Consider the following 57,671-nt stretch of genomic DNA (forward strand, 5'->3'; position numbering starts at 1 on the left):
GTGTCAGGCAACATCAATGTTGACTGTGCCGCCGTCTTCGCGAGCAAGTCGAATCGTCGCACCGCCGCTCCCACATGGATTGCGCTTAACTGACTGGCATTGGCCCCTTTGGGTCTTTGTTTCTTTCGACTTAAGTTGCTCACTATGCTCAAACGCCTTGCCTGGCTGGCGCTCTGTGTCTGCGCCCCGCTGTCCGCCGCGCCACCTATCGACAATCAACGTTTGCAGCAACTGGCCAACGACCCCTTCTGGATTTCCCTGGGGCATTACGAAACCGCCAAGCTCGGTAGCTGGCGCAGCTATGTCAGCGACAAGAAATTCTTTCTCGCCCCCGATGGCAACGAACACCCCGACCGTGAACTGGCGGCGACCGTGCAGGCACTGTATGCCCCAGCCAGTGCCGGCGAGCAGCATGCCCAATGCGTCTATCCGGCCCGCACCCGCTGGCTCAAGGCACAGCTTGAGCTGAGCGATCTGCCGACACCGGACTGCGCCGAGTTCAAGCAATGGTTCAAGGATGTTGCGCCCCACAGCGCGGTGATGATTTTCCCGGCGGCCTACCTGAACAGTCCATCGTCGATGTTTGGTCACACCTTGCTGCGCATCGATCAGGCCAATGTGCAGAGTGACAAGACATCGCTACTCAGTTACGCGATCAACTTCGGCGCCTACATCGAAGGTTCGGACAACAGCATTCTGTATGCCTGGAAAGGTCTGATGGGTGGCTATCCCGGGCTGTTCGCGTTGGTGCCGTATCAGGAAAAGCTCTCGGAATACCGTAGCCTCGAGAACCGCGATCTGTGGGAGTACCGCCTGAACCTGACGCAGCAGGAAACCGAGCGCATGGTCGAGCACGTCTGGGAACTCAAGCAGATCCAGTTCGACTACTTCTTCTTTGACGAAAACTGCTCCTACCGCCTGCTTGAGCTGCTGCAAGTGGCACGTCCGAGCCTGCAGTTGACCGAGCAATTCCCGTTGACGGCCATCCCCACCGACACGGTCAAAGCGGTGAAAGAAGCCGGGCTGGTGGAATCGATCGAGTATCGCCCGTCCCGTGAGCGTGAACTGCTAAGCCGCGCCGAGCCATTAACCGTTGAAGAGCAGGAGTGGGTGCTGAACGTCAGCGCCGATCAGACGCAATTGCAGACTCCGGCGTTCAAGACCCTGCCTCGCGACCGTCAGGCGTTGATCATCGATGCGGCTTATCGTCTGGAGCGTTATCGCGCCAATGGTCAGGAGCGTGACCCGCAACGGGCTCAACGCAGTTTCGAATTGCTGCGCGCAATCAATCAAAACCCGCCCCCGGAGCTGGAAATTCCGCAACCTGGCTTGCCCGAGGACGGTCACGAATCGCGCACCTGGCAGGCCGGCATCGGCACTCGAGGCGACAAAGCCTTCGGCGAATATGGCCTGCGCATGGCCTATCACGACCTCAATGACAACATGGAAAGCTTCCCCCTCGGCGCGCAGATCGAAATTCTGCAAATGAAGCTGCGCCAATACGAAGGCAATGACTGGCAGTTGCAGCAACTGGACCTGGCGACCATCCGCTCGCTGACGCCTCGCAATGAATTGTTGCAGCCGCTGTCGTGGCAAGTCACCGGCGGCCTGGAGCGCGTACCGGGCAAGCATGATGACGAAACCCTGGTCAGCCATGTCAATGGCGGTGGCGGCGGGACCTGGCAGCTGGGTGACGACATGCTCGGTTTTGCCTTGGGCACCGTGCGTGTGGAGCATAACAACGACTTCGCCGCGTTCATCGCACCGGCGGCGGGCTTCAATAGCGGCCTACTGTGGAAAAACCCGCTGGGCAATTTCAGCCTGGAAGCCAAGGGTGATTACTTCACCAATGGCGAAGTGCGCCGCAGCATGAGCCTGAATCAGCAGTGGGAATTGTCACGCAATCTTGGGTTGCGCCTGAGCGCCCAGCGCGAATTCAGCCACCTGGCTTCGCCCGAAAACGAAGTGATGCTTGAGGTGAAGTGGTATCACTATTGACGCAAATCCCTTGTGGGAGCGGCGGTGCGGCGATCCGACTTGCTCGCGAAGGCGGAGTGTCAGTCGGCATCAATGTTGACTGACATTCCGCCTTCGCGAGCAAGCCCGCTCCCACATTGAATCCTTGTACGCCCACAGATTAATCACAAGCCTTTCACATACACCCGACAAATCCGCTTCTAAACTTCCCTTAGAGACCGTTGAACGGCTCGGGAGTCCGGGATGTGGCGTTGCGTGGGTGTGTTGGGGTTATTGGTAGTGATCACGGGGTGCGAGTCGACCCACGAGGATCTGATCGCCAAGGGTTATCCGCCGGCGTTCGCCGATGGCTTCGATGACGGTTGCATCAGTGGCCGGCAAGCCGCCGGGGCGATCACCGGTGAGTTTCGCAAAAATGTCCCGCGTTACCTCAAGGACAAGCAATACGCCGAAGGCTGGACCGATGGCTTCCGTCAGTGCCAGGCCATGCGTGAAAACGAGGATCGTAACGAGTACAAGGACCGCCATTGGGACGAGCGCGAACGGGCCTGGCAACAAGAGAAAGACAGGGACGCCGCGCGAGCCTATCGCTCGCAATAAGTCGTTTACAGACATTCGTCGAAACTTAAAGCCTGCGACCATGGCCCAAACCCTATAACGGGAGAACAGCATGAGTCGCGCCTTCGTCAATGAAGATAACGCCGCCGCGCAAGCCGATCAGCCAGTCGAACGGCAGGTCAGCGCGCAGCCCAATTACGTCACGCCAGCGGGCCTGGCGCAGCTTCAGGCAAAAGTTGCCGAGCTGCAAAGCCTGCTTGATCAGGAAAGCGCCAAAGGTGAGCTGGCCGATAAGCAGCGCCAGGCCGACCTCGATCGCGACTGGCGCTACTTCAAGCAGCGCCTGCAAAGCGCCCAGGTGGTCGCACAAGCCTCCTCGACCGACAAAGTGCAGATCGGCAACTGGGTGACCTTTGCCGACGAACACGATCATGAGCAGCGCGTGCAATTGGTCGGAGAAGACCAGGCGGATGCCACCCATGGCTTGATCAATTGGAGCTCGCCACTGGGTCGGGCGTTGCTCGGGGCGAAAGTGGGCGATGAGGTGTTGTGGAAGCGACCGGCGGGGGATTTGGTGATTGAGGTGTTGGCCATAGAGATTGGGTGATCTCCAGGCCGCCTTCGCGAGCAAGCCCGCTCCCACAGGGGATCTCGAGCGTTCTCAAAATCCGAACCTGAAGCAGATCCCTGTGGGAGCGAGCTTGCTCGCGAAGGCCGCGCCGCGGTCTTACTGAATACCCATAAAAAAACGGAGCCCCGAAGGCTCCGTTTTTTCTATGCGACCAACCTGAAATCAGGCCAGTTTCTTGTGCCGTACCCGGTGCGGCTGGGAAGCCGCTTCGCCGAGGCGTTTCTTGCGATCGGCTTCGTACTCGGTGTAGTTGCCTTCGAAGAACACCGCTTGCGAGTCGTCTTCGTACGCCAGGATGTGAGTCGCGACGCGGTCAAGGAACCACCGATCGTGGGAGATCACAATGGCGGCGCCCGGGAAGTCCAGCAAGGCTTCTTCCAGGGAACGCAGGGTTTCAACGTCGAGGTCGTTGGACGGTTCGTCGAGCAGCAGGACGTTGCCGCCCTCTTTCAGGGTCAGGGCCAGGTGCAAGCGACCACGCTCACCACCGGACAGGTCCTTGACGAACTTCTGCTGATCGCCGCCCTTGAAGTTGAAGCGACCAACATAGGTGCGCGACGGGATTTCGTAGTTGCCGATGCGAATCTGATCGGAACCATCGGAGATCTGCTGGAACACAGTCTTGCTGCCATCCAGGTCTTCACGGCTCTGATCGACGCACGCCAATTGCACGGTTTCGCCGACTTCGATGCTGCCCGAATCCGGTGTTTCCTTGCCCATCAGCATGCGGAACAGGGTCGATTTACCGGCACCGTTACCGCCGATCACGCCAACGATGGCGCCTTTAGGCATGGAGAACGACAGGTTGTCGATCAACACGCGATCGCCGTAGCCCTTGCTGACGTTCTTGAACTCGATAACCTTGTCGCCCAGGCGCGGACCGGCCGGAATGTAGATCTCGTTGGTTTCGCTGCGCTTCTGGAATTCCTGCGATTGCATTTCTTCAAAGCGTTGCAGACGCGCCTTGGATTTGGACTGGCGGGCCTTGGCGCCTTTGCGCACCCACTCCAGTTCTTCCTTCATGGCCTTTTCGTGAGCCGATTGCTGCTTGGATTCGGCCGCCAGACGATCGGACTTGGCTTCGAGCCAACCCGAATAGTTGCCCTCGTACGGGATACCGGCGCCGCGGTCGAGCTCGAGGATCCAGCCGGCGACGTTGTCCAGGAAGTAACGGTCGTGCGTGATCGCAACCACGGTGCCCGGGAAATCGTGCAGGAAGTGCTCCAGCCAGGCGACGGAATCGGCGTCCAGGTGGTTGGTTGGTTCGTCGAGCAGCAGCATGTCCGGTGCGGACAGCAGCAGGCGGCACAGGGCCACACGACGCTTTTCACCACCGGACAGGACTTCGACCTTGGCATCCCACGCCGGCAGACGCAGCGCATCGGCGGCGACTTCCAGTTGGCGATCCAGGTTGTGACCGTCGCTGGCTTGCAGGATGGCTTCAAGCTTGGCCTGTTCTGCCGCCAGTTTGTCGAAATCTGCATCCGGTTCAGCGTAGGCCGCGTAAACCTCGTCCAGGCGTGCCTGAGCGTCCTTGATCACGCTGACCGCTTCCTCGACCACTTCACGCACGGTTTTGGTCGGGTCCAGAATCGGTTCTTGCGGCAGGTAGCCAATATTCAGGTCCGGCATCGGACGGGCTTCACCGTCGAACTCTTTATCGACGCCCGCCATGATTTTCAGCAGCGTGGACTTACCCGAACCGTTGAGACCGAGTACGCCGATCTTGGCGCCAGGGAAGAACGACAGCGAAATGTTTTTCAGGATTTCCCGCTTCGGCGGAACAACTTTGCCCAGCCGATGCATGGTGAAGACGTATTGAGCCATGGAGAACCTTGGGTCAGTGACTGATGAATGATTGGAGCGCAGGCGATGCCCGGCCAGGCCATGCGCGTCGTTCGTTTGATGGGTATCAAAGCGTGCGCGCTGAAAAAACCTCTAGGAGCTGGAACGCTCCCGCGTAACCGGCAAAGCTACCTTATTGATAGAAGGCAGTCCAGCCGAGCGGGGGCTGGCACTTCGCCACAACTCAAGGCATGCTAGCCGCCCTTCGGGCGTCCGGCTTATAGTGCACGTCGCGCCAGTCCAGCCAAACCGCAGGATTACAGTTTGTCTAATGTCTCTCCGCCATCGTCCGTGAGCGCACTCAATCCTGCGACCGGCTCGCCCCTGCGCGGAACCTTGAAGGGCGCGCTGGCAACCCTCGTGCTGTTGCTGCTCGCACTGCTGTTCTGGCAGCTGCTGGATCAGCTTCGTGAAACCCAGAAAAACCAGCGCCAATACACCATCGACTACTCCGCCGATCTGGCTGCGCAAGTCAGCCTCAACATGGCGCTCAATGCCCAGATCGCCCTCAACCTGCTACCGATCATCGAACAACCACAAAGTCCCGACGAACAGCAGGCATTGCTGCGCAAACTGCAGAAATCGCTGCCCGACCTGCGCAGCCTGGCTCTGCTCAGTCCCTCCGGCAAAATCCTCAGCGACAGTGCCGCCGACAGCCCGGACGCCCATTACCTGAGCGAACTGGTTCAACGCAGCCGCGCCCAGGCCCACTATTTCAGTAATGCCGACGACGGCTCAGTGGTGCATCTGCTCCTGCATCAGGCCAGCGGCAGCAGCCGCGGTTATTGGGCCCTGCGTCTGACACCGACGTTTTTCTCCTCATTGACCAAACAGGGCGACGCCGGCATCCGCCCCCTGTGGCTGGTGGAAAACCGTATCAATCATCAGATTATCAGCCGCGATGACACCCAGCCCTCGGCCAAGCCGGCCGTGCTGACAGCCGACGAACTGGCCAACAGCGTGTTGACAGTCCCTCTGAGCAGCAGCGACTGGCAATTGCGCGGGCTGTTCGACCGCCAACGGGTGCTCGAACAACTGCTGCCGGCGTTCATCGGCAAATGCCTGCTGGGCCTGGCCCTCTCCTTGTTACCGTTCATCGCTCTGCTGAGCATTCGTCGCCGTCAACGCCTGTTGCATGAAGGCCGCCGACGCTATCAGGACATTTTCGAAGGCACCGGCGTTGCGCTGTGCGTGCTCGACCTGTCCGGGCTCAAAAGTATCTTCGACAGGGCTCAACTCAACAGCAGCGAGCAGTTGAAGGCCTGGCTCCAGACACCGGAGCAACGCCAGCAACTGCTGCAGGAACTGCGCATCACCGAGGTCAACCAGGTTGCCCTGCAATTGCTCAACGTCAATTCCTGCGATCAAGCCTGGAAACTGCTGATCGACGGCTGCCCATTGGACTGCACAGCCATCGGCAATCAAGTGCTCGAAGCGGTGCTCCAGCAGCAGAAACAGCTTGAGCTGGAAATCAAACTCCAGGACGCCAATGGCCGCGACCAGCATTTGTGGCTGGTACTGCGTCTGCCGGAAGATCAGGCCGACTACAAAGCGGTGATCCTGAGCATCAGCGACATCACCAGTCGCAAGCTCATCGAATTGTCGCTGCTGGAGCGTGAAGGGTTCTGGTCCGACGTGGTGCGCACCGTGCCGGATCATCTGTATGTGCAGGATGTAATCAGCCAGCGGATGATCTTCAGCAACCATCACCTGGGGCAAACGCTGGGTTACAACCGCACCGAACTGCACCAGATGGGCGAGTACTTCTGGGAAATCCTGTTGCACCCCGAGGATGCCGACTACTACCACCGATCACGCCAGTCCCAACGTCACGCGGGTTACACCCAACTGATGCAATGCCAGCTGCGTTTCCGCCATCGCGATGGCAAATGGCGGCGTTTCGACATTCGCGAACAGGCCCTTGCCCGGGACAAACACGATCAGGTCACGCGCATCATTGGCGTGGCCAAGGACATCACCGAGCAGATCGAAGCCAGTGAGTCCCTGCGCGACAGCGAGCAGCGTTACCGGATGCTCGCCGAGAGCATCAGCGACGTGATTTTCTCCACCGACAGCAAGATGTCGCTCAATTACGTCAGCCCCTCGGTACAAGCCGTGCTGGGTTTCGACGCCGACTGGATATTCCAGAACGGCTGGCAATCGACCATCGCCAACCCGCAACAACTGACCGGCATCTACAGCCTGATGGACCGGGTCAGCAAAGCGCTGGATAAGCCCGAACAATTGGCGCTGCTGCGCAGCCAGGTGCAGACCCAGCTGTTTCTGTTCGACTGCCTGCGGGCCGACGGACGCAAGATTCCCATCGAGCTGCGTCTGGTGCTGGTCTGGGACGAACATGGCGCCTTTGAAGGTGTGCTCGGGGTCGGCCGCGACATCAGCCAGCAACGTCGGGCCGAGAAGGACCTGCGCATGGCGGCCACGGTATTCGAGCACTCGACCTCGGCGATTCTGATCACTGACCCGGCCGGCTACATCGTCCAGGCCAACGAGGCTTTCAGTCGCGTCAGCGGCTATGCAGTGGCCCAGGTCCTCGACCAGTTGCCGAATATGCTCACCGTCGATGAGCAGCAGGAAGCCCATCTGCGCTATGTGCTCAAGCAATTGCATCAGCACAGCACCTGGGAAGGCGAAGTCTGGCTCAAACGACGCAATGGCGAGCATTACCCGGCCTGGGTCGGGATTACGGCGGTACTCGACGATGAGGGCGATCTGGCCAGCTACGTGTGTTTCTTCAGCGACATCAGCGAGCGCAAAGCCAGTGAACAACGGATTCACCGCCTCGCTTATTACGACGCCCTGACTCACCTGCCCAACCGCACGCTGTTCCAGGATCGCCTGCACACCGCGCTGCAATCGGCTGAACGGCAGAAGTCCTGGGTGGTGCTGATGTTCCTCGACCTCGACCGTTTCAAGCCGATCAACGACTCCCTGGGCCACGCCGCCGGCGACCGCATGCTCAAGGAAATGGCCACGCGCCTGCTTGGTTGCGTCGACGATGACGACACCGTGGCACGCATGGGTGGTGATGAGTTCACTTTGCTGCTGCAACCGCGGGTCAACCGGGAGATCGCGTTGAACCGGGCGATTCACGTGGCCGAACAGATCCTCGCCAGCCTGGTGAAACCGTTCGTGCTGGAAGGCCGCGAGTTCTTTGTCACCGCCAGTATCGGCATCGCCCTGAGCCCTCAGGACGGCAGCGAACTCAGTCAGTTGATGAAGAACGCCGACACCGCGATGTACCACGCCAAGGAGCGTGGCAAGAACAACTTCCAGTTCTATCAGGCCGACATGAACGCCAGCGCCCTGGAGCGTCTGGAGCTGGAAAGCGACTTGCGCCATGCCCTGGAGCAAAATGAATTCGTGCTGTACTACCAGCCGCAATTCAGCGGCGATGGCAAACGCCTGACCGGTGCCGAAGCCCTGCTGCGCTGGCGTCACCCACGACGTGGCCTGGTACCGCCGGGGGATTTCATTCCGGTGCTCGAAGAGCTCGGGCTGGTGGTGGACGTCGGCGACTGGGTGATCAGCGAAGCCTGCCGTCAGCTCAAGACCTGGCATCAAACCAAGGTGCGGGTGCCGAAGGTTTCGGTGAATATTTCGGCCCGGCAGTTCTCCGACGGACAGCTCGGCACCCGGATCGCCACCATCCTCAAGGAAACCGGCCTGCCGCCGGCGTGCCTGGAGCTGGAGTTGACTGAAAGTATTCTGATGCGCGAAGTCAGCGAAGCGATGCACATCCTCGCCGGGTTGAAAAACCTTGGCCTGAGCATTGCAGTCGACGACTTCGGCACCGGTTATTCATCGCTCAACTACCTCAAGCAATTCCCGATCGACGTGCTGAAAATCGACCGCACCTTCGTCGATGGCCTGCCCTCGGGTGAACAGGACGCGCAAATTGCCCGGGCGATCATCGCCATGGCCCACAGCCTCAATCTGGCGGTGATCGCCGAAGGCGTGGAAACCCACGAGCAGCTCGACTTCCTGCGTGAGCATGGTTGCGATGAGGTTCAGGGGTATCTGTTTGGGCGGCCGATGCCGGCGAGTCGGTTTGAGGCGCAGTTCAGTAACGATGCGTTGTTCATGTTTGATTGAGATTTTGTAGTGAGGCAGACGGCCTCTTCGCGAGCAAGCCCGCTCCCACAGGGGAACGCATTTCAAGGTGGGAGCGGGCTTGCTCGCGAAGGGGCCCGTACAGGCACCGCAAATCCTGCGCATGAACACCACTTGTCTGCGACATGATGTCCTTTCATATGCCATCTAAAACCCATTGGGTTAGAATGCCCCCCTTTTCTGCCCCGATCCTTGAGGACCGCCATGTTCAGCCGTGATTTGACTATTGCCAAGTACGACGCCGACCTTTTTGCCGCCATGGAGCAAGAAGCTCAGCGCCAGGAAGAACACATCGAGCTGATCGCTTCGGAAAACTACACCAGCCCTGCGGTGATGGAAGCTCAAGGCTCGGTACTGACCAACAAGTACGCCGAAGGTTATCCGGGCAAGCGCTACTACGGCGGTTGCGAGTTCGTCGACGTGGTTGAGCAACTGGCCATCGACCGTGCCAAAGAACTGTTCGGCGCCGATTACGCCAACGTTCAGCCACACGCCGGTTCCCAAGCCAACAGCGCCGTTTACCTGGCTCTGCTGCAAGCGGGCGACACTATCCTGGGCATGAGCCTGGCCCACGGCGGTCACCTGACCCACGGTGCCAGCGTTTCGTCCTCGGGCAAGCTGTACAACGCTGTTCAGTACGGTATCGATGCCAACGGCCTGATCGACTACGACGAAGTCGAACGTCTGGCGGTTGAGCACAAGCCAAAAATGATCGTGGCCGGTTTCTCTGCCTACTCGCAGATCCTCGACTTCCCGCGTTTCCGCGAAATCGCTGACAAAGTCGGTGCCTACCTGTTCGTCGACATGGCTCACGTGGCCGGTCTGGTCGCCGCTGGCGTCTACCCGAACCCGGTTCCATTCGCTGACGTCGTGACCACCACCACCCACAAGACCCTGCGCGGTCCACGTGGCGGCCTGATCCTGGCTCGCGCCAACGCCGACATCGAGAAGAAGCTGAACTCCGCCGTATTCCCAGGCGCCCAGGGTGGCCCGCTGGAGCACGTGATCGCTGCCAAGGCGATCTGCTTCAAGGAAGCGCTGCAACCTGAGTTCAAGGCCTACCAGCAACAAGTGGTGAAAAACGCCCAGGCCATGGCCGGCGTGTTCATCGAGCGCGGTTTCGACGTGGTGTCGGGCGGTACTCAGAACCACCTGTTCCTGCTGTCGCTGATCAAGCAGGAAATCTCCGGTAAAGACGCCGACGCCGCACTGGGCAAAGCGTTCATCACCGTGAACAAGAACTCGGTACCGAACGATCCACGCTCCCCGTTCGTCACCTCCGGTCTGCGTTTCGGTACACCGGCAGTGACCACTCGCGGCTTCAAGGAAGCAGAGTGCAAAGAGCTGGCCGGCTGGATCTGCGACATCCTGGCAGATCTTTCCAACGAAGCGGTGATCGACGCCGTTCGTGAGAAGGTCAAGGCTATCTGCAAAAAGCTGCCGGTGTACGGCGCTTAAGTGCTCCGCTAAACCGCAGCAATGAAAAAACCGGCCAGTGATGGCCGGTTTTTTTTTCGTCTGCCATAAAGATCAAAAGATCAAAGGATCGCAGCCTTCGGCAGCTCCTACAGAGGTTGTGTACATTCGTGAAATCATGGGTGTACGCGGTTTTGGTAGGAGCTGCCGAAGGCTGCGATCTTTTGATCTTGATCTTGATCTGAATCGGTTTCTCCTACGCCGAAAAACAAGATCAAAAGATCGCAGCCTTCGGCAGCTCCTACGCGGCTTTGGCCGCTGGTCAGACCGGTCATGCCAATTTTTCGATTCCCACTTGTAATCCTGAAAAAATCCAGCGTAGACTGCGCCTGCACTGGACATACCGGTAAGACCACAATAATTAAGTCCTGAATCTGATGCGCATCGCGCACGGCAGCCAGGACACCGACCAGGATTCCTCCCATGCTCAGATGGTGCTCGCGTTCAATCTTCCTTCAAGTGGTTCTCGGACTGGTGCTCGGCATCGTCTGCGGGCTGACCCTTCCCGAATACTCCGCCCAACTCAAACCTCTCGGCGACGGTTTCATCAAACTGATCAAGATGCTCATTGGTCTGATCGTGTTCTGCGTGGTGGTCAGCGGCATCAGCGGTGCCGGTGACCTGAAGAAGGTCGGACGCATCGGCCTCAAATCGGTGATCTACTTCGAAATACTGACCACCATCGCCTTGGTGATCGGCCTGGTGTTCGCCTTCACGACCGGCATCGGCAGCGGTGCGAACATTCATCTGGAGCAACTCTCCGCCGCCGACATGGGCGACATCGCCCAGCGCGGTCAGCACATGCAAACCACCTCCCAGTTCCTGATGAACCTGATCCCGACCTCGGTAATCGGCGCCTTCGCGGAAAACAACATTCTGCAAGTCCTGCTGTTTTCGGTGCTGTTCGGCAGCGCGCTGAACCTGGTGGGCGAAGCAGCGTCGGGTATTTCCCGGCTGATTAATGAGCTGAGCCACGTGATCTTCCGCATCATGGGCATGATCGTGCGTCTGGCGCCGATCGGCGTGTTCGGCGCCATCGCTTTCACCACCAGTAAATATGGCCTGGATTCGCTGCAGCACCTGGGCAGCCTGGTCGGTCTTTTCTACATGACCTGCGTAGCGTTTGTGACATTGATTCTCGGCCTGGTGATGCGCCTTTCGGGCCTGAAGATGTGGCCGCTGCTCAAGTACCTGCGTGAAGAATTGCTGATCGTCATGGGCACCGCTTCTTCCGACGCCGTGCTGCCACAAATCATGCGCAAGCTTGAGCATCTGGGCATCGGCAGCTCCACGGTCGGGCTGGTGATTCCGACCGGATACTCGTTCAACCTGGATGGTTTTTCGATCTACCTGACCCTGGCCATTGTGTTCATCGCCAATGCCACCGGCACGCCGCTGGCCATGACTGACCTGCTGACGATTCTGCTGGTGTCGCTGATCACCTCCAAAGGTGCCCACGGGATTCCCGGCTCGGCGCTGGTGATTCTCGCAGCGACACTGACGGCCATTCCGGCGATTCCAGTGGTCGGGCTAGTGCTGGTATTGGCAGTGGACTGGTTCATGGGCATCGGCCGGGCGCTGACCAACCTGATCGGCAACTGCGTCGCCACGGTGGCCATCGCCCGTTGGGAAAAGGACATCGATATCCAGCGAGCGAACAAAGTGCTTTCCGGTCAGGTGGGTTATACCTTCCAGCCCAGGAAACCGGTGGTCCCGGCGCATCAGCAGGAATTTTAAACTACGTGTGCCTGCCCAAGGTCAGGCACATTTATCACGACTTGGAGCGAACAGTGATTACCTCGTCAACCGTTGTAAATTCGGTGGTAGAAAAACTTCGGGCCGCCCTGGCCCGCGGTCAGTGGCGCTCCGGCGAGATGCTGCCGGGTCAGCGTGAACTGGCCGAGCAACTGGGCATTAGCCGCCCGAGCCTGCGCGAAGCGGTCATCGTGCTGGAAACCCTCGGGCTGGTGCGCTCCATGCCGGGCAAAGGCGTGGTGGTGCTGGAAGCCAATCTCAGCGACAGCCAAAGCCACGACAGCGCGGTGGCCGGGGCCAGCCTGGAAGACGTGCTGCAACTGCGCTACACCCTCGAACCCTTCATCGTCGGCCTGGTTGCACAATCCATCAGCAGCAAGGAAGTCGGGCAACTGCGCCTGACCCTGATGGACATGCGCGAAGCCCTGGAGGCCAACGACAGCGAAGCCGGGGTCAGCGCCTACATCGCGTTCCACGAAGAACTGTTCACCCTGACCTCGAACCCGATCTTCCAGAGCGTTGTGCAGCAGACCAGCAACGCCCTCAAGCAAAGCGCCGAGGTGCTACGCAATTCGCCAGAGCATCTGGCTGAACGCCTTGAAGAAAACGAAGCCGTGGTACGGGCCATTCGCAGCAAAAACAGCGCCCAAGCCAGCGCCGAGATGCGTCGGCACATCCTGCGCGAAGGCCAGCGGATGGGCATCGAATTGAACATTCCGGATGACCACCTCGGCAGTTGACCCCCTCTTCGAACTGGAGACAGGCCATGAACAGCTTCGCCTCACCACAGATATTCACTGCCCTGCCCTTCTCCCGAACCGACACCGGGAAACCGCCGCCGGATGATCTCTATTCACGGATCTTCGACGCCATTCTCGAACAGCGCATCCATGCAGCCAGTCGTTTTACCGAGGACAGCCTGGCGCAGATGTTCAGCGCTCGACGCAGTGACATTCGTGGCGTGCTGACGCAGTTGTCCCATCAGCAGATCATTATCCTTCGCACCAACCATCGTCCCCGAGTCGCCGCGCCCGATGCCGAGCAGATTCGCCAGACGCTGCATGCCCGACGACTGACCGAAATCACGCTGGTTCGACTGGCCTGCCAGCGGCCTCGCCCACAAGACTTGGAACGCCTGCGCGACTTGATCGACAGCGAGCGCCAATACACAGCACGTGGTCCGGCCATTCGATTGTCAGGGGAATTTCATCTGCAATTGGCCGAAATGGCGGGGAACGCACCGTTGGCGCATTTTCTCGGCACTCTGGTACCGCTGACTTCGCTGGCGATTGCACAGTTTGATGCGCAGGTAGGCGGTGATTGCGCGCGGAAGGAGCACACGGCGATTGTCGATGCAGTGGAGCGTAGGGATGTTGTGATGGCCGAAATGTTGATGAACCGGCATCTGGATCATCTTGACGAAAAACTGCTGAACGCTGGATCGATAGTCAGCCAGAGTCGTGTCGTCGGTTAGATCGCCTTCGCGAGCAAGCCCGCTCCCACATTGGTTTTGTGTCGCGCCGGATAGAGCGGGCAATACAGATCAAATGTGGGAGCGGGCTTGCTCGCGAAAGCGGCCTCAAACACGCTGAAGATACCTGAGCTTACTCAGCCGCGACCCGCGCAAACCCCTCGCGAATTTTCTCTTCCGGCAATTCATCGGCAATAAACACGATCACGCTTTCCCGCGCCTCATCGTCCGCCCACTCGGTATCCCAATCGAAACCGTACAACTTCAGCACCCCTTGGAACACCATGCGCCGCGGTTCGCCAAGAATGTTCAAAACACCTTTGTAGCGCAGCAATTGCTTGCCGTGGTCTTCCAGCAGTTCGTTCATGAACTCACTGAGTTTGTCGATATCCAGCGGCTTGTCGGTGCGCAACACCAGGCTGGAGATACGGTCGATGGACGGTGCCTTGCTCACTGGACGCAGACTCATTCCACCACCGAGGTCGGCGTTGAGGTTGAAGCCGCGCACGTCCAGCAGTTCGGCCAGATCAATCTTGCCGTGGTCGACCACGCGGATTGGCGCGCGACGGTTGATGCGGGTCAGGCGTTCGCTGAGGGCGGTGAAGGTCGGCTCGTCCACCAGATCCCGTTTGCTCACCAGCAAGCGGTCGGCAAAGCCGATCTGTGCCTGGGCAATGGTCTGGGTCAGGTGCAGGTCGGCGTGGGCCGCGTCCACCAGGGTGATGATGCCGTCGAGGATGTAGCGCTCACGCAGTTCTTCGTCAATGAAGAAGGTTTGCGCCACCGGGGCCGGGTCGGCCAGACCGGTGCATTCGATTACCAGACGATCGAAGGCGATTTCGCCGCTGTCCAGGCGTTCGAGCAGCAGGTACAGCGCCTTGGTCAAATCGGTGTGGATGGTGCAGCAGACGCAGCCGTTGGACAGCGTCATCACTTGCACCGGCTCGTCTCCCAACAGTTGGGTGTCGATACCGGCATCACTGAATTCGTTTTCGATCACGGCGATTTTCAGGCCGTGCTCGGCTTTGAGCAGATGGCGCAAGAGCGTGGTTTTTCCCGCGCCGAGAAAGCCACTGAGGATTGTTACTGGAATGGGAGAGGACAAACGGGTTCTCCTGTTTCACAAAGTTAAGAAACAACACAAAACAAATGTGGGAGCGGGCTTGCTCGCGAAGAGGTCGTGTCAGTCGACATTAATGTTGAATGACACACCGCGTTCGCGAGCAAGCCCGCTCCCACAGGGATTGCATCAGCCAGGCTGTTGCATCAACAGCACTTCGGCCCACCCTTGCCACCGTAACGGGCTTCCTGACGTTCGCGAAAGAACATCTCGTAGCTCATCACCGGTTTGTCCGGGTGTTTGGTTTGCATATGCTCGACGTAGTTGTCGTAGTCGGGCATGCCGACCATCAGGCGCGCGGCCTGACCGAGGTATTTACCGAGGCGACTCAGGTCATTGAACATGGTGCAATCCTCGATTACGCGTCCGGCTGAGCCTGGAACGGTGATTCTTTATCCGAACGTTCTTTTTTACCCCAGGCAGCAATGCCGACCTTGAGTGCAAAGAAAAGGATGCTGAACACCACGAGCAAAAACAGCACGGTCAGCGTTGCGTTGGTATAGGCGTTATAGATTACATGCTGCATCTGCTCGATGCTCTTGGCCGGGGCCAGAATCTGGCCGTTAGCCAACGCATCGCTGTATTTTTTCGCCAACGCCAGGAAGCCGATTGCGGGGTTGGCGTCGAACAGCTTGATGAAGCCTGCGGTGGTGGTGCAGATCAGCAACCACACGGCGGGCAACATGGTGACCCAGATGTAGCGTTGGCGCTTCATTTTGATCAATACGACAGTCGCCAGCATCAGCGCGATACCCGCCAGCATCTGGTTGGAAATGCCGAACAGTGGCCACAAGGTGTTGATGCCACCCAGTGGATCGATCACGCCTTGGTACAGCAGGTAACCCCACATCGCCACGCAACCTGCGGTTGCGATCAGGTTGGCAGTCCAGGACTCGGTGCGTTTGAGCGCAGGCACGAAGGAGCCGAGCAAATCCTGCAGCATGAAGCGCCCGGCACGGGTGCCCGCGTCCACCGCGGTCAGGATGAACAGCGCTTCGAACAGGATCGCGAAGTGGTACCAGAACGCCATGGTGTTTTCACCCGGCAGTACACTGTGCAGGATCTGCGCGATACCGACCGCCAGGGTCGGCGCACCACCGGCACGCGCCAGGATGGTGGTTTCACCGATGTCCTTGGCCACCGCTTGTAGCGCTTCCGGCGTGATCGCGAAGCCCCAGTTGCTGACCGCTTGCGCTACCGCCACCACATCACCGCCGACCACGGCCGCCGGGCTGTTCATAGCGAAGTACACGCCTGGCTCAATCACCGAAGCGGCCACCATCGCCATGATCGCCACAAAGGACTCCATCAGCATGCCGCCATAACCGATGTAACGGGCGTTAACTTCGTTATCCAGCAACTTCGGCGTGGTGCCGGAGGAGATCAGCGCGTGGAAACCGGACACCGCGCCACAGGCAATGGTGATGAACAGGAACGGGAACAACCCACCCTTCCACACCGGCCCGGTGCCGTCGATGAACTGGGTCAGTGCCGGCATTTTCAGCTCGGGCATGGTGATCAGAATGCCGATCGCCAACGCGACGATGGTGCCGATTTTGAGGAAGGTCGACAGGTAGTCACGCGGCGCCAGGATCAGCCATACCGGCAACACTGCCGCCACAAAACCATAACCGATCAGCATCCAGGTGATCTGGACTCCGGTAAAGCTGAATGCCTTGGCCCAGACCGGGTCAGCGGCAATCTGCCCGCCCAGCCAGATCGAACCCAACAGCAACGCCACGCCGATCACCGAGATTTCACCGATGCGACCCGGACGGATGTAGCGCATGTAAATACCCATGAACATCGCGATCGGGATGGTCGCCATCACCGTGAAAATACCCCACGGGCTTTCGGCCAGGGCCTTGACCACGATCAGCGCCAGCACCGCGAGGATGATGATCATGATCAGGAAGCAGCCAAACAGCGCGATGGTCCCGGGGATGCGGCCCATTTCTTCACGGACCATGTCGCCCAGGGAACGACCGTTGCGGCGGGTGGACATGAACAAAACCATGAAGTCCTGAACCGCACCGGCCAGCACCACCCCGGCAATCAGCCACAGCGTACCGGGCAGGTAGCCCATCTGCGCCGCCAAGACCGGACCGACCAGCGGCCCCGCGCCAGCGATCGCTGCAAAGTGGTGTCCGAAGAGCACGTGTTTGTTGGTCGGCACGTAGTCCAGACCATCGTTGTTGAGTACGGCGGGAGTGGCTCGATTGGGATCGAGCTGCATCACCTTGGTGGCGATGAACAGGCTGTAATAGCGGTATGCGACGAGATAAATAGCGACTGCTGCGACTACGATCCAGAGGGCGTTGATGGCTTCGCCGCGGCGCAGGGCCACGACACTTAGCGCAAACGCTCCCAGGACAGCCACGGCAAACCAGGCGAGGTGTTTAGCCAGACGGGGCATAGCGTGTCTCCTGCCGACAGCCAGTGGCTGCGGCGGTAATTATTATAATTGTGTCCGCAGTGCGGAGCGGGCCCAATATCCGCCCATGCTGTCGACAAATAAATCCGCGTTACTACGTACGCGGCATCTACGTAGTTCTACGTAGATGACGCTGATCTCTCGGATGAAATGCAACACCTGTGGGAGCGGGCTTGCTCGCGAAGGCGGTATATCAGACGACATCGATGTTGAATGACAGATTGCATTCGCGAGCAAGCCCGCTCCCACAAGGTTCTGCGTTTTCATCACAGCCGCAGGTCATTCTGTCCAGCATTGCTACTGGAGGCGCGTAACTTTGGCATATGATGCCGGGCCTTCGCCTTCCCTCGGTCTGGCCAGGAGTAGAGATGCAGCTCAAACACAAAATCGTCGCGCTCGGGATTCTGCCGCTGGTGTTGGCGATCGCGGTCATCTGCGCGCTGGTGATTTCCCTGAACCGGCAACTGGGTGATCAACAGGCGCAACTGATCGAAGACAGCATTCTGGCCAGCAAGCGCGCAGAGCTGAAAAACTACGTCGAAATGGCCCAGAGCCTGATCGCGCCGCTGTACGACAACGGCCGGGGTGACGCGCGCGCGCAGCAACAAGTGCTCGAAGAACTGCGCAAGCTCAGCTTTGGCATCAACGGCTACTTCTTCGTCTACGACCGCGAAGGCCGCAGTCTGATGCACGCGCGCCAGTCAGAGCTTGTAGGCAAATACCTGTGGGACATGACTGACCCTCACGGTTTGCCGGTGATCCAGGCGTTGCTCAAAAGTGCGCAATCGGGCGAAGGTTTTCAACGTTACGCCTGGAACAAACCCTCTTCCGGCCAAGTGACCGACAAGCTCGCTTACGTGGTGATGCTGGACCGTTGGGGCTGGATGCTCGGCACCGGCATCTACCTTGAAGACGTCGAACGCGCCACCCAACAAGCACGTGCCGAGGTGGCTCAGGGTATCCGCAAAACCATGCTGGCGATTGCCGCGGTGGCCCTTGTGGCAGTGTTGTTTGTCTTCGCCAGCGGCATGACGCTGAACGTCAGCGAACATCGCCTGGCCGACAAGAAACTCCAGCGCCTGACTCAACGCATCGTCAGCTTGCAGGAAGAAGAGCGGTCGCGGGTTTCCCGAGAACTGCACGACGGCATCAGCCAGCTGCTGGTGTCGATCAAGTTTCAGTTCGAACTGGCCAGCCATGTGCTGGAGAACGGACAAGATAAAGGATTGAGCATTTTAAGAGACGCCACGCAGCGCCTCGGGGAAGCGATTGGTGAAGTTCGCAGCCTGTCTCACGACCTGCGCTCGTCACTGCTCGACACCCTCGGCCTGCCGGCGGCAATCGGTCAACTCGCCGCAGAATTCGAGCAACGCAGCGGTCTGGTCGTGACCTTCAACGATAACGAATTCGACTGTCATCTGGTCGATGGCGCCGCCGTCTCGTTGTTTCGCATCGTGCAAGAAGGCCTGACCAATATCGAACGCCACGCACAAGCAAAAAACGTCATCATTACCCTGCACGGTTCTGAAAAGGCCGTACGTTTGACAGTGGTCGATGACGGTATCGGTTTCAACGTCGCCCAAGTCGAACGTCGTCACGCGGGCATTGGCCTGCGCAACATCCGTGAGCGTGTCGAGCATTTTGGCGGTCGATTCGACCTGACCTCGACGCCGGGAAGAAGTGAGCTGGACGTGCTGCTGCCGATGAAACTGCCCGGTACAGAACGCTGACTCAGCCCATAACAATTAGAGTGAATGCCTGCGATGAACCTGCCCTACCCGATCCGCGTCGCCCTGGTTGACGATCACTCCCTGGTCCGCGACGGAATCAAATCGCTGCTGGGGGTCATGACGCAGCTGGAAGTGGTGGGAGAAGCCGAGAATGGCGCCGATGCCATTGAAATGGTCGGGCGCTGCCAGCCGGATCTGTTGCTGGTCGACATCAGCCTGAAGGACATCAATGGCCTTGAGCTGACGCGGTTGTTACGCAGCCAATACCCGTCGCTCAAGGTGTTGGTGCTGAGCATGTACGACAACTATGAATACGTGAGTGAATCCGTTCGCTCGGGTGCCAGCGGCTATGTGCTGAAGAATGCGCCTTCACGGGAAATCATTGCGGCAATCGAAGCCATTGTCAGCGGCGGGACGTTCTACAGTGCCGAGATCGCACAGCGGCTCATTGCCGATAAAAGTAGCGACAACGAGCTGACTCCGCGCGAAAGCCAGGTGCTGTACAAGATGGCTCAGGGGCTGAACAACAAGGAAATGGCTCGCGAACTGGATATCAGTGTGCGGACTGTAGAAACTCATCGCCTGAGCATCCGTCGCAAGCTCAACATCGACAAACCCGCCGCCCTTGTAAAGTACGCGATCGATCATGGGATCATTTCGCGCTAGAGGCGATTCACACCGCGCTCGTATTAACGACACGTGCCGTGCGAATAAACAACGCGCGTACCTTGTCCCAGAAATTCCCCCCCAGCACGAAAATGCTGCCGATCAACATGGCATCGCCCAGCGCCTGGAGCTGCCAGATATTGGGTCTCAGCCCCGGCCAGATAGTATCTATGTAAGGTTCGAGAAATCCCGAGATCAGTGGCAGGCAAAACATCACGAGGCCAATTCTATGGCGAGCCGGACCTACTTCCACGTCTGCCGGTGCAAGTGTGGAGACGTAACCGAACATACTGCGCTTGAGTTGCTGAAAGCCGGATTTGCCCATGATCGCAATGACGAGAATCAACAGAACTTTGTTGCTGATAAACAAAACGCCTGTCAGTGCTGCGATCTTTGAGCCGGGCACATCCACTGCCGCAGCGAGAGGCACCAGCAGCCAGGATCCCAGCATCAAACAAATAATCGCGATGCCCAGTTTGAAGCGCCAACCAGCGGAACTAGGTGCATTATCATCCTGAGGGTTGCTCATGGTCTTCTTAACCTTCATTTTTTGGCCTGGATTAATGGATCTTCAGAAGCGTAGCAGTTAGTCGATCCCAGATCATTCAACATGACCTTGTATTTGTCGCAGCTGTACTAACCTAAGCGAACCAGTAACCAACGCCATTTCAATATCAGGTATGTTCGGATGACGTTTTCCCAAGATCTACTATCAGTGCACCGATGCTGACGCGCTCTAGCCCATTGCTTCTGCTGCTCGTCCTTGGTCTTGGCGGTTGCGTCCGTCTGGGGCCGGATTTTCAGCCCCCCGGCGAAGTCTGGACAAAACTCTGGAGCAGCCCCGCGCTGGAGCAAGCCAGCCAACGAAGCCTGAACCCCGACATTCGCCAGTGGTGGCAGGTGTTCGCCGACCCGGTCCTCGACGCGCTGATCGCCGAATCGGATGCGCACAATTCCAACCTGAAAATTGCCGGCCTTCGCGTCATGGAAGCCCGCGCCCGGTTGGGTATTGCGCAAAGCGGGCGTTATCCGCAACTGCAACAGGCCAGCGCCGACAGCCTGTACTTCAACCGCAAGCAGTCCGGCGGCAATAACCCGCAAGACAGCCACTTCTGGCAACACAGCGCGGGCTTTGATGTCGGCTGGGAACTGGACTTCTGGGGGCGTTTCAGTCGAGCCATCGAGTCCTCCGATGCCAGTTACTTCGCGGCTCAGGCCAACTATGAAGACGTCCTGGTACTGCTGCGTGCTCAGGTGGCCGATACCTACTTTTCGTTGCGCACCACCGAGGCGCGATTGCGCGTCGCTCGAGAAAACGCCGAGCAGCAAAAGCGCAACTTTGAGATCACCGAAAAACTGTTCAACAGTGGCCAGAGCGCCGAACTCGACGTGCAACAAGCCAAGACCCAATACCTGGGCACCTTGAGCAGCATTCCGGATTTTGAGGCGCAAGTAGTGCGCACCCGTAACGCGCTGGCTGTGCTGATCGGACAGCCCCCCAGCGCCCTGCCCCAATTGCTTGAACACGAGGGACTGATCCCGCTGGTGGACCGAGCCGTGCTGCAAGACGTGCCGGCCAACCTGTTGTTGCGTCGACCGGACGTGCGCGCTGCCGAACTCAATGTCGCGGCCCAGTCGGCTCTGATCGGTGTCGCGCAAACCGACTTCTATCCGTCGCTGACCTTGCTGGGCAGCATTGTCTGGACCACCGATACGTTGAGCGGCACCTCCAACAGCCTGGACCTGATCGGCGGTCCCAGTTTACGCTGGAACCTGTTTGACCACGGCCAGATCAGCAACAACGTGCGTATACAGGATGCGCGGTTGCAGCAGCTGATTGAGGTCTATCGCGAGAAAGTCCGCCAGGCCGCACGAGAGGCCGATGATGCTGCCAGCAGCTTGATCAAATCGCTGGAACGCGAGCGCATTCTGGGTGAGGCACAGGTCGCCGCCGCGCGTTCGTTGAGCCTGGCCAACACCCAATACCGGGAAGGTTACTCGGACTTCCAGCGCGTGCTGGACGCTCAACGCGCATTGCTCGAACAGCAGGACAATTACCTGCTCAGCCGCAGTAATGCCGTGAGCAACCTGATCGCTCTGTACAAAGCCCTTGGCGGTGGGTGGTACAGCGCCCAGCCGACAGTCGATCAAAACACTCGCCAACAAATGGAACAACGTACCGACTGGGGCAACCTGCTGAATGAGCCGGCCCCTTCGCAAGCCTCCTATCCCGAGCCAGAAGGTTAAAGCCGATGACTGAACCCTCGCCGCCCGTCACTGAGGCGCCCTCCCCCAAGGCATCCGAGCCTGCCGCCGATCCTGCAAAAAAGGGCATCAAATGGGTATTGCTGCTGATCGTCCTGAGCCTGGCCTGGTACTTGTTGGCTGACCGTTTCACACCGTATACGCAACAGGCTCGGGTGGGCGCCTTTGTCATTCCGGTGGCCTCCGAAGTGGCCGGCCGGGTGATCCGTGTGGATGTGCGCAACAACCAGGACGTCAAGGCGGGCGATGTGCTGTTTGAAGTGGACCAGCAGCCCTATCAAATAGCCGTCGACCGCGCACGTGCAGACCTTGAGTCCACACGCCGCCAGATCGGTGCGAGCACCGCCGGCATTGCTTCGGCTCAAGCCAATTTGCGCGCAGCCCAGGCCAATGAACTCAAGGCGCGGCAGGACAATCAGCGTCTTGAAGGTTTGTACCGCGAAGATCCCGGCACCATTTCCGTGCGCTTGCTTGAAGTCTCTCGGGCCAACCGTGAACAGGCTGTCAGCCAGGTCGCCGCAGCCCATGCCGAAGTCCAGCGAGCACGGGAACAGGAAGGCGGCAGCGAGGAAGACAACGCGCTGTTGCGCAGCGCCGCCACGGCGTTGTCAAAAGCCGAACTGGACTTGTCCAACACGCAGATACGCGCACGGTCGGCGGGGCTGATCACCGATCTGCGCACCGATGTCGGACAGTTCGCCACTGCCGGCAGCCCGGTCATGACCCTGATTGCCATCCACGATGTGTGGATCAGCGCGGACATGACCGAAAACAACCTCGGCCTGGTCGAGGTCGGCACCCCTGTTTCGATCGTTCTGGATGCCATGCCGGGGAAGGTTTTCGAGGGTCGTGTGCGCAGTGTCGGCTACGGTGTCAGCGTCGGTCAGAGCACTGCACCCGGCAGCCTTCCCAGTGTGCAGAACAGCCGCGACTGGCTGCGTCCGGCCCAGCGTTTTCCGGTGATTATCGAGTTTTCCGAGGACTCAAGGAAAACGCTGTTCGCCAGCCGCGCCATCCGTGCCGGTGGGCAGGCTGAAGTGATGGCATTCCCGACTCAAGACAACCCGTTGAACCTGCTCGGTCGTTTGTTCGTGGGACTCATGAGCTGGCTGAGCTATGCCTACTAAGGGCGTGCCTACCCAGCGCACGCCCCGGGTTCAGCGTGCGTTGCGTATGGGCACCGGCACCGCATTGTGCCTGGCGGCCAGCTTCGGCCTGGGCTTGCCGATCCCTTTTCTCGCGCCGGTGCTGGCCGTGTTGCTGTTGGCTTCCCTCAATCGGCCGTTGCCATTCAAGGCTGGATTGATTCTCGCTCTGGCTGCGATGTTAACCACCGGCGTCGGCCTGTTGTTGATTCCGATCCTGCGTTACTACCCGATTACCGGCGTGCTGCTGATTGGCGTCAGTATGTTCCTGGCGTTTGGTTTTGGCCTGCGCGGCGGCAACGCCTTGATCATGACCTTCATGATCATTGGCCTGACGATGATTTCTTCGGCCGGCGTCGCCGAGTTCGATCTGGCGATGATGGTCATCGGTGCCCTGGTCAAGGGGTTGATCCTCGCCGTTCTCGTTGTGGGGATTAGTCACTGGCTGTTTCCCGACCCCGCCAATGCGCCGTCCCCACCCGCCGCCAGCGCTTTGCCGGAGCAAGAAGTGGGCAGAGTTGCACTGCGTGCGACCCTGATTGTCATACCGGCATTCTTGTTGGCCCTGATCGACCCGGCGAGCTATCTGCCGATCATTTTGAAAGCGGTCAGTCTTGGCCAACAGAGTTCGACGACAACGACGCGTAACGCTGCCCATGAATTGCTCGGTTCGACCTTCATGGGCGGGCTGTTGGCTGTTGGGTTCTGGTGCGCGCTCAGCCTGTTTGTGCACTTGTGGATGTTCTTTCTGTGGATGCTCCTGTTCGGCTTGCTGTTGGCGCGCAAGCTCTATGCCCTGAGCCCGACCCGACAAACCCCGGGATTCTGGCTCAACAGTCTGGTCACGCTGATCATCCTGCTGGGTCAGTCGGTTCAGGACAGCCTCGCCGGGAAAGACGTCTATACCGCCTTCGCCGTGCGCATGGGATTGTTTATCGCCCTCACGCTCTATGCCTGCCTGATGGTTTATCTACTCGATCAGCGGCGGCGTAATCCAGGTGTCAGCCAACCCGATCACTGACGCTCATGGCGTTACCTGATAACCCCGCCCTTGCAGGCAGCCGTGATAGTGCTGTTTCACATCGTCCTCGACCGGCTCATAAAACTCGTCATGTTGACGTCCAAGTACCTGCGTAGCATCCACCGCAGCACCCTCCGAGGCTGGCGGGCTAGAGGTGCTCTGGCTGGCCGTGACGTTGCTGCAATCGTTGATGTCCAGCTGGATTTGTTGCGAACTCTGCCCGTTCAAGGGCACGACCGCTTCTGCCTGAACCGGCGTATAGACCATCGACATGACGGCACACAGGCTAAAAGACGATAACCGACTCATGATGATCTCCGACACGGTCCACTGTGTTTGCGAGCCAGTGTTTGGCTGGGAAGTTCCTGGAACAACGCTCGATAACTGCTGGAAAATCGTCCCAAATGCCAGAACGACCAATTCATCGCCACTTGCGCGACCGTCGTTTCCCCGGCCGTTCGCCTGAGCAATTCGCGGCGCGCGCTGTTGAGACGACGCAAGCGCAACCAATGCGTGGGTGTCATTGCGGTATACGCCTTGAATGCATGCTGCAACTGACGCAGCGAAACCCCGGCCACCTGGGACAGCTCCAGTAAATTGAGGGTTTCTTCCGGGGTATCGGCGGCCCATTCGGCGACGCGTTTCATGATCGTTCGCTCCTCCGCCCGGCGCTGCAAACCTGCGCGATCCAGGCACACACAGGCGTTATCGAGGATGTACAAACAGTCCTCCAACAGTTGCTGGGTCAACGCCTCTTTGCTCGGCGGATCCAGCGTCTGCGTCAGCCGCGTCAACGTCCCGCTCAACCAGCGGCTGAACAGGGCGTTCTGACCTGAATTGAGCGGCGACATGAACAAGCCTTCAAGTCGCGCCACGTCCAGGCCATGGCGCTGAACAAATTCCGGACCGAACACCACGGCGATTTCCTGGTAGTTCTCCGGGGTGATCCAGATGTTGCGGCTTTCACCGTTCAGCACGTACAGCGAGTTGTCGCTGCGATCGAAACAGAACGCCAGCGAGCCTTGCGGGGCGCTGAAATTCTGCTCGACGCGGGTGTTCATCTGTTCCTCGTAAATCTCGACGCCTTGCAAATCCAGATAGCGCACCCTTCCGGCGAAATGCCCCGGGGACATCTGCTGATAGTGCTGCACCCAACCCGGTGTGGCGCGGATTTGCTCGGCCACGTCGGCGGTGTTGAACGCTTGAACCTGCAACGGATTGCACGCTGTCATGGGGTGCCTCACGCACTCTTTTGGTGCGCTTTGTGCTGTTTAAAGTGGATAGATGGAACGCCAAGGCTCACCCAAGATAGTCGTCAACGCGCCACAGGGGAAGTGTTCGGTGGATGAAGCCGCGTCCCTCCCCGGCGTTAATCAAACCAATAATGAGGTTTTTATGAATGCCCCTTTCGATCAGCTGTTCACGTGGCTGAAAGATCACAAGATTACCGAGGTCGAGTGTGTGGTCAGCGACTTGACCGGCATCGCTCGCGGCAAGATTGCACCCACCAACAAATTCCTGCATGAGCGAGGCATGCGCCTGCCGGAAAGTGTGCTGCTGCAAACGGTAACCGGGGACTTTGTTGACGACGACATCTACTACGACCTGCTCGACCCGGCCGACATCGACATGGTCTGCAAGCCCGTCGCCGATGCGGTTTACGTCATTCCATGGGCCATCGAACCCACCGCCATCGTGATCCATGACACGTTCGACAAGTTCGGCAATCCCATCGAACTGTCGCCGCGCAACGTACTGAAAAAAGTCCTGCAGCTCTACACCGACAAAGGCTGGAAGCCGATTGTCGCGCCAGAAATGGAGTTCTACCTGACCCAGCGCTGCGAAGACCCGGACTTGCCGCTCAAAGCGCCACTGGGACGCTCCGGCCGTGCGGAAAGCGGTCGTCAGTCGTTTTCCATCGACGCCGCCAACGAGTTCGATCCACTGTTTGAAGACGTTTATGACTGGTGTGAACTCCAGGGCCTGGACCTCGACACGCTGATCCACGAAGACGGCCCGGCGCAGATGGAAATCAATTTCCGTCACGGCGACGCACTGGATCTGGCGGACCAGATTACCGTGTTCAAACGCACCCTGCGCGAAGCGGCACTCAAGCACAACGTCACCGCGACCTTCATGGCCAAACCGATCGGCGACGAGCCCGGCAGTGCCATGCACCTGCACCAGAGCGTGGTGGACATTGCCACCGGCCAGCCGATTTTCGCCGATGCCGACGGGCAGATGAGCGAACTGTTCCTGCACCACATCGGCGGCTTGCAAAAATACATTCCCAAAGTGCTGCCGATGTTTGCGCCCAACGTCAATTCGTTCCGCCGCTTCCTGCCCGACACCTCGGCGCCGGTCAACGTTGAATGGGGCGAAGAGAACCGCACCGTTGGCCTGCGCGTACCGACCTCCAGCCCCGACGCCATGCGCGTGGAAAACCGCTTGCCGGGCGCCGATGCCAACCCTTATCTGGCGATTGCCGCGAGCCTTTTGTGCGGTTATCTGGGCATGGTCGAAAAGGTCGAGCCGAGCGCCGCGGTGCAGGGCCGTGCCTACGAGCGACGCAATCTGCGCCTGCCGATCACCATCGAGGACGCACTGACGCGTATGGAAGAGTGCGAAACCATCGAGCGTTATCTGGGCAGCAAATTCGTGCGCGGTTACGTCGCGGTCAAACGGGCCGAACACGAAAACTTCAAGCGCGTGATCAGCTCCTGGGAGCGCGAGTTCCTGCTGCTTAGCGTCTAAAACCTCGTTCCCACATGAGGTCACAACCCCCTGTGGGAGCGGGCTTGCATCGCGAAGGCGGCGTGTCAGGCGACCTCAATGTTGAATGTGAAATCGCCTTCGCGAGCAAGCCCGCTCCCACAAAAATCCAATAACTCTAAGAGGTGTCGATATGCGTCTACTGAAATCCGTGGTTCCGGCCTCGCTGGCCTTGCTCTTCAGCGTAACTGCACACGCTCAATCAAGTGTGAGCGTCTACAACTGGACCGATTACATCGGTGAGACCACCCTCGCCGACTTCCAGGCAAAAACCGGGACCAAAGTGATCTACGACGTATTCGATTCCAACGAAACCCTGGAGGGCAAACTGCTCGCCGGCCGCACGGGTTATGACGTGGTGGTGCCCTCCAATCACTTCCTCGCACGCCAGGTGAAGGCCGGCGCGTTCCTCAAACTGGATCGCTCGCAACTGCCCAACTGGAAAAACCTCGACCCGAAGTTATTGGCCCTGCTGGAAAAGAACGATCCGGGTAATGAACATTCAGTGCCGTACCTGTGGGGTACCAACGGCATTGGCTACAACATCGACAAGGTCAAGCAAGTGCTGGGCATCGATCGCATCGATTCCTGGGCGGTGTTTTTCGAGCCAGAGAACCTGAAGAAGCTCAGTCAGTGCGGCGTGTCGATGATGGATTCGGCCGATGAAGTGTTCCCGGCGGTCCTGAACTACATGGGTATGGATCCACGCAGCGAAAACCCCGAGGACTTTAAAAAGGCCGAAGCCAAACTGCTGACCATCCGGCCTTACATCACCTATTTCCATTCGTCCAAATACGTGTCGGACCTGGCCAATGGCGACATTTGCGTTGCGTTCGGCTATTCGGGCGATGTGTTCCAGGCGGCGAACCGTGCCAAGGAAGCGAAGAACGGCGTGAACATCGCCTACGCGATCCCCAAGGAAGGCAGTAACCTCTGGTTCGACCTGCTGGCGATTCCTGCCGACGCCAGCAACCCGAAAGAGGCTCACTCGTTCGTCAACAACCTGCTGGATCCGCAGGTAATCGCCAAGGTCAGCGCGTCGGTCGGTTACGCCAATCCGAACCCGGCGGCCAAGCAATACATGGACCCGGAGCTGGTCAATAATCCAGAGGTCTATCCTCCTCAGGAAGTGCTCGACAAACTCTACATTTCCACCACCCCGCCCCAGCCGATCATGCGTCTGATGACCCGCTCCTGGAGCAAAGTGAAGTCCAACCAATGAATCAGTACGACAACGAACATGCTCATTCCTATTACGCCGCGTCGGCCAACAGCTTGGCGCCCTACCCCGTGCTGGCTTCCGACCTCACGGCCGATGTCTGCGTGGTGGGCGGCGGCTTTACCGGGGTTAACACCGCGATCGAACTGGCGCAGCGCGGGCTCTCGGTGATTCTGCTGGAAGGCCGGCGGATCGGCTGGGGCGCGAGCGGGCGTAATGGCGGGCAGTTGATCCGCGGCATCGGCCATGACGTCAGCGGTTTCGCCCGATATGTCGGTCAGGACGGCGTGCGCTATTTGGAGCGTGCAGGCATCGAATCGGTGGAACTGGTGGGCAATCGCATCCGTGAGCATGGGATCGATTGCGACCTGCGCTGGGGCTTCTGCGAGCTGGCCAACACCCCGGCGCAGTTCGAGGCGTTCAAGGCGGAACTGCAAAACCTTGCCGAATTGGGTTACAGCCATGAAACCCGACTCGTCGGCCCCGAGCAGATCCGCCAGCAAGTGGTGGGCTCCGATGTTTATGCCGGCGGCCTGATCGACATGGGTTCGGGTCATTTGCATCCGCTGAATCTGGTGCTTGGCGAAGCGCGCGTTGCCGAATCCCTCGGGGTGCGAATATTCGAACAAAGCCCGGTGCTGGAGTTGATCCATGGCAGCACCGTTCAGGTTCGTTGCGCCGGCGGCACGGTGCGCGCCGGTAGTCTGGTGCTGGCCTGCAACGCGCACCTGGAAGAACTCGAACCACACCTGAGCGGCAAGGTTTTACCGGCAGGCAGTTACATCATCGCCACCGAGCCTTTGGCACCTGAGGTTGCCGCGCAATTGATCCCGCAGAACCTGGCGCTGTGCGACCAGAAAGTCGGCCTCGATTACTACCGGCTCTCGGCGGATCGACGCTTGTTGTTCGGCGGTGCCTGCCATTATTCCGGGCGCGATCCGGGGGATATCGGCGCTTATATGCGGCCAAAAATGCTCAAGGTCTTCCCGCAATTGGCTGATGTGCGCATCGACTATCAATGGGGCGGCATGATCGGCATCACCGCCAACCGCTTTCCCCAGGCCGGACGCTTGAGCCAGTACCCGAACGTGTTCTACGCCCAGGGTTACTCCGGTCATGGCCTGAACGTGACCCATTGGTGCGCACGGTTGCTGGCCGAAGCGATTCATGCCGGGCACAGCAAGGGGCTCGACGTTTTCAGCGCCGTCCCGCACATGACCTTCCCCGGTGGAAAAGCCCTGCGCTCACCGCTGCTGGCCCTCGGCATGTTCTGGTATCGCCTGCGCGAATTGCTCGGCTGAAGGGGGTGCCATCGTGGGTACTGGTTTACTCGCGAGGGCGACATGTCAGCCACTTATTGGTTGAGTGTCAGGCCGTCTTCGCGAGCAAGCCCGCTCCCACAATTGACCGAGTTCTCTCAGAGGAATGCGGTCGAATGTGGGAGCGGGCTTGCTCGCGAAGAACGATGACGCGGTCGATCAGACTTTATGTCCCCGTCCTCTTGATCAGTCTTTTAATTTGCTCAATCGCAAGTCACTTCTATATTGAGGGAGTGCTCTGACTTTCCTGCCTCCTCGCGAGTGCGGCCTATGGCTACGACTGACCAACTGATCATCTGCGAGCACTGCGACTGCGTGTATGAAAAAGTCACGCTCGCCAAACATCAGAAAGCCCTGTGTACCTGCTGCGGCGGCGTGCTGCAGCGTTATAACGGACTGTCGGTGGAGCAGCGGCTGGCGTTGGCCTTCACGGCAACGGTGCTGTGGATTTTCGCCAACTTCTATCCCGTCATGAGCATCAGCCTCAAGGGCCTGAAAAACAGTGCGACGCTATGGGATTCGGTATTGGCGTTGAGCCAGGGGCCGATCACCTTTATTGCGCTGGTGGCGGCGATATCCATCATCATCGCGCCGCTTTTTCAACTGGTGTTGCTGATCTGGGTCCTGAGCTTCGCCCTCGTGCATCGGCGCTCGCCAGGCTTCAAGCTGTGCATGCGCTGGCTGGAAACCCTCAGGCCCTGGAGCATGCTCGAGGTTTGTCTGCTGGGGGCAATGGTGGCGGTGTTCAAACTGGCAGGTTTGCTCGATGTAATACCCGGCCTTGGCCTGTTTGCCCTGGCTGTCCTCAGCCTGCTGCTGATCCGCATCGCCGGGCGCGATGTACGTGATTTGTGGGACACCCTATGAACAGGCCACCGCTCGCCAGCGAACTCAACCTGTGCCTGTGCCATAGCTGCGGCCTGGCCTGCGACATCACCGATAACCCTCACGAATGCCCACGCTGCGGCGCGCCCCTGCATGCTCGCAAAACCAACTCATTGACCCGCACATGGGCCTACTTGCTGACCTCGCTGGTGTTCTATGTCCCGGCCAATCTGCTGCCGGTGATGAACACCAGTCTGTTCGGCAGCGGCTCCGACAGCACCATCATGAGCGGTGTGCTGGAGTTCTGGGCACACGGTGCGTGGGACATTGCCCTGATTATTTTCATCGCCAGCATCGCAGTGCCAGGCATCAAGTTCGTTGCCCTCTCCCTGCTGCTGATCACCGTGCAACGCGGCAGCCTTTGGGCGCGCAAGGAGCGTTCGAAGCTTTACCGTTTCGTCGAGCTGATCGGCTACTGGTCGATGCTCGATGTGATTGTTGTCGCACTGGTCGCCGCACTGGTGAAATTCCAGGCCCTGGGCGATATTCAACCGCGCCCGGGTATTCTGTTTTTTGGTCTGGTGGTGGTATTCACCATGCTGTCTGCCATGAGTTTCGACCCGCGGCTGATCTGGGATAACGAGCGGGATAACGAGCGGGACAACAAGCGGGACAACCCACCCAACGAGGAGGTCATGGATGAAGTCGCAAGCCACTGATGGGCCGCAAGACCCCGGCCAGGCCAGTATCAAGACCCGTCGCTTCAGCGTTTCGCTGGTGTGGATTGTGCCGATCGTTGCGGTGCTGGTGGGGATCTCCCTGGTGATACACAGCATGATGCAGGAAGGCCCGACCATCACCGTCACGTTCAAGACCGGTAGCGGTCTTACGGCCAACAAGACCGAGGTCAAATACCGCAGCGTGGTCATCGGCCATGTCTCGGAAGTGAAGCTGAGCAACGATCAAAAAAGCGTTAACGCCACGATCAAACTCGACAAACAGGCTGAGAACTTCACCCGCGAAGATTCGCAATTCTGGGTCGTGCGACCGCGCATTGGTGCCGGCGGCGTCTCGGGCATCGATACCCTGCTGTCAGGCGATTACATTGGTGCCGACATCGGCGTGGCCAATATCCGTTCCAAACACTTCATTGGTCTGGAAAACCCACCGCCCATTACCTATGGCGAGCCGGGCAAGCGCTTCATGCTGCACACCCAGGACCTTGGCTCGCTGGACATCGGCTCCCCCGTCTATTACCGCAAGATTCCAGTCGGGCAAGTGGTGGCGTATGCGCTGAATGCCGACGGCAAAGGGGTGAACATCGAAATTTTCGTGCATTCGCCCAATGACGTCTTCGTCACGCAGAACACCCGGTTCTGGAACGCCAGTGGTATCGATGTGAGCGTGGGTGCCAATGGTTTTGCGGTGAATACCGAATCCCTGTCTTCGTTGTTGGTGGGCGGCATCGCGTTTCGCGCGCCGGAATACAGCCCCAATGATCAGCCGGCCAGCGAGAATAAAGCCTTCGACCTGTTCGAAGACCAGCAAACCGCCCTCGCGCCCCCCTTTGGCAAGGGGCAGTACCTGAGTTTGCGCTTCGATCAGGCACTGCGCGGGCTGAAAATTGATGCGCCGGTGGAGTTCCTCGGCATCGAATTTGGCAGAGTCGTCTCGGTCAATCTGGATTTCGACGCGAAAAAGCGCAGCTTCCCGGTCAATGTCGGCATCGTGATCTACCCGCAACGCCTCGGTCAGGCTCATACCAAAATGCTCGAGGCCTTGAAGCATGACCCGAATGACGAAGCCGCTGGTGTGCGGCTGATGGGCAGCTTCATCGAAAATGGCCTGCGAGCCCAGGCCCGTAGCGGCAATCTGTTGACCGGCCAGCTCTACATCGCGCTCGACTTCTACCCCGACGCAGAGAAAGTCGTGTTCGATCCAACCGCCCGCCCCGTCACCATCCCCACCATTCCTGGCAGCCTCGAGCAGTTGCAGGAAAAACTGGAGAACATGGTTAACAAGATCAACCAGCTACCGATCGACCGCATTGCCGGCAATCTCGACAGCAACCTCGTCGAACTGCGCAAGGGCCTCGTACAGTTCAACGCCAGGACCCTGCCCGGCGTGCAGACCACCTTGGGGGACGTCAGCAAGGCCTTGCAATCGGCCAGCTCGACCTTGGCCGAGGATTCGCCGCAACGGGAGCAGTTGACCCAGACCCTGGACGAACTCGGGCGCATGTCACGCTCCTTGCGTGAACTCTCGGATTACCTGGGCCGGCATCCGGAATCGCTGATTCGCGGTCGTCCCGACAACGCCGCACCGATGGATATGAAGGCGCCACCGCGCAACTGACCACAGGAGCAATACCCATGGCTTTCCCGCTGAAGATCTCGCTGGTCACTGTGCTGTTACTGCTCACCGCTTGCCGCAGCGATCCGATTCAGTTCCATACCCTGACCCCGCCCCAACTGAGTGGCGCAAGCGGCGGCACGGAGATTCAGATTGAAGGCATCACGGTGCCGCCCCAGGTCGATCGGCCGCAGATTGTCATTCGCCAAGGTAACAGTGGCCTGGCGATCCTCGAAACCGAATGGTGGGCGGCGAGTCTGGTGGATGAATTGCGCAGCGCCTTGATCGATCAACTGGTCACCAGCAATCTGCAACGCAGAGTGTCGTTGCGACTGGACGTGCAGCGCTTTGATTCGATCCCCGGTCAATACGCGTTGATCGACGTCAAATGGCGCCTGCGCAATCTCGGCCCCGGCGATGCGGCGCTGATCACCTGTCGCAGCACGTTGCAGACCCCCGCCGGCCCGAGCATTGATGAGCTGGTGGTCGCCCATCAGAACAATGTGAAACGGTTAGCTGCCGCCATTAGCCAGGCTGCAATCGGATCTTCACGGGGCTGTCCGTCGGTCAAGTAGCCAGTGCGCGGTTTTCCCTCGGTGGCAAAGCACGTAGGATGCCGCCCAACCACCGAGGCTGACCGATGTCCCATACAGGTACCCTTCAGGGTTCAAGCGTAAGAATCCTGATTTATCTTCTGTTCGCGATCCAGCTCATCTCCATGGGCGCGATGGAAATGAGCGGGCCGTTCTGGCCCGTCCATCTGCGTGGGCTGACGTCGTCGGAGTCGGTATTCAGCTTCGCCAGTATCGCCGTCTACGTCGGGCCGATGCTGGGGATTATGCTGACCAGCGCATTCTGGGGCCGTATCGGCGACCGGTATGGCCACAAGTTGATGATGATCCGCGCCCTGGCCGGTTTGTCATTGACCCAGCTTGGGCTGGCCCTCTGCAGCGATATCTGGGTGATCCTGCTCCTGCGCTTCTTGCAGGGCGCGTTCGCCGGGTACATCGCCCCGGCCCAGGCTTACGGCGTCAGCATTGAAGCGCCTTCACGCCGGGCGCGGCTGTTTGCAATCCTGCAAATATCCACCAACGTCGGTTCGTTGCTCGGTGCCGTGGTCGGCGGGCTGATCCTCGATTACGCGACCTTCTTCTGGATCAACATCATTGCCTCGGCCCTCTGTGCGATCTGCACCGTGGTGGCGGCCGTGACCTTGCCGGATGTGCCGCCGGTGAAGAAAGCACCGGTGGTGGATGCCACTGCACCGGTCAAGCGTTCACGTAGCGTGTGGCAAGGCTCGCCGCTGCTGTCGTTGCTGGGCGTGATGGGAATTCTGTTGCTGGCGCGAATGCTGCCCCAGACTTCGTTCTCGCTGTATGTCAGCTCGGTGTTCGAGGTCCGCAACTCGGTGGTCGGCCTGTGCTATGGCTTACTGGCCTTGGGTTTCATCATCTCGGCGGCGCCGTGGTCGCGCTACTTCGAGCACCGTAGCCAGCAAGACACCCTGCACCGCATCACCTGCATTGTTATCGGTTGCATCGGCCTGACCGCCGTGGCCGGCATCACCCGCAACCCGGTGGTGTTTGTCATTGCCTACTTCGTGTGGGGCGTGCTGCTGGGGGCGACGACGCCGGTGCTGATGGCACTGATCTCGAAAACCGCCGACAGCTCACAGCAGGGTTACGTGCTGGGGATTGCCCAAAGTACCGCGCAATTCGCCTCCATCGCGGGCATCTCGGCCGGTGGTTTGCTCAGCCAGGTCTATGGTTTGCAATACACCTACCTGTTTGTTTGCCTGGCCTACGTAGTCGCGCTGATTCCGATTGTCGCCTTGCGCTATTGGCCAGTGGTGATGCAACCGAGCCAGGTCCCTCCCGGCGATTGATCCTGAAGGCGCCTCTTGCGCCGCAGGGTCACAGTCAACTAGCATTGGGAATACTTCTCAATCGCTAAAAATTATCATCCATGAGCGATACCCTGCCCGCAACTCACAACAATCACCTGCGCATGATCGAGGCCCTGTACAGCGGCCATCATGGCTGGCTGTATGCCACGCTGCGCAAAAAACTGGGCAACGCCATGGATGCGGCCGATCTTGCACAGGACACCTTCACTCGCATACTCGCCTCCCGGGTCGCGGTCATTGAGCAGCCTCGGGCTTACCTGAGCTGCGTGGCCAAGGGCATTCTGGTCAATTGGTATCAGCGCAAGGCGCTCGAACGCGCCTACCTGGACGCCTTGGCGTTGCTGCCCGCGCCCGAAGCGCCCTCCCCCGAACTGCGCTTCATGGTGCTGGAAACCCTGCACGAAATCGACGCGATGCTCGATTCCCTGCCGCCGCTGGTGAAGCGTACGTTCTTGCTGTCGCAGATCGGCGGGTTGAAGTACGAGGACATCGCCGCGCAACTGGGCGTCTCGCTGATTACCGTCAAGCGCTACATGAAGCAGGCTTTCGTGCAATGCCTGATGCTGGTGGAATGAATGTCGACTCGCCACAGTGACGCGCAAATCGATCCGCGAATTCTCGAAGAAGCCGCCGAATGGCTGATGCGTCTGAGCGAAAGCGACTTCAACGAAACCCAGCGTGCCGAATGGGAGTGCTGGCGCGTCAGCAGCCCCGAGCGCCATCGCGCCTGGGCTCGTGCGCAATTGCTGCAAAGCAAGCTCGGCGGGCTGCCGCCGTCACTGGCGATGTCGACGCTGGATCGCCCAAGCAACCCTGAACGACGCACCGCGCTGGCAAAACTGGCGACTATCCTCGCGGTACTGCCCACCGGCTGGGGCAGTTGGAAACTGCTGGAGTCGCAACAATGGACGGCCGACTATCGGACTGTCGTGGGCCAACGTCGTGAAATGACCCTGGCCGACGGTTCGCACATCACCTTGAATACCGACACCGCCATCGATGTGCTGTTCGACACCAACCAGCGACTGATCAACTTGCGCGAAGGTGAAATTCTGGTGCAGACCGTGCCGGATGTATTGCCCCTGGCCAGACCTTTTCTGGTCAGCACCCGTCAGGGGCGCATGCAGGCCTTGGGCACACGGTTTACCGTTCGCCAATGGCAGACCCGCACCCACCTTGCCGTGCTGGACGGCGCGGTCAGAGTCGAGTTGCCCCGTGACAGTCACGTCGCCCCATTGATCGTCAATGCCGGGCAACGCACCGACTTTTCCGCGCAAGCCTTTGGCCGGTTGAACCCGGTGGACAGCGCCGTCAGCGCCTGGGCTCAAGGCATGTTGATGGCTGACAACGTACGTCTGGCCGACTTCCTCGCCGAACTGGCGCGCTATCGCAATGGCTTCGTACGCTGCGACCCGGTCATTGCCGATCTGCGCATTTCCGGCGCCTTCCCCATCAGCGACACACAACGCACCTTGAACATGCTCGTGCAGACGTACCCAGTAATCGCCACCGGGCATTTAAGCGGCTATTGGGTCACGCTTTCTCCCGCCTGAGCTCGCAAAAAAATATTGCGGCGCGGGTGATACTTTTTTTGATCTCGACTGGCTAGGGAAGGAAGAACTTCTCAACCTCGTCGAAAGGGTCATCACTCCATGTTCGTTGCACGCCCTCCGTGTTCGGATCGCTCGTTGAAACTGGCTGTCCGTAGCGCGTTGCTAAGCCTTGCCCTGACCGGTGCCGTCAGCCCGACAGCCTCGGCCGCCGCGCCGGTACAGCTGGATGCCGCAGCTACCCGCGCCTACAACATTGCACCGGGGCCATTGGGTGCAACGTTGTCGAGATTTGCCGTGGACGCCGGCATTGCCCTGTCATTTCAGCCCTCGATGACCGAAGGCCTGACCAGCCCGGGCCTGTCGGGCACATACTCGACGCAGGAAGCGCTCAGCCGATTGCTGGCCGGCAGCGGGCTGGAAATCGTCTCGCGCAATGACGGCAGCTATACCCTGGCACCGCGTCCGGCCGACAGTGCAGGCGGGTTGACCCTTGACGAAACCACGGTCAACGGCATCGACGCTCGCACCAATAGCCTGCCGCCAGCTTATCCAGGCGGTCAGGTCGCCCGCGGTGGGCGCCTCGGCATGCTGGGCAACAAAGATGCAATGGACGCGCCCTTCAGCGTCAGCAACTACACCTCGGCACTGATGAAGGATCAGCAGGCAGTCACCGTGGCCGATGTGCTGGAGCGTGACTCCTCGGTGCGCTCCACGGGCCAGACCGGTGGCATCGTCGATTCCTTCTTCATCCGCGGCTTCCCGGTGGGTGAAGGCAACCTCGGTGAGTTGGCGTTCGACGGCGTGTACGGCGTGGCCCCCAACTATCGGGTATTCACCGAGTACGCCGAACGCATCGAAGTGATCAAAGGCCCTGGCGCCTTGCTCTACGGCATGTCACCCAACAGCGGCGTCGGTGGCGTAATCAACGTGGTGCCCAAGCGCTCTCTCGATGAAGACCTGACCCGGTTCACCGCCAGTTACGCCATGAACTCGCAGATCGGCGGGCACATCGACGTCAGTCGGCGCTTCGGTGAGGAACGCCAGTTCGGCGTGCGCATCAACGGCAGCACCCAGCAAGGCGACACCGCCATCGACGATCAATCCCGTGACGTCGATATCGGTTCGATCTCGCTGGATTATCAGGGTGACCGCCTGCGCACCACCCTGGACCTGATCAGCCAGAAGGAACAATTCGACGCCGCGTCACGACCGTTCCTCGTTGCTTCCGGCGTGGAGATTCCGTCCGCAGCCAATGGCCGTACTAACGTCAGCCAGGACTGGGGTTGGTCTGAAACCCGTGATAAATCCGCCTTGCTCGGCGCCGAGTACGACCTCAACGACGCCCTGACCGTGTTCGCCCACGCGGGCGGCGGCAAGTCGGATGTCGCGCGAATGTCCGACCAGACCCCGACCATCCTCAACAGCGCTGGCGATACGCGCTCGGTCCCCGGCTATTACAAATTCGAAGTCGAGCGCTACACCGTCGATGCCGGTGCCCGCGTGCGCTTCGACACGGGCCCGATCAGCCACAGCACCACCGTGCAAGTCACCCGTTACCGCGATGAGTTGTCCAGGGGCATCAACTCCGGCCCGGCGGTTCTGTCGAACATGTATCACCCGGTCGACCGTCCGAAACCATCGATTGCCAGCCCCGATGCGCTGAAAGTCTCCGAGACCGAACTGTCCGGCGTGGCCCTGGCCGACACCCTGTCGATGATGGACGAACGTTTGCAGGTCACCCTCGGCCTGCGCAAGCAGAATATCCAGTCCGATAACTACAACACCGCCGGCGTGGTCACCACCTCGTACGATGAAAGCGAAACCACGCCGCTGTTCGGGGTGGTGGTCAAACCCTGGGATCACGTTTCGTTCTACTACAACTACATCGAAGGCTTGAGCAAAGGCGACATTGCGCCTGCCACGGCCTCGAACTCGGGCGAGATCTTCGCACCTTACATCTCCCGGCAACAGGAGGTCGGGGTCAAGGTCGACTACGGCACCTTCACCTCTACACTCGCCCTGTTCCAGATCAAGAAGCCCAGCGGCGAACTGGCCAACGGCGTGTTCTCGGTGCAAGGCGAGCAACGCAACCGTGGCGTCGAGTTGAACGTGTTCGGTGAAATCGCCCAAGGCACGCGCCTGCTCGGTGGCGTGACCCTGCTCGACGCCGAACTGACCAAAACCGGCACCGCCGCCAATCGCGGCAATAAACCGGTGGGTGTGCCCGAGGTTCAGGCCAACCTCTGGGCCGAATGGGATACCCCGTGGGTCGAAGGTTTGACGCTGACCAGCGGCGCGATCTACACCGGCAGCCAATACGTGAACCAGGCCAACACCCAGGAACTCGACCCATGGACTCGCTTCGATGTTGGGGCGCGTTACGCCACCCGCATCGCGGAACGCCCCACCACGTTCCGGGCGACGGTGCAGAACGTGTTCGATCGTGAGTACTGGTCCGGTGTCGCGTCTTACGGCGCTTTCTCCCAAGGTTCGCCGCGCACCCTGCAATTGTCGGCCTCCGTCGATTTCTGAAAACGTTCAGCCCGAGCAGTGGCCTGAGCCGCTGCTCGGGCTGGCCCTGTAAAGGCTTCAACCATGGCATCTGTTTATCGACACAGCCACGCCTTCGTTGCCCTGCTATTGGCAGGAGTGTTGGGCGTGGCGTTGTTTTTTTCACTGTCGCCGCGCAATGCGGTCGCCGCCGCTCAGGACCCTGCAGCAGTCACGGTGACTGACTTGCTGGGCCGCGAGGTCAAGGTGCACCTGCCGGTCAGACGGGTGATTCTCGGCGAAGGTCGACAGCTGTACCTGGTCGCCGCACTGGATACGCAGAACCCGATCGAGCGCATCGTCGGTTGGCGCAAGGACTTGATCCAGTCCGATCCGGACACCTACGGCGCCTACCTGCGCAAATTCCCCGACATCGCAAAGATCCCCACCTTCGGCGGCTTTGAAGACGGCACGTTCGACATCGAGCAAGCGATCTCGCAGCAGCCCGACGTGATCATCCTCAACATCGAAGCCCAACATGCCACTGAAGACGCTCGCTACATCGAGAAACTCGACGCCTTGGGCATCCCGGTGGTTTATGTCGATTTTCGCAACAACCCGATGGACAACACCGAACCGACCATGCGCCTGTTCGGCAAGCTGTTCGGCAAGGAAGCGCGTGCCGAGGCGTTCATCGATTTTCGCAACCAGCAGATCCGCCGCGTCACCGACGTCATCAAGGCCAGTCAAGCGCCGCGCCCGAACGTGTTCATCGAGCGTATCGGCGGTTACACCGACGACTGTTGTCTGAGTTTCGGCAATGAGAACTTCGGTCGTTTCGTCGAGATGGCCGGCGGCAACAACATCGCCAAAGGCATCATTGCGGGCACCTTCGGCCAGTTGAACCCTGAACAGGTGATCGTCGCCAACCCGGATCACGTGGTCGTGACCAGTGCCAACTGGGAAGCCTTCGCGCCCAGTGGGCGTTGGGTCGGCGTCGGCCCGGGCGCCGACCTCACAGAGGCCCGACGCAAACTGGCCTGGTACACCCAGCGCCCGGCATATGCCGGGATCAAGGCTCAGGACACTCAGGCGTTTCATGCGATCTGGCACCAGTTCTACAACAGCCCTTACCAATTCGTGGCCATCCAGCAACTCGCCAAATGGTTTCACCCGACACTGTTTGCCGACCTCGATCCCGACGCCTCATTTCGCGAACTGCATGAACGATTCCTGCCGGTACCGTACGAGTCGGGTTACTTCGTCAGCCTGAAGGAGAGCCGTCAATGAGTTCTCTGGGTGAAGTACAGATCGTGCAGCGCGATACCTACCGCCAATTGGTGCTGCGCAAACGGCTGATCCTCGCGGCGTTGGTGGTGTTGCTGGTGTGCAGCGTGTTGCTGGATCTGGCCCTGGGCCCCGCCAGTTACAGCTTGAGCGAAGTGCTCAATGCGCTGTTCTCACCGGACACCGCCTCGGCGCAAGTGCGGGTGGTGATGTGGGAAATCCGTCTGCCGGTGGCGCTGATGGCGGTGGCGGTCGGCGCGGCGTTGTCGCTGGCCGGCGCGCAGATGCAGACCATCCTCAACAACCCCCTCGCCAGTCCTTTCACCTTGGGCATTTCCGCCGCCGCCAGTTTCGGCGCAGCCATGGGCCTGGCCTTCGGCGTGGCGCTGTTCCCGTTGGCGGCGCAGTACATGGTGCCGGTGAATGCCTTCATCATGGCGATGCTTTCCGCCCTGCTGATCCACTTCCTGAGCATGCGCCGCGGGGTGACGGCGGAAACCATCGTGCTGCTCGGCATTGCGCTGGTGTTCACCTTCAATGCGCTGCTGGCGCTGGTGCAATTCTTCGCCACCGAACAAGCGGTCGCGGCGGTGGTGTTCTGGACCATGGGCAGCCTGACCAAAGCCACCTGGCCAAAACTCGGGGTGATCTGCCTGGTAATCCTGATCACCCTGCCGATTTTCGCCAAACGCGCCTGGGCTTTGACTGCCCTGCGCCTGGGTGATGACAAGGCCGCGAGTTTCGGGATCAACGTGCGCAGCCTGCGCTTTCAGACGCTGATCATGGTCAGTCTGCTCGCCTCGTTTCCGGTGGCATTTGTCGGCACCATCGGCTTTATCGGCCTGGTCGGGCCGCATATCGCGCGGATGCTGATTGGCGAAGATCAGCGGTTCTTTTTACCCGCCTCGCTGTTGACCGGCTCGCTGATCCTGTCTGCCAGTTCGGTCGTCAGTAAAACCCTGATCCCGGGCGCGATATTTCCCATTGGCGTGGTCACCTCGCTGATTGGCGTGCCGTTCTTCATATCTCTGATTCTCAGTGGGAAGAAAAACTCATGGTGAAGATCCAGCTTGAGAACCTCGGCGCCCGCTACGGCCAGCGCGAGATCATTTGCGGCGTGACCACCGCGACCTTCTCCGGTGGCCAGGTGGTCGCCGTGGTCGGGCCGAACGCGGCGGGCAAGTCGACCCTGTTCAAGCGCATCGCCGGGCTGATCGATGGGCCAGGCCAAGTCATTCTGCAAGACTCAAAAAAGGGCTCACAAGGCATCAGCTACATGCCGCAAGGCCTGAATGCCAGCGCCCGCCTGACGGTTTACGAGTCGGTGTTGCTGGCGCGCAAACAACTGACGCCTGGCTGGGTCGTGCACGACGACGAGTTGAGATTGGTGGACGATATCCTTGGCGCGCTGGGGATCACCGAGCTGTCTTTCCGTAACCTCGGCGAACTCAGTGGCGGCCAGCAACAACTGGTGTCGATTGCACAAACCCTGGTGCGCGAGCCGGAAATCCTGCTGATGGACGAACCGACCAGCGCCCTCGACATGCATCGGCAGGTGCAAGTGCTGAACTTCATGCGTGCATTGGCACGTAAACGCGAGGTGATCGTGTTCATCGCGATCCACGACCTGAATCAGGCCCTGCGCTTTGCCGATCAGGTGCTGGTCATCGCCAACGGCACCAGCCAGGGCAGCGGGCCCAGCGATGAAGTGATCACTGAGCAGATGCTGCGCGAGGTCTACAAAGTCGAAGCGCGGATCGAGAAATGCAGCCGTGCCCAAAGCCACATTCTGATCGACGATATCGTCTGAAACCCGCCGTCAAAGGTCGAAGCGGTCCACTGCCCGACGGCGTTCATTGTCGTCGCGCACATCATAATTGGCCGTGGTCTGGATGTTGCTGTGGTGGGCCAGTTTCTGCGCGATCGACAGGTCGTGCTCTTCAATCACTCGGGTGATGAATGACCGCCTGAAATCGTGCGGCATGATTTTCACCCCGACTTGCGCACCGCGTTGCCGGGCAATGTAGTAGATCGCATGCTTGGTGATGCGCTCGCGGGTAATGTGGCTGCCACGGCGGATGCGGTTGAACAGGAACGGATCATCCGTCTCGCCCTCCTTTAACTGCGAACGCCGCAACTCCAGCCACGCATCCAGTTTGGCGAAGGCCCAGGCTGGCGCGTACTTGATCAACTGTTTGTTGCCCTTGGCGGTGACGCACAGGCTGCGCTCGGTGAAATCCACCTGGGCGAGATCCAGATTCACCGATTCCGATTTGCGCATCCCGGAACCGTACAGAATCCCGATGATTGCCGCATCCCGTAGCCCTTGTGGCCGAGGATCGGCGGCGCAGACCTCCATCAAGTCGCGAATCAAGGTGCGCTTGAGGTTGCGCCCCTGGGACAGTCGCGTGCCGGCAATGCCTTTGACCGAACGCATTTTCAGCAGATGCTCCTGACTGATCAGGCTCATGCGCCACGCTTCGTTCATCACCCCGCGCACCGCATTAACGTAGAGCGACGAGGTATTGGGCGCGTAGCCGTCTTCGCGCAAGGTCGCCACCAGTGCAACGACATCCTCGGGCTGCAGTTGATGCCAGGGAATCTCTTCGATGTTCATGTCTTCGAAGTCCAGACGGTCGGCGGCGTCCTGCAATACATAACGCATGGTCAACTGGCTGGACGGTGCCAGACGCGCCAGGTACAGGGTTAACGGGTTGGCTTTTGAAGCGATGGATTCAGTAGCAGGTAAGTCAATCAATGAAACGGCCTTGGAAATGAATAAGTTCAACAAAACAACTAAGCAATGCAACACAAGTCCTATAACGCGGACACATCTGTAAGTCTTTTCCTATAAAAATCGCAATAAACGGCAGAAGTCTGAACAGTGGCTGTATGAGCTTCAGATAAACGATTCGCCTACCGGTTTTTCATGTTCCTTTCACAAAACCGCGCTTAACCTCCATGGATCCGAAATAACACCTTGTAAGCGTCCAACGTGCCGGCCACGACACGAAAAGTCAACCAATGTGATTTGTCACAAGCTTCTGGCAACTGCTTGATGCAGCTTTCGTTTTAGCGTCTACGCTAATGTTGGATCCAATGTTTTCGACCTGTAAGGCTATTCATTTTTCAGCTGCGAGGTGCCCATGAATCAGGCGTTTCTCCCCTTCTCGCGCCCCAGTATCGGCGATGAAGAAATTGCTGCCGTAGAGCAAGTACTGCGCTCCGGCTGGATCACTACCGGGCCGAAAAACCAGCAACTGGAAGAACACTTCGCCAACTATGTCGGCTGTCGCCATGCCGTCGCATTGTCCTCGGCCACCGGCGGCATGCACATCACGTTACTGGCCTTGGGAATTGGTCCCGGTGACGAAGTCATCACACCGTCCCAGACCTGGGTATCGACCGCCAACATGATCTGTCTGCTCGGCGCGACGCCGGTTTTCGTCGACGTTGACCGCGACACGTTGATGAGCGACCTGGCGAGCATCGAAGCGGCAATCACGCCGCGCACCAAGGCGATCATTCCGGTGCATTACGCCGGTGCGGCGTTCGACCTCGATCCGCTCTACGCGCTGGCCGACCAGCACGGGATCGCCGTCATCGAAGACGCGGCCCACGCGGCGGGGACGTTGTACAAAGGTCGTCATGTCGGCGCCCAAGGCACGGCGATCTTCTCGTTCCATGCGATCAAGAACATGACATGCGCCGAGGGCGCGATGTTCGTCAGTGACGATGAAGCCCTGGCGACTCGAGTGCGCATGCTCAAGTTCCATGGCCTGGGCGTCGACGCCTACGACCGCCTCACCCACGGCCGTAAACCCCAGGCCCAGGTGATCGAACCCGGCTTCAAGTACAACCTGGCCGACATCAACGCGGCCATAGCCCTGGTGCAACTGGAGCGTCTGGACGCAATCAACGCCAAGCGCACGGAGTTGGCCCAGACCTATTTGCAACGCCTGGAAGGCTTGCCAGTGCAACCACTGGCCATTCCGGCGCATGCGCAGCAGCACGCCTGGCACCTGTTCATTCTGCGTATCGACACCGAACGTTGCGGGCTGGACCGTGAGGCGTTCATGAAAGCTCTGCAAGAACAGAACATCGGTACCGGCATTCACTTCATCGCCACGCACCTGCACACGTACTACCGCCAGCGTTTCCCCAACATCTACCTGCCCAACACCGAATGGAATTCGGCGCGGCTGTGTTCGATTCCGTTGTTCCCCGACATGACCACCGATGATGTCGATCGTGTCGTCGGCGCCATTGAAACCATTCTGGATACAAGCCTGTGAGACCTTACCCAATCCGTTGCGTGTCGATCGTCATTCCGGTCTACAACGAGCAAGACAGCCTGCCCGAGTTGCTCCGGCGCACCGAAGCGGCGTGCCAGCAATTGCACCAGGATTACGAAATTGTATTGGTCGATGACGGCAGTCGCGACAATTCGGCGCAAATCCTCGAGGACGCAGCCAATCGCGAATGCAGCCCGGTGGTGGCGGTCATTCTCAACCGTAACTACGGTCAGCACGCAGCGATCATGGCCGGTTTCGAACAGTGCAAGGGTGATGTGGTCATCACCCTTGACGCCGACCTGCAAAACCCGCCAGAAGAGATCCCGCGGCTGGTGGCTCAGGCAGAACTGGGCTACGACGTGGTCGCCACGGTGCGCAGTAACCGTCAGGACTCGGCCTTGCGCCGCTGGCCGTCGAAGCTGATCAACCTCGCCGTGCAACGCTCCACCGGCGTTGCCATGAGTGACTACGGCTGCATGCTGCGCGCTTATCGCCGGACCATCGTCGACGCCATGCTCGCCTGCCGCGAACGCAGCACCTTCATCCCGATCCTGGCCAACAGCTTCGCCCGCCACACCACGGAAATTCTGGTGACCCACGCCGAGCGCGAACACGGCGAATCCAAATACAGCCCGATGCGCCTGATCAGCCTGATGTTCGACCTGATCACCTGCATGACCACCACACCGCTGCGATTACTGAGCATCGTCGGCTTCGGCATGGCCGGCCTCGGCCTGCTGTTCGCCGTCATGCTGATCGTCCTGCGCCTGGTCTTCGGCGCCGAGTGGGCCGGCGATGGTCTGTTTGTGCTGTTCGCCGTGCTGTTCGTTTTTACCGGCGGGCAATTCATCGGTATGGGCCTGTTGGGTGAGTACCTGGGCCGCATGTATAGCGACGTCCGGGCGCGTCCACGGTTCTTCATCGAAAAGGTTTTGCGTAGCACCCCCTCTGCCCCTGCTCCCGTTGTCACTGTCGACGGCCTCACTTCCACTTCTTCAGATCAGGTTCTCTCATGAGCGCAAAAGCTGTTGTCTTCGCTTATCACGATATTGGCTGTGCCGGCATCGAAACCCTGCTCAACTCGGGTTACGAGATTGCCGCCGTGTTCACCCATCCCGACGATCCGAAGGAAAACGCGTTCTATGGCTCGGTTGCGCAGCTGTGCGCGCGCAAAGGCATCCCGGTGCACGCCCCGGAAGACGCCAACCATCCGCTGTGGATCGAGCGCATCAGCAAGCTCAACCCCGATTACCTGTTCTCGTTCTACTACCGCAATCTGTTGAGTGAGCCACTGCTGGCCACGGCCAGTAAAGATGCGCTCAACCTGCATGGCTCGTTGCTGCCTCGCTACCGTGGCCGGGCACCGGCCAACTGGGTGCTGGTCAACGGTGAAACGGAAACCGGCGTGACCCTGCACCGCATGGTCAAACGTGCCGACGCCGGCGCGATCATCGCTCAGCAACGGGTGGCGATTGAGCGCACCGACACCGCGCTGACCCTGCACGGCAAATTGCGCCTGGCTGCCACCGATCTGTTGCGCGACACCCTCCCCGCGCTGCTTCAGGGCAAAGTCAGCGAAACGCCTCAGGACGAATCCCAAGCCACGGTGTTCGGTCGCCGCACCCCGGCGGACGGCAAACTGCTCTGGAACAAACCGGCTGAAGAACTGTTCAATCTGGTCCGCGCCGTGACCCAGCCTTACCCGGGCGCGTTTTGCGCAGTGGGTGAGCACAAGCTGATTGTCTGGAGCGCCGATGTCGTCAAGGGCAATGAAGGACTGGCACCGGGCCGGGTCATCAGCGTCGACCCATTGCGTATCGCCTGCGGCGAAGACTCGCTGGTGATCAACGCCGGCCAGCGTAACGACAACGGCCTGTACCTGAGCGGCCCGCAACTGGCCAACGAACTGGGGCTGGTCGATGGCTCGGTGCTGCGAGGCGCCGAATCGGGCCGTGCGCCGCGTCGCACCCGGGTGCTGATCCTCGGTGTCAACGGCTTCATCGGCAATCACCTGTCCGAACGCCTGCTGCGTGACGACCGCTATGAAGTGTACGGCCTGGACATCGGCTCGGACGCCATCGAGCGCCTGCGCAGCCATCCGAACTTCCACTTCGTCGAAGGCGACATCAGCATTCATTCGGAGTGGATCGAGTACCACATCAAGAAATGCGACGTGGTTCTGCCGCTGGTGGCGATTGCCACGCCGATCGAGTACACGCGCAATCCGCTACGGGTGTTCGAACTGGACTTCGAAGAGAACCTGAAACTGGTTCGCTACTGCGTCAAGTACAACAAGCGCGTGATCTTCCCGTCGACCTCCGAAGTCTATGGCATGTGCCAGGATGGCAACTTCGACGAAGACAGCTCCAACCTCGTGGTCGGTCCGATCAACAAGCAACGCTGGATCTACTCGATCTCCAAGCAGTTGCTCGACCGGGTGATCTGGGCTTACGGCCAGAAAGGCCTGAATTTCACCCTGTTCCGCCCTTTCAACTGGATGGGCCCGCGCCTGGACCGTCTGGATTCGGCACGCATCGGTAGTTCCCGGGCCATCACCCAACTGATCCTGAACCTGGTGGAAGGCACACCGATTCGCCTGTTCGACGGCGGTGAGCAAAAACGCTGCTTCACCGACATCGCCGATGGCGTCGAAGCCCTGGCACGGATCATCGACAACGAGAACGACGCCTGCAACGGCCAGATCATCAACATCGGTAACCCGGATAACGAGGCCAGCATTCGTCAGTTGGGCGAAGAACTGCTGCGTCAGTTCGAGGCTCACCCGCTGCGCGCCAACTTCCCGCCATTCGCCGGCTTCCGCGATATCGAAAGCAAAGCCTTCTATGGCACTGGCTATCAGGACGTGTCTCATCGCAAACCGAGCATCGCCAACGCCAAACGTCTGCTTGACTGGATACCAACGGTGGAGATGAGCGAGACCATCGGCAACACGCTGGACTTCTTCCTGCGTGAAGCCATGCTCGAAGTCGCGGAGCGATCTACAGAAGAATCATGCTGATGCAGGCAGGCCTACGAATCGATGTCGACACTTACCGAGGCACCCGTGAGGGGGTGCCGCATCTGCTGGACATGCTCGACGAGGCTCAAGTCAAGGCGACGTTTTTCTTCAGTGTCGGGCCGGACAACATGGGCCGCCATCTGTGGCGCCTGATCCGCCCGCAGTTCCTCTGGAAGATGCTGCGTTCCAACGCCGCCGGCCTGTATGGCTGGGACATTTTGCTGGCCGGCACCGCGTGGCCGGGCAAACCGATCGGCCGCGACCTCGGGCACCTGATGCGTCAGACCCTGGCGGCAGGGCATGAAGTCGGCCTGCACGCCTGGGATCACCACGGCTGGCAGGCCAATGCCGGGCGCTGGAGCGAGGCGCAGTTGATCGAGCAGATTCGCCGTGGCGTCGACAGCCTCAGCGACATCCTCGGGCAAAAGGTCGAGTGCTCGGCGTCTGCCGGTTGGCGGGCGGACGAGCGTGTGATCGAGGCCAAGCAGGGTTTCGGCTTTCGCTACAACAGCGATTGTCGGGGCCAGCGCCTGTTCCGGCCGACGTTGGCTGATGGCAGTCCGGGGACACCGCAGATTCCGGTGGACCTGCCGACCTTCGATGAGGTGGTCGGCCCGAACGTCGCCGCCAAGGACTTCAACGCGTTCATTCTTGAGCGGTTCACCCCGCAAGCACTCAACGTCTACACGATCCATGCCGAAGTAGAAGGGATTCTGATGGCCAACGATTTCCGTCAACTGCTGGCCGATGCGCGCCGGCAGGACATTCATTTCCAACCCCTGGGTGACCTGCTGCCCGAGGCACCCGCCACGTTGCCCATGGGTCATGTTGCGCGCGGCACCCTCGAGGGCCGAGAAGGCTGGCTGGGGGTACAAGGCGCATGAGCAAGCGCTGGGCACTGCCGTTTTTACTGGCCGTTTTGGCGTTGGCGTACTTGCTGCCGCTGGGCACCCACGGTTTATGGATTCCCGATGAAACCCGTTACGCCCAGATCAGCCAGGACATGCTCCTGAGCGGTAACTGGGTGTCGCCGCACTTCATGAGCCTGCGTTACTTCGAAAAGCCAGTGGCCGGCTATTGGATGATCGCCATCGGCCAAGCGCTGTTTGGCGACAACCTGTTTGGTGTGCGTATCGCCTCGGTGCTGAGCACCGGGCTGAGCGTGTTGCTGTGTTATCTGATCGCCCGCCGGCTGTGGAACGAACCGCGCAAAAGCTTCGCCTGCGCGCTGCTGTACATGAGTTTTACCATCGTCGCCGGGCAAGCCGGCTACGCCAACCTCGATCCGCAATTCACCTTCTGGGTCAATTTGAGCCTGGTGGCTTTGTGGTTTGCGCTGGACAGCGTCAGCCGTAGCCAGCGTCTGCTCGGTTGGGCGGTGTTGGGGCTGGCCTGCGGCATGGGCTTCATGACCAAGGGGTTCCTCGCCTGGCTGCTGCCGGTGCTGATCGCCCTGCCCTGGATGCTCTGGCAAAAACGCTGGCGGGAGCTGCTGACCTACGGCCCGGTGGCGATTGTCGTGGCCATCGCGGTGAGCCTGCCGTGGGCCTTGGCGGTGCACGCGCAGGAACCCGATTACTGGCGGTTCTTCTTCTGGCACGAACACATTCGCCGCTTCGCCGGGGATGACGCCCAGCATGACGCACCGTGGTGGTTCTATTTGCCGCTGCTGGTGGCGTTCAGTCTGCCGTGGGCGGCGTTGCTGCCGTCGGCACTGAAACAGGCGTGGCAGACCCGGCATCAGGCAGGCATCGCTTTCCTGTTGCTGTGGCTGCTGATGCCATTGGCGTTTTTCAGCCTGAGCAACGGCAAATTGCCGACCTACATCTTGCCCTGCCTGCTGCCCCTGGCGTTGTTGCTGGGCCATGCACTGGCCGACCGTCTGAAGCTGGAACAGGGCCGAGTACTGGGGATCAATGGCCTGCTGAACCTGATGCTGGGCCTGATCACCCTGATTGCGCTGATCTATCTGCAACTTAATAAACCGCTGTACGACCATGAACTGCACAACCTGGTGCTGGTGTTCATCGGCTTGATCGGCTGGATCATGGCTAATTTGCTGCAAGCGTTCCGCCCGTTGCAATGCTGGGCAGCACCGGCCTTCGGCAGTTTGCTGCTGATCGGTGTGCTGCCGGCCGGGCTGCCCGACTCTGTGGTGGCGAACAAGATGCCTGACCAGTTCATCCTCGAACACGCCGAGGAACTGGCGCAGACCGGCACGCTATTGAGCAATGACCTGGGCGCCGCTTCAGCCCTGGCCTGGCGCCTGAAGCGCCCCGACGTGGCGTTATACAACACGATAGGCGAATTGAAATATGGCCTCGCCTATCCTGATTCAGTGAAGCAGCGGGTCGACCCGGACAAGGTGCAACAGTGGATGCGCGAAGCCCGCCAGAGTGGTTCGGTCGGCGTGGTGATGCGGGTCAAGGGCGATGGCGAGCTGCAAGAAATCGAACGACTGCCCAAGGATGGCAAACGTTATGAACAAGGCAACCTGGTGATTCTGATCTTTCCTCAGGGGGCGTCATGAGCCTGCTGCTCGTATTGGCTGCCTGCCTGCTGACCTGCCTGGGCCAAATCGCCCAGAAGTACGCCGTGGAAAGTTGGCGCGGCAAGACGTCGGGCTGGGGCGAGAAACTACGCTCGCCGTGGCTGTGGCTGGCGCTCGCCTCTCTGGGATTGGGCTTGCTGGTCTGGCTGCTGGTGTTGCAGCGCCTCGAAGTCGGCGTCGCCTATCCCATGCTCAGCCTGAATTTTGTGTTGATCACCCTGGTCGCCCGCTTCGTCTTTCACGAAACCATCGACCGCCGTCACTGGCTGGGCGTGGCGCTGGTAATCGCTGGCGTGGCGCTGCTGGGGCAACACGCATGAGCCTGCGTCGCGGACTCGCCTTCGCCTTGGGCAGCGTGCTGCTGGGCAGCGCCGCGCAGTTGGGTATGCGCTGGAGCATGACCCGCCTGCCCCATCCCGAACAATTGATATCCGCCTTGAGCAACGGCAGCGTCGATGTGTCCGCCGTAGTCGTCGTGCTGGCCGCCATTCTCGCCTATGCCGTGTCGATGCTTACCTGGCTCGCCGCCCTGCGGGACTTGCCCCTGGGGCGGGCGTATTCACTGCTGAGCATCAGCTACGCGCTGGTGTACGTGCTGGCCGCCAGCCTGCCGCTGTTCAACGAAACCTTCAGCCTTTCGAAAACCCTCGGGGTGACGTTGGTCATCCTCGGTGTCATCACCATCAACTCTCGACCTGCTCACGCGCCCACAATCAGGAGAGCTCCATGAAAATCAGCGTATTTGGTAGCGGTTATGTCGGCCTGGTGCAAGCTGCCGTCCTGGCTGAAGTCGGCCACGACGTGGTGTGCATGGACATTGACGAGAAAAAAGTCGCGCTGCTGCAACAAGGCCACGTCAGCATCTTCGAACCGGGGCTGGCCAGCCTGGTGCGTGAGAGCCTGGAAGCCAAACGGCTGCAGTTCACCACCGACGAAAAACTCGCGGTGCAGCATGGCCAGGTGCTGTTCATCGCCGTCGGCACGCCGTCCCGGGAGGATGGTTCGGCGGACCTGCGCTACGTGCTGTCGGTGGGTGAAGCAGTGGCGCGTCACCGTGAACAACCGGTGATTCTGGTGGAGAAATCCACGGTGCCGGTGGGTACGGGCGATACGCTGCACGCGCATATCGAAAAGTGCCTGCTCAAGGTCGGTCGGCTGCTGCAGTTCGATATCGTCTCCAACCCCGAATTTCTCAAGGAGGGTTCGGCCGTGGCCGATTGCCGGCGCCCGGACCGCATCATCATCGGCTGTGAACGCGATGACGTGCGCGATGTGATGCGCGATCTCTACGCCCCATTCAATCGCAACCATGACCGCATCATGTTCATGGACCTGCGCAGCGCCGAGCTGACCAAATACGCCGCCAACTGCATGCTGGCGACCAAGATCAGTTTCATCAACCAGATCGCCGAACTGGCCGAACACCTGGGCGCCGACATCGAATCGGTGCGGCTGGGCATCGGCGCCGATTCACGCATCGGTTACCACTTCATCTATCCTGGCTGCGGTTATGGCGGCTCATGTTTCCCCAAGGACATGCGCGCGCTGATTCACAGTGCCGAAGAAGCCCATTGCAACAGCGACCTGCTGCAAGCGGTGGAAGCCATCAACGAGCGGCAGAAACACAAACTGTTCGAACGCATCATCGCCTTCTACAAGGGCGACTTGCGTGACAAGACCTTCGCCGTGTGGGGCCTGGCCTTCAAACCCAACACCGACGACATGCGCGATGCGCCGAGCCGGGTTTTGCTGGAATCGCTGTGGGCTGCCGGGGCCCATGTGCGGGCGTTCGACCCGGAAGCCATGCAGGAAACCCAGCAACTTTATCCAGACGAACCGAAGCTGATGCTCATGGGTACGCCGGAATCGGTGCTCGCGGGTGCCGACGCTTTGATCATCTGCACCGAATGGCAGCAGTTCAAGGCGCCGGACTTCAACCTGATTCAGCAACGGCTTAACGCTCCGGTGATCTTCGACGGGCGCAACCTGTACGACGCCGAACGCCTGGCCCGCAGTGGCTTCCTGTACTTCCCGATGGGCCGTGGCGAATCACGCAACCTGCCGATTCCTCATCAGCAATGGCCAGCGGCCTCGGTCGTGGCGTGACGCGCCCATCTTCCAGCCCCCCTTTGTAGGAGCTGCCGAAGGCTGCGATTTTCTGACGGCTTTGAAGTTGCTGAAGATCAAGATCAAAGGATCGCAGCCTGCGGCAGCTCCTACATTAATTCGGTGTACGCAGTCTTGTCCTGGGGGCTGGCCGCTAGTTGCTGTTAACGGCACTGGAAGACGAGAACTCCACGGTCTGACTTTGACTACGTTTCACGACTTGCCCTGGAATGAATCGTTTTATCGGCAACTCGGTTTTGAAACTTTGAGCCGGGCTGAAATCGGCCCACGTTTAACGGCGGTGTTGAACAATGAAAGCAACCACGGTTTGCTTGGGGAGCGACGCTGTGCGATGCGCTTGACGCTGCGTTAGCGTCAAAACGACGCCTTCAAATCCACACCCAATGCCTGGGCAAACGCCTTTACCAGCGGACTACGCACAGTGTTGTGACGCAGGATCAAATTGAACGGCGTGACGATGTTGATCAGCTCCGGTCGCACCGCCCGAAACTGTCCCTGAGCCACCAGGGTTGCCGCGTAATGCTCGGGCAGAAAGCCGACGAAACGGCCGGTCTTGACCAGCAGCGCTACGGCTTCCACTTGAGTCGCCGAGGCAGAAAAGCTGTCGTAGCGGGCAAAATTCAGTTTGTCTCGATGGATCGCGTAGCGGTGGTTGATGCACTCATAATCCTGCAGCACGTTGCTGCCCATCTCCGCCTCCGGCACCGAAAACAGTGGATGGCCGACGGCGCAATACACGTACGAGCGTTCTTCATAAAGCGGGAAGTAATCGAACTCCTCTCTTTTCTGATAAACCGGCACGATCCCGGCCACTAACCGCCCCTCGACGACGCCCCTTTCCACCTCATCTAACTGAGACGCCTGAAGTTGAAACCTTACTTTCGGCGACTCTTCATTTATTTTTCTTAGCGCCGCAACTAACGGTGAATTATCGTCGGTGATCGTATTATCAATAACACCCACCCCAAGGTCGCCAATAAGTTCATTCTGCGCCGAACTAAGCCGGTCTCGAAAGTTGTCGACCGAGGCAAATAAATCGATTGAGGCCTGGTACACCAGACGCCCTTCTTCGGTCAGGTGAAAACCTTCCCGCCCTCGGGTACACAGGCGCATGCCGATACGAATCTCGAGGTCGGAGATCTGTTTGCTGATGGCCGCCAGGCCCACATTCAGCTCATTCTGCGCCGCACTGAAGCCACCCGCCTCGACCACGGCCTTGAATACTTTGAGCAGTTTGAAGTCCAGACCGCTGAGGGCCAGCGGTGCCCGATGTAGCGTTTTTGGCGGCGGGTTTCCGGAATTGGAAAGTGGGGTTTCCATAATGCTTATTTACCTCTGGCGCCCTATTCAACAATCTGTGTCCAACAACAAAAACAGTGCTGGCTAATAATAATGAACACAGAAAACAAAGCTTGGCAACCGTTAATAAATCCCGCAGATCAGTGCCAACTCACTGATTTCGAACTATTAAAAGCTGACATTTCGATCAGCTCTCGCCATTTAGCAACTGCGCTTTTCCCCTGCCCTTGAATTTGATTGAGCCGAACCACGCCCGAATGATTTTCGGCGGGTGTTTCAGGCTCTGCATACCGATTTCAATTCGCTTTACGACGAGGAAAACAACAATGTCTCAAACCACCGACCGTCTCTGGGGTGCCCGCTTCAAGAGCGGCCCGTCCGAAGCCCTGGCGGCCCTGTCCCGTTGCCCCGAGCGCTACTTTCGCCTCACCCCGTATGACCTCGCCGGATCCAAGGCGCATGCCCGGGAATTGCAGCGCGCAGGGCTTCTGAGCGAGCAGGAAACCCAGACCATGCTCGACGCTCTGGAGCGTATCGGTGATGACTTCCGTGCCGGCAGCATCGCGCCGACGCTGGATGACGAAGACGTCCACACGTTCATCGAGCGCCTGCTGACCGAACGCCTCGGCGCACTGGGCGGCAAGCTGCGCGCCGGCCGCTCGCGCAACGACCAGACCGCCAATGACCTGCGCCTGTTCCTGCGTGATCACGTGCGCACCCTGGCCGTCGAAGTGCTGGCCTTGCAACAAGCGCTGGTGGATCAGGCCGAGCAACACATCGAGAGCATCTGCCCGGGTTTCACCCATCTGCAACAGGCCCAGCCAATCGTCTTTGCTCACCACTTGCTGGCCCACGCCCAATCGATGCTGCGTGACGTGCAGCGCCTGGTGGATTGGGATGTACGCACCTCGCTGTCGCCACTCGGCGCGGCGGCCATGGCCGGTTCCGCCATCGCGCACCTGCCGCAGCAGTCGGCCAAGGAAATGGGCTACAGCGGTGTGTGTGAAAACTCCATCGATGCGGTGGCCAGCCGCGATCACGTTGCCGAGTTCCTGTTTATCGCCAGCATGCTGGGGATCAACATTTCCCGCCTCGCCGAAGAGTTCTGCCTGTGGTCGTCGCGGCAATTTCGCTGGGTCGCGCTGGACGATGCCTACGCCACCGGCAGTTCGATCATGCCGCAGAAGAAAAACCCGGACATCGCCGAACTGGCTCGGGGCAAGGCCGGTCGCCTGATCGGTAACCTGACCGGTTTGCTGTCGACCCTCAAATCCCTGCCGCTGTCGTACAACCGCGACTTGAGTGAGGACAAGAACGGCGTGCTCGACAGCGTCGACACACTGCTGCTGGTGCTGCCGGCCATGGCTGGAATGGTCGCGACCATGAAGGTCAACGTCGAAGAACTGCGTCGTCAGGCCCCGCTGGGTTTCACCCTCGCTACCGAAGTGGCCGACTGGCTGGCGGTGCGCGGCGTGCCGTTCAAGGAAGCTCACGAAATCACCGGCGCACTGGTCCAGGCCTGTGAGAAACATGAGATCGAATTGTGGGAAGCATCCCCGGCGCTACTGGCCGAGATCGATTCGCGCCTCAAACCTGAAGTGCGCGACAGCCTGACGCTGGAAGCCGCCATCGCCGCCCGCAGCGGCTGGGGTGGCACCGCGCCGCAACAGGTGCGCGAGCAGATCGGCCGACTGAAAACCGCCCTTGCGGCGCAGCAGCAATGGACCGAGAACTATCAGGGTTTCCGGCTCTGAGTTGGGACGCAAACCTGTGGGAGCGGGCTTGCTCGCGAATGCGGAGTGTCATTCAACACTGATGGCGACTGACACGGCCTCTTCGCGAGCAAGCCCGCTCCCACAGGGATCGTGTTTTATCCAGAAGAATCAGCGGCGGGCAGTCGATGCCGCTTTGAAATAGAGCAATACGCGCCGTTGTTATCGGCGGCGCACGGAGAACCAACATGAGCCAGACTCAGGCAGAACGACTCCAGTCGGAGCGCAAACTGGCGGAAAACCAGTTCGATATCACCCAGTACCAGCATGTGCCACGGCGTTACTACGGGCGGATTTTCTTCGCCACGGTGATCGTGATTGCGATTGTCGGCCTGGTACGGGCCTTCGCCGAAGGCAAGATCGAATGGTCGTACATCGGCCAGTTCCTTACCTCACAGGCCATTATGTGGGGCTTGCTCAACACCATCGTCATGGCGGTGCTGGCGATGGCGCTGGGCATCGTGTTCGGGGTGATCACGGCGATCATGCGCATGTCGGCCAACCCGATCCTGCGCTATGTGGCGCTGACCTACACCTGGCTGTTTCGCGGTACGCCGCTGATTCTGCAGCTGCTGCTGTGGTTCAACCTGGCGCTGATCTTCCCCACCATCGGTATCCCCGGCCTGTTCGAAATGGACACCGTGAGCCTGATGACGCCCTTCGCCGCCGCCCTCCTCGGCTTGAGCATCAACCAGGGCGCCTACACCGCCGAAGTGGTGCGCGCCGGCCTGCTCTCGGTTGACACCGGGCAGTACGAAGCCGCCAAGTCGATCGGTATGCCACGCCTGCAAGCCTTGCGCCGGATCATCCTGCCCCAGGCCATGCGGATCATCATTCCGCCAGTGGGCAACGAGTTCATCGGCATGGTGAAAATGACCTCCCTGGCGAGCGTCATCCAGTACTCGGAACTGCTCTACAACGCCCAGAACATCTACTACGCCAACGCCCGCGTGATGGAGCTGCTGATCGTCGCCGGTATCTGGTACCTGGCCACCGTCACTGTTCTGTCCTTTGGTCAAAGCCGTCTGGAGCGTCGTTTCGCTCGCGGCGCCGGCAAGCGTTCTTGAGGAGCCCCACATGAGAAGCATCGTCAAGGCCGTGAGCCTGAACAAGTACTACGACCATTTCCACGCACTCAAGGACATCAACATCGAGGTCGAGCAAGGCGAAGTGCTGTGCATCATCGGCCCGTCCGGCTCCGGCAAGAGCACCCTGCTGCGCTGCGTGAATCAGCTGGAAAAAATCGACAAGGGCGGCCTGTGGGTCGACGGCGAACTGGTGGGTTACCGCATCGTCGGCAACAAGCTGCACGAACTCAACGAGTCGCAGATCGCCCGTCAGCGCCTGGCGACCGGCATGGTGTTCCAGCGTTTCAACCTGTTCCCGCACATGACTGTGCTGCAAAACATCATCGAAGGGCCGTGCCAGGTGCTCAAGCGTTCGCCCAAAGAGGCGCACGAAGAAGCCTTGGAATTGCTCGCTCGCGTCGGCCTGGCCGACAAACGCAACAGCTACCCGATCGAACTGTCGGGTGGTCAGCAACAACGAGTGGCGATTGCCCGCGCGTTGGCCATGCGCCCCAAGCTGATGCTGTTCGATGAACCCACTTCGGCACTCGACCCGGAACTGGTCGGAGAGGTGCTGTCGGTGATGCGCGATCTGGCGCAGACCGGCATGACCATGATCGTCGTCACCCATGAACTGGGCTTCGCTCGCGAGGTTTCCAACCGCATGGTGTTCATGGACGAAGGACAGATCGTGGAGGCTGGAAGCCCCGAAGAAATACTAATAAGTCCGCAAAACCCACGCACCCAAAGCTTCATTTCTGCCGTTCGAACCTAAGCGCCAGCCTCGGAAATCAAGAGCTGCGTAATAACACTCATAAGAGAACGACCATGAAGAACATAGTTATCCCAGCAGTACTCGCAGGCGTTATGGCTTCCAGCTTCACCTGGGCCACCGAACTACCGGCCAGCATCAAGGACAAGGGCGAGGTCGTGGTAGCGATCATGCCGAACTACCCGCCGATGGATTTCAAGGACCCGGCCACCAACACCCTCACCGGCCTCGACGTTGATCTGGGCAACGCCTTGGCCGAGCGGCTGGGCGTGAAGATCAAATGGCAGGAAACCGGCTTCGAACAAATGATCAACGCACTGACCACCGACCGTGTCGACATGGTGATGTCTGGCATGACCGACACCGCTGAGCGTCAGGCCAGCGTGACCTTTGTCGACTACTTCACCAGCGGCCCGCAGTTCTACACCTTGCAGAAAAACAAGGACACGAACGAGATCGTCGACCTGTGCGGCAAGAAAGTCGGCACCAGCCGCCGCACCACCTTCCCGGCGGAAATCGCCGAGTGGAGCAAGGCCAATTGCGAAGCCGCCGGCAAACCTGCGATCAACGTGATCGGCACCGAAGGCTCGGCCGACGCCCGCGCGCAACTGCGTCAGAGCCGTATCGACGCGGCCATGCAAGGCAGCGAAACCCTGCCGTACCTCAAGACCCAGGAAAAGGACATGTACAAAACCGTGGGCCTGCCAATTTCCAAGCAGTTCACCGGGCTGGGTGTCAGCAAGAAAAAGCCTGAGCTGAGTGAAGCGGTGAAAGTGGCGATGCAGAGCATGGTCGATGATGGCAGCTACCAGGCGATCCTG

Annotated in this window: 49 protein-coding genes (1 of these 49 running past the window's edge); 39 read left to right on the forward strand and 10 right to left on the reverse strand. The window is 59.6% G+C overall.

All coding sequences use genetic code 11. The features are described from left to right. The first annotated feature begins 144 nt into the window (after positions 1-144). The 3 genes from PMI36_RS14055 to PMI36_RS14045 all read left to right on the forward strand — a co-directional run bounded on the left by PMI36_RS14055 (position 145) and on the right by PMI36_RS14045 (position 3,142). The gene (locus tag PMI36_RS14055) at positions 145-1,998 is read left to right on the forward strand and encodes an Lnb N-terminal periplasmic domain-containing protein (RefSeq protein WP_008072325.1); all 1,854 of its coding nucleotides are present in this window, start codon (positions 145-147) and stop codon (positions 1,996-1,998) included. A gap of 222 nt (positions 1,999-2,220) precedes the next feature. Next, positions 2,221-2,577: a hypothetical protein gene (locus PMI36_RS14050; RefSeq protein ID WP_008072326.1), complete on the forward strand. Its 357-nt coding sequence runs from the start codon at positions 2,221-2,223 to the stop codon at positions 2,575-2,577. Positions 2,578-2,647: 70 nt separating this feature from the next. Next, complete coding sequence (locus PMI36_RS14045) at positions 2,648-3,142, forward strand: GreA/GreB family elongation factor (protein WP_008072327.1); 495 nt, start codon at positions 2,648-2,650, stop codon at positions 3,140-3,142. Between the two features lie 186 nt (positions 3,143-3,328). On the opposite strand, the gene ettA is transcribed toward PMI36_RS14045, so the two are convergent. Beyond that, the gene (gene ettA, locus PMI36_RS14040; protein ID WP_008072328.1) at positions 3,329-4,993 is read right to left on the reverse strand and encodes an energy-dependent translational throttle protein EttA; all 1,665 of its coding nucleotides are present in this window, start codon (positions 4,991-4,993) and stop codon (positions 3,329-3,331) included. Positions 4,994-5,275: 282 nt separating this feature from the next. On the opposite strand from ettA, the gene PMI36_RS14035 reads away from it, so the two are divergent. Together PMI36_RS14035 and glyA are read left to right on the forward strand one after the other, a co-directional pair. After that, positions 5,276-9,124, forward strand: a complete 3,849-nt coding sequence (locus tag PMI36_RS14035; RefSeq protein ID WP_008072329.1) for a bifunctional diguanylate cyclase/phosphodiesterase — start codon at positions 5,276-5,278, stop codon at positions 9,122-9,124. Between the two features lie 222 nt (positions 9,125-9,346). Next, positions 9,347-10,600, forward strand: coding sequence for a serine hydroxymethyltransferase (glyA, locus tag PMI36_RS14030; protein WP_007895259.1), 1,254 nt, complete (start codon positions 9,347-9,349; stop codon positions 10,598-10,600). Positions 10,601-10,734: 134 nt separating this feature from the next. Here the strand turns inward: glyA and PMI36_RS0129630 are convergent, their stop codons facing one another. After that, positions 10,735-11,043 (reverse strand): hypothetical protein, encoded by a 309-nt coding sequence (locus tag PMI36_RS0129630; RefSeq protein WP_032830462.1) that lies wholly within the window; start codon positions 11,041-11,043, stop codon positions 10,735-10,737. On the opposite strand from PMI36_RS0129630, the gene PMI36_RS14025 reads away from it, so the two are divergent. The 3 genes from PMI36_RS14025 to PMI36_RS14015 are packed head-to-tail and all read left to right on the forward strand — an operon-like array spanning position 11,042 to position 13,847. Beyond that, on the forward strand, positions 11,042-12,355 hold the full coding sequence (locus PMI36_RS14025; protein ID WP_008072331.1) for a C4-dicarboxylate transporter DctA: 1,314 nt from the start codon (positions 11,042-11,044) through the stop codon (positions 12,353-12,355). The two genes, PMI36_RS0129630 and PMI36_RS14025, sit on opposite strands and share 2 nt — an antisense overlap. Positions 12,356-12,408: 53 nt before the next feature. Beyond that, a complete protein-coding gene (locus tag PMI36_RS14020; RefSeq protein ID WP_008072332.1) occupies positions 12,409-13,113 on the forward strand; it encodes a FadR/GntR family transcriptional regulator in 705 nt (234 codons plus the stop codon). 26 nt (positions 13,114-13,139) lie between these two features. Next, positions 13,140-13,847 carry a GntR family transcriptional regulator gene (locus PMI36_RS14015; protein WP_008072334.1) on the forward strand — a complete coding sequence of 236 codons (708 nt, stop codon included), beginning with the start codon at positions 13,140-13,142 and terminating at the stop codon, positions 13,845-13,847. A gap of 130 nt (positions 13,848-13,977) precedes the next feature. On the opposite strand, the gene yjiA is transcribed toward PMI36_RS14015, so the two are convergent. The 3 genes from yjiA to PMI36_RS14000 all read right to left on the reverse strand — a co-directional run bounded on the left by yjiA (position 13,978) and on the right by PMI36_RS14000 (position 17,380). Beyond that, a complete protein-coding gene (yjiA, locus tag PMI36_RS14010; RefSeq protein WP_008072335.1) occupies positions 13,978-14,949 on the reverse strand; it encodes a GTPase in 972 nt (323 codons plus the stop codon). 161 nt (positions 14,950-15,110) lie between these two features. Beyond that, the gene (locus PMI36_RS14005; protein WP_007895266.1) at positions 15,111-15,308 is read right to left on the reverse strand and encodes a YbdD/YjiX family protein; all 198 of its coding nucleotides are present in this window, start codon (positions 15,306-15,308) and stop codon (positions 15,111-15,113) included. 14 nt (positions 15,309-15,322) lie between these two features. Beyond that, positions 15,323-17,380 (reverse strand): carbon starvation CstA family protein, encoded by a 2,058-nt coding sequence (locus tag PMI36_RS14000; RefSeq protein WP_008072336.1) that lies wholly within the window; start codon positions 17,378-17,380, stop codon positions 15,323-15,325. A 386-nt stretch (positions 17,381-17,766) separates the two neighbouring features. Here PMI36_RS14000 and PMI36_RS13995 point away from each other — a divergent pair, with 386 nt between their 5' ends. Both PMI36_RS13995 and PMI36_RS13990 read left to right on the forward strand, forming a co-directional pair. After that, on the forward strand, positions 17,767-19,128 hold the full coding sequence (locus tag PMI36_RS13995) for a cache domain-containing protein (RefSeq protein WP_008072337.1): 1,362 nt from the start codon (positions 17,767-17,769) through the stop codon (positions 19,126-19,128). Positions 19,129-19,161: 33 nt separating this feature from the next. Then, entirely contained in the window at positions 19,162-19,794 is a 633-nt protein-coding gene (locus PMI36_RS13990; protein WP_008072339.1) for a response regulator, read from the forward strand. 7 nt (positions 19,795-19,801) lie between these two features. Here PMI36_RS13990 and PMI36_RS13985 read toward each other — a convergent pair whose 3' ends face one another. Next, positions 19,802-20,323 carry a transporter suffix domain-containing protein gene (locus tag PMI36_RS13985; protein ID WP_032830465.1) on the reverse strand — a complete coding sequence of 174 codons (522 nt, stop codon included), beginning with the start codon at positions 20,321-20,323 and terminating at the stop codon, positions 19,802-19,804. 194 nt (positions 20,324-20,517) lie between these two features. Between PMI36_RS13985 and PMI36_RS13980 the strand changes: the two genes are divergently transcribed. Genes PMI36_RS13980 through PMI36_RS13970 form a run of 3 tightly spaced genes read left to right on the forward strand, consistent with a single transcriptional unit; the run spans position 20,518 to position 24,225 of the window. Next, on the forward strand, positions 20,518-22,041 hold the full coding sequence (locus PMI36_RS13980) for an efflux transporter outer membrane subunit (RefSeq protein WP_008072342.1): 1,524 nt from the start codon (positions 20,518-20,520) through the stop codon (positions 22,039-22,041). Between the two features lie 5 nt (positions 22,042-22,046). Then, the gene (locus PMI36_RS13975) at positions 22,047-23,186 is read left to right on the forward strand and encodes an HlyD family secretion protein (RefSeq protein WP_008072343.1); all 1,140 of its coding nucleotides are present in this window, start codon (positions 22,047-22,049) and stop codon (positions 23,184-23,186) included. Further along, on the forward strand, positions 23,176-24,225 hold the full coding sequence (locus tag PMI36_RS13970; protein WP_008072344.1) for a DUF2955 domain-containing protein: 1,050 nt from the start codon (positions 23,176-23,178) through the stop codon (positions 24,223-24,225). The genes PMI36_RS13975 and PMI36_RS13970 overlap by 11 nt, the downstream gene beginning before the upstream one ends. Before the next feature lie 3 nt (positions 24,226-24,228). Here the strand turns inward: PMI36_RS13970 and PMI36_RS13965 are convergent, their stop codons facing one another. Together PMI36_RS13965 and PMI36_RS13960 are read right to left on the reverse strand one after the other, a co-directional pair. After that, the gene (locus PMI36_RS13965; RefSeq protein WP_008072345.1) at positions 24,229-24,534 is read right to left on the reverse strand and encodes a hypothetical protein; all 306 of its coding nucleotides are present in this window, start codon (positions 24,532-24,534) and stop codon (positions 24,229-24,231) included. Beyond that, positions 24,531-25,457 carry a helix-turn-helix domain-containing protein gene (locus PMI36_RS13960; protein WP_008072346.1) on the reverse strand — a complete coding sequence of 309 codons (927 nt, stop codon included), beginning with the start codon at positions 25,455-25,457 and terminating at the stop codon, positions 24,531-24,533. The genes PMI36_RS13965 and PMI36_RS13960 overlap by 4 nt, the downstream gene beginning before the upstream one ends. A 163-nt stretch (positions 25,458-25,620) precedes the next feature. On the opposite strand from PMI36_RS13960, the gene PMI36_RS13955 reads away from it, so the two are divergent. From PMI36_RS13955 to PMI36_RS13890, 14 genes are all read left to right on the forward strand, one after another. Beyond that, complete coding sequence (locus PMI36_RS13955) at positions 25,621-26,979, forward strand: glutamine synthetase family protein (RefSeq protein ID WP_007900282.1); 1,359 nt, start codon at positions 25,621-25,623, stop codon at positions 26,977-26,979. Positions 26,980-27,130: 151 nt separating this feature from the next. Continuing rightward, positions 27,131-28,219, forward strand: coding sequence for a polyamine ABC transporter substrate-binding protein (locus PMI36_RS13950; protein ID WP_008072347.1), 1,089 nt, complete (start codon positions 27,131-27,133; stop codon positions 28,217-28,219). After that, entirely contained in the window at positions 28,216-29,517 is a 1,302-nt protein-coding gene (locus PMI36_RS13945; RefSeq protein ID WP_008072348.1) for an NAD(P)/FAD-dependent oxidoreductase, read from the forward strand. Before PMI36_RS13950 ends, PMI36_RS13945 begins: the two co-directional genes overlap by 4 nt. Positions 29,518-29,805: 288 nt before the next feature. Next, positions 29,806-30,402: a paraquat-inducible protein A gene (locus PMI36_RS13940; RefSeq protein ID WP_008072349.1), complete on the forward strand. Its 597-nt coding sequence runs from the start codon at positions 29,806-29,808 to the stop codon at positions 30,400-30,402. After that, positions 30,399-31,079, forward strand: coding sequence for a paraquat-inducible protein A (locus tag PMI36_RS13935; protein ID WP_008072352.1), 681 nt, complete (start codon positions 30,399-30,401; stop codon positions 31,077-31,079). The genes PMI36_RS13940 and PMI36_RS13935 overlap by 4 nt, the downstream gene beginning before the upstream one ends. After that, entirely contained in the window at positions 31,060-32,715 is a 1,656-nt protein-coding gene (locus PMI36_RS13930) for a PqiB family protein (protein WP_008072353.1), read from the forward strand. The genes PMI36_RS13935 and PMI36_RS13930 overlap by 20 nt, the downstream gene beginning before the upstream one ends. Positions 32,716-32,732: 17 nt before the next feature. After that, entirely contained in the window at positions 32,733-33,287 is a 555-nt protein-coding gene (locus PMI36_RS13925) for a PqiC family protein (RefSeq protein ID WP_008072354.1), read from the forward strand. 65 nt (positions 33,288-33,352) lie between these two features. Beyond that, positions 33,353-34,597: an MFS transporter gene (locus tag PMI36_RS13920; protein ID WP_008072355.1), complete on the forward strand. Its 1,245-nt coding sequence runs from the start codon at positions 33,353-33,355 to the stop codon at positions 34,595-34,597. 80 nt (positions 34,598-34,677) lie between these two features. Further along, positions 34,678-35,193 (forward strand): sigma-70 family RNA polymerase sigma factor, encoded by a 516-nt coding sequence (locus tag PMI36_RS13915; RefSeq protein WP_008072357.1) that lies wholly within the window; start codon positions 34,678-34,680, stop codon positions 35,191-35,193. After that, positions 35,194-36,171: a FecR domain-containing protein gene (locus PMI36_RS13910; RefSeq protein WP_008072358.1), complete on the forward strand. Its 978-nt coding sequence runs from the start codon at positions 35,194-35,196 to the stop codon at positions 36,169-36,171. 99 nt (positions 36,172-36,270) lie between these two features. Next, the gene (locus PMI36_RS13905; RefSeq protein ID WP_008072359.1) at positions 36,271-38,703 is read left to right on the forward strand and encodes a TonB-dependent receptor; all 2,433 of its coding nucleotides are present in this window, start codon (positions 36,271-36,273) and stop codon (positions 38,701-38,703) included. A gap of 63 nt (positions 38,704-38,766) precedes the next feature. Continuing rightward, positions 38,767-39,951 (forward strand): ABC transporter substrate-binding protein, encoded by a 1,185-nt coding sequence (locus tag PMI36_RS13900; RefSeq protein ID WP_008072360.1) that lies wholly within the window; start codon positions 38,767-38,769, stop codon positions 39,949-39,951. Next, a complete protein-coding gene (locus tag PMI36_RS13895; RefSeq protein WP_008072361.1) occupies positions 39,948-41,009 on the forward strand; it encodes a FecCD family ABC transporter permease in 1,062 nt (353 codons plus the stop codon). The genes PMI36_RS13900 and PMI36_RS13895 overlap by 4 nt, the downstream gene beginning before the upstream one ends. Further along, a complete protein-coding gene (locus tag PMI36_RS13890; RefSeq protein WP_008072362.1) occupies positions 41,003-41,758 on the forward strand; it encodes an ABC transporter ATP-binding protein in 756 nt (251 codons plus the stop codon). Before PMI36_RS13895 ends, PMI36_RS13890 begins: the two co-directional genes overlap by 7 nt. Positions 41,759-41,767: 9 nt before the next feature. Here the strand turns inward: PMI36_RS13890 and PMI36_RS13885 are convergent, their stop codons facing one another. Next, a complete protein-coding gene (locus PMI36_RS13885; RefSeq protein ID WP_032830466.1) occupies positions 41,768-42,706 on the reverse strand; it encodes a site-specific integrase in 939 nt (312 codons plus the stop codon). A 388-nt stretch (positions 42,707-43,094) separates the two neighbouring features. On the opposite strand from PMI36_RS13885, the gene arnB reads away from it, so the two are divergent. The 8 genes from arnB to PMI36_RS13845 are packed head-to-tail and all read left to right on the forward strand — an operon-like array spanning position 43,095 to position 51,919. Further along, complete coding sequence (gene arnB / locus PMI36_RS13880; protein ID WP_008072364.1) at positions 43,095-44,243, forward strand: UDP-4-amino-4-deoxy-L-arabinose aminotransferase; 1,149 nt, start codon at positions 43,095-43,097, stop codon at positions 44,241-44,243. Next, complete coding sequence (gene arnC / locus PMI36_RS13875; RefSeq protein WP_008072365.1) at positions 44,240-45,259, forward strand: undecaprenyl-phosphate 4-deoxy-4-formamido-L-arabinose transferase; 1,020 nt, start codon at positions 44,240-44,242, stop codon at positions 45,257-45,259. The genes arnB and arnC overlap by 4 nt, the downstream gene beginning before the upstream one ends. Next, positions 45,256-47,262: a bifunctional UDP-4-amino-4-deoxy-L-arabinose formyltransferase/UDP-glucuronic acid oxidase ArnA gene (gene arnA / locus PMI36_RS13870; protein ID WP_008072366.1), complete on the forward strand. Its 2,007-nt coding sequence runs from the start codon at positions 45,256-45,258 to the stop codon at positions 47,260-47,262. Before arnC ends, arnA begins: the two co-directional genes overlap by 4 nt. Further along, positions 47,262-48,146, forward strand: a complete 885-nt coding sequence (arnD, locus tag PMI36_RS13865; protein ID WP_008072367.1) for a 4-deoxy-4-formamido-L-arabinose-phosphoundecaprenol deformylase — start codon at positions 47,262-47,264, stop codon at positions 48,144-48,146. Before arnA ends, arnD begins: the two co-directional genes overlap by 1 nt. Continuing rightward, on the forward strand, positions 48,143-49,792 hold the full coding sequence (gene arnT, locus PMI36_RS13860) for a lipid IV(A) 4-amino-4-deoxy-L-arabinosyltransferase (RefSeq protein ID WP_008072368.1): 1,650 nt from the start codon (positions 48,143-48,145) through the stop codon (positions 49,790-49,792). The genes arnD and arnT overlap by 4 nt, the downstream gene beginning before the upstream one ends. Continuing rightward, positions 49,789-50,133: a 4-amino-4-deoxy-L-arabinose-phosphoundecaprenol flippase subunit ArnE gene (gene arnE / locus PMI36_RS13855; RefSeq protein WP_008072369.1), complete on the forward strand. Its 345-nt coding sequence runs from the start codon at positions 49,789-49,791 to the stop codon at positions 50,131-50,133. The genes arnT and arnE overlap by 4 nt, the downstream gene beginning before the upstream one ends. Further along, entirely contained in the window at positions 50,130-50,543 is a 414-nt protein-coding gene (arnF, locus tag PMI36_RS13850) for a 4-amino-4-deoxy-L-arabinose-phosphoundecaprenol flippase subunit ArnF (RefSeq protein WP_008072370.1), read from the forward strand. Before arnE ends, arnF begins: the two co-directional genes overlap by 4 nt. Further along, positions 50,540-51,919: a UDP-glucose dehydrogenase family protein gene (locus PMI36_RS13845; RefSeq protein ID WP_008072371.1), complete on the forward strand. Its 1,380-nt coding sequence runs from the start codon at positions 50,540-50,542 to the stop codon at positions 51,917-51,919. Before arnF ends, PMI36_RS13845 begins: the two co-directional genes overlap by 4 nt. Positions 51,920-52,294: 375 nt before the next feature. Here PMI36_RS13845 and PMI36_RS13840 read toward each other — a convergent pair whose 3' ends face one another. Further along, positions 52,295-53,260, reverse strand: coding sequence for a LysR family transcriptional regulator (locus tag PMI36_RS13840; RefSeq protein WP_008072372.1), 966 nt, complete (start codon positions 53,258-53,260; stop codon positions 52,295-52,297). A 305-nt stretch (positions 53,261-53,565) separates the two neighbouring features. On the opposite strand from PMI36_RS13840, the gene argH reads away from it, so the two are divergent. The 4 genes from argH to PMI36_RS13820 form a co-directional block, all read left to right on the forward strand. Beyond that, a complete protein-coding gene (argH, locus tag PMI36_RS13835) occupies positions 53,566-54,993 on the forward strand; it encodes an argininosuccinate lyase (protein WP_008072373.1) in 1,428 nt (475 codons plus the stop codon). A 206-nt stretch (positions 54,994-55,199) separates the two neighbouring features. After that, the gene (locus PMI36_RS13830) at positions 55,200-56,078 is read left to right on the forward strand and encodes an amino acid ABC transporter permease (protein ID WP_007900206.1); all 879 of its coding nucleotides are present in this window, start codon (positions 55,200-55,202) and stop codon (positions 56,076-56,078) included. A 10-nt stretch (positions 56,079-56,088) separates the two neighbouring features. Continuing rightward, positions 56,089-56,853: an amino acid ABC transporter ATP-binding protein gene (locus tag PMI36_RS13825; RefSeq protein ID WP_007900205.1), complete on the forward strand. Its 765-nt coding sequence runs from the start codon at positions 56,089-56,091 to the stop codon at positions 56,851-56,853. Between the two features lie 53 nt (positions 56,854-56,906). Then, positions 56,907-57,671 carry the 5' portion of an ABC transporter substrate-binding protein gene (locus PMI36_RS13820; RefSeq protein ID WP_008072374.1) on the forward strand. Its footprint extends 60 nt past the window's final position, so the window shows 765 of its 825 coding nt (coding positions 1-765); it begins with the start codon at positions 56,907-56,909; its stop codon lies beyond the right edge, outside the window.

This window comes from Pseudomonas sp. GM79, assembly GCF_000282495.1.
Classification (GTDB): Bacteria; Pseudomonadota; Gammaproteobacteria; order Pseudomonadales; family Pseudomonadaceae; genus Aquipseudomonas.

Coding starts and splice junctions, on each gene's coding strand:
- PMI36_RS14055 (WP_008072325.1), top strand. CDS start 145: ATGCTCAAACGCCTTGCCTGGCTGGCGCTCTGTGTCTGCGCCCCGCTG.
- PMI36_RS14050 (WP_008072326.1), top strand. CDS start 2,221: ATGTGGCGTTGCGTGGGTGTGTTGGGGTTATTGGTAGTGATCACGGGG.
- PMI36_RS14045 (WP_008072327.1), top strand. CDS start 2,648: ATGAGTCGCGCCTTCGTCAATGAAGATAACGCCGCCGCGCAAGCCGAT.
- ettA (WP_008072328.1), bottom strand. CDS start 4,993: ATGGCTCAATACGTCTTCACCATGCATCGGCTGGGCAAAGTTGTTCCG.
- glyA (WP_007895259.1), top strand. CDS start 9,347: ATGTTCAGCCGTGATTTGACTATTGCCAAGTACGACGCCGACCTTTTT.
- PMI36_RS14025 (WP_008072331.1), top strand. CDS start 11,042: ATGCTCAGATGGTGCTCGCGTTCAATCTTCCTTCAAGTGGTTCTCGGA.
- PMI36_RS0129630 (WP_032830462.1), bottom strand. CDS start 11,043: ATGGGAGGAATCCTGGTCGGTGTCCTGGCTGCCGTGCGCGATGCGCAT.
- PMI36_RS14015 (WP_008072334.1), top strand. CDS start 13,140: ATGAACAGCTTCGCCTCACCACAGATATTCACTGCCCTGCCCTTCTCC.
- PMI36_RS14005 (WP_007895266.1), bottom strand. CDS start 15,308: ATGTTCAATGACCTGAGTCGCCTCGGTAAATACCTCGGTCAGGCCGCG.
- PMI36_RS14000 (WP_008072336.1), bottom strand. CDS start 17,380: ATGCCCCGTCTGGCTAAACACCTCGCCTGGTTTGCCGTGGCTGTCCTG.
- PMI36_RS13995 (WP_008072337.1), top strand. CDS start 17,767: ATGCAGCTCAAACACAAAATCGTCGCGCTCGGGATTCTGCCGCTGGTG.
- PMI36_RS13990 (WP_008072339.1), top strand. CDS start 19,162: ATGAACCTGCCCTACCCGATCCGCGTCGCCCTGGTTGACGATCACTCC.
- PMI36_RS13985 (WP_032830465.1), bottom strand. CDS start 20,323: ATGAGCAACCCTCAGGATGATAATGCACCTAGTTCCGCTGGTTGGCGC.
- PMI36_RS13980 (WP_008072342.1), top strand. CDS start 20,518: ATGCTGACGCGCTCTAGCCCATTGCTTCTGCTGCTCGTCCTTGGTCTT.
- PMI36_RS13975 (WP_008072343.1), top strand. CDS start 22,047: ATGACTGAACCCTCGCCGCCCGTCACTGAGGCGCCCTCCCCCAAGGCA.
- PMI36_RS13970 (WP_008072344.1), top strand. CDS start 23,176: ATGCCTACTAAGGGCGTGCCTACCCAGCGCACGCCCCGGGTTCAGCGT.
- PMI36_RS13965 (WP_008072345.1), bottom strand. CDS start 24,534: ATGAGTCGGTTATCGTCTTTTAGCCTGTGTGCCGTCATGTCGATGGTC.
- PMI36_RS13960 (WP_008072346.1), bottom strand. CDS start 25,457: ATGACAGCGTGCAATCCGTTGCAGGTTCAAGCGTTCAACACCGCCGAC.
- PMI36_RS13955 (WP_007900282.1), top strand. CDS start 25,621: ATGAATGCCCCTTTCGATCAGCTGTTCACGTGGCTGAAAGATCACAAG.
- PMI36_RS13950 (WP_008072347.1), top strand. CDS start 27,131: ATGCGTCTACTGAAATCCGTGGTTCCGGCCTCGCTGGCCTTGCTCTTC.
- PMI36_RS13945 (WP_008072348.1), top strand. CDS start 28,216: ATGAATCAGTACGACAACGAACATGCTCATTCCTATTACGCCGCGTCG.
- PMI36_RS13940 (WP_008072349.1), top strand. CDS start 29,806: ATGGCTACGACTGACCAACTGATCATCTGCGAGCACTGCGACTGCGTG.
- PMI36_RS13935 (WP_008072352.1), top strand. CDS start 30,399: ATGAACAGGCCACCGCTCGCCAGCGAACTCAACCTGTGCCTGTGCCAT.
- PMI36_RS13930 (WP_008072353.1), top strand. CDS start 31,060: ATGAAGTCGCAAGCCACTGATGGGCCGCAAGACCCCGGCCAGGCCAGT.
- PMI36_RS13925 (WP_008072354.1), top strand. CDS start 32,733: ATGGCTTTCCCGCTGAAGATCTCGCTGGTCACTGTGCTGTTACTGCTC.
- PMI36_RS13920 (WP_008072355.1), top strand. CDS start 33,353: ATGTCCCATACAGGTACCCTTCAGGGTTCAAGCGTAAGAATCCTGATT.
- PMI36_RS13915 (WP_008072357.1), top strand. CDS start 34,678: ATGAGCGATACCCTGCCCGCAACTCACAACAATCACCTGCGCATGATC.
- PMI36_RS13910 (WP_008072358.1), top strand. CDS start 35,194: ATGTCGACTCGCCACAGTGACGCGCAAATCGATCCGCGAATTCTCGAA.
- PMI36_RS13905 (WP_008072359.1), top strand. CDS start 36,271: ATGTTCGTTGCACGCCCTCCGTGTTCGGATCGCTCGTTGAAACTGGCT.
- PMI36_RS13900 (WP_008072360.1), top strand. CDS start 38,767: ATGGCATCTGTTTATCGACACAGCCACGCCTTCGTTGCCCTGCTATTG.
- PMI36_RS13895 (WP_008072361.1), top strand. CDS start 39,948: ATGAGTTCTCTGGGTGAAGTACAGATCGTGCAGCGCGATACCTACCGC.
- PMI36_RS13890 (WP_008072362.1), top strand. CDS start 41,003: ATGGTGAAGATCCAGCTTGAGAACCTCGGCGCCCGCTACGGCCAGCGC.
- arnB (WP_008072364.1), top strand. CDS start 43,095: ATGAATCAGGCGTTTCTCCCCTTCTCGCGCCCCAGTATCGGCGATGAA.
- arnA (WP_008072366.1), top strand. CDS start 45,256: ATGAGCGCAAAAGCTGTTGTCTTCGCTTATCACGATATTGGCTGTGCC.
- arnD (WP_008072367.1), top strand. CDS start 47,262: ATGCAGGCAGGCCTACGAATCGATGTCGACACTTACCGAGGCACCCGT.
- arnT (WP_008072368.1), top strand. CDS start 48,143: ATGAGCAAGCGCTGGGCACTGCCGTTTTTACTGGCCGTTTTGGCGTTG.
- arnE (WP_008072369.1), top strand. CDS start 49,789: ATGAGCCTGCTGCTCGTATTGGCTGCCTGCCTGCTGACCTGCCTGGGC.
- arnF (WP_008072370.1), top strand. CDS start 50,130: ATGAGCCTGCGTCGCGGACTCGCCTTCGCCTTGGGCAGCGTGCTGCTG.
- PMI36_RS13845 (WP_008072371.1), top strand. CDS start 50,540: ATGAAAATCAGCGTATTTGGTAGCGGTTATGTCGGCCTGGTGCAAGCT.
- PMI36_RS13840 (WP_008072372.1), bottom strand. CDS start 53,260: ATGGAAACCCCACTTTCCAATTCCGGAAACCCGCCGCCAAAAACGCTA.
- argH (WP_008072373.1), top strand. CDS start 53,566: ATGTCTCAAACCACCGACCGTCTCTGGGGTGCCCGCTTCAAGAGCGGC.
- PMI36_RS13830 (WP_007900206.1), top strand. CDS start 55,200: ATGAGCCAGACTCAGGCAGAACGACTCCAGTCGGAGCGCAAACTGGCG.
- PMI36_RS13825 (WP_007900205.1), top strand. CDS start 56,089: ATGAGAAGCATCGTCAAGGCCGTGAGCCTGAACAAGTACTACGACCAT.